Genomic DNA, 57,671 nt, shown 5'->3' on the forward strand with positions numbered 1-57,671 from the left:
ATGCCTTGGATATGGTCTATGAGTATGCTGGTGGCATTGCCCGGAAAATCAATAACCTGTGCATTGCTTGTCTAATGGCAGCTGCAGCCGAACAGAAACGGCTTATTGATGACCGTATGGTCAAGGTAGTAATTGAAAATGAATTTTCTGTATAAAATTATGCCAATGGCCAGGCAGTATAAAAAACTGCCTGGCCAAATAAAGTGAGCAATATTTGCGGCCACTTAATTTGAGCTAAATGTGGTCAATTAGTGTGAGCGGTAACAATAATATTTTGTCTTTATTTTTTACCTTAAAAACTGTATGACCAACTTCTCCGGAAAAATTAAAGCTTCCCACAATAACCTTGCCATATTGACAAAATGAATTTTTTATTTCATCGCTAATATGATATATTTCGATGTCAATGTCTTCTTTTTTTTCTAAGTACATTTGATATAAATTTTCCTCAAAAAAAGCTGGCATCATTACGTTACCATTATTAATTGCTAAATTTCCAAAACAATCAACGGTCTTTACAATGCATGATCCTTTTCCAAAATATTGCACATCAAAATATGCTTCTTGATTAAAATTTATTTTTAAACGTACCACTTTTTGGTTTTCAATTTTTCCGCTTATAACTAATTCAAATTCATCAGTAGTAATAGACATTATTGTTTTAAATCCAGTAGGAGGTGAAACCATCTTCAAATCTCCTCAACATTTCAATTATTTTTTTCGCACTTTTTTTATAAGTTGCTTCTCCCAAAAATTTCTCGGCATCTTCAATATATGATGGTAAATCGGCAATTTGATGATTAGGGTTACAGAAGTTATATAGTTCAATCAATATTTCCTTTATTTTTTGTTCACTTCCAACAATTGTCGGTAAAATCTTTTGCATTATTTGGTAATCAAAAGCTATTTCTTCATCTAAAAGTTGCAACTTTTTATTGTATAACATGTAAAATACAATTTCGTCTCTTACCCGGTATCCAAAATGTTTATTGGCTTTTTTCAATATTTCATTTAAATGAGTGATTTTATTATTGATAGTTTTTACATATTCAATATCTTCTTTTAAAGCATCTTTTATAGTTAGATAATCACTCCTAAAAAAGCTATTGTCTAGTTCTTCATAACCAATTTCTATTTGTTCATCAGCATTAACTATAAAATGCTCCAAGTCAAAATCTACCTCGGAAAATTCAATGGTGTTTGTCCTGTCCAATACTTTCCTACTAAAAGAATAAGTAGTATCATCCATATTAACGGTTCCTATTAAATATAAGTTCTGCGGTATCGTTATTCCATTTACAAATTCTAATTTATCAGTAATTATCTCATTCCCACTAAATTTCCTGGATTCTATTAAACTTAAATAATCACTCAAGTAGTACTCAACTCTTGCCAGGTTCATTTCATCTAAACAAACAAAATAAGGTTTATCGGTTTCTATTTTTGCTTTTTCAATAATCTTTGTTAAGTATCCAGGTACAAATTCATCTTTTATATTCTTATACCCAAACAATTCGCTATTATCGTTCCAATCAGGTCTAACTGGTATTATTGAAAAACGGCCATTTTCAGTGGTTGCTCCAACTGCTTCAGCAAATAACCTCACAAGTTTTGATTTTCCTGTTCCGCTTATCCCAGCTAAAATTACAAAAGGTTTTGTTTTAAGTGACAAATAAAAATTGCATAATTCTTCATATGAGTAATTGAAACCTTTAGATTGTATATAGTTTTTAATTTTTTGGATAATTTTATTGGGTTCTTGCCCTTTCATTTGAACACTTCCTTTAATATAGTCGTTCTTGCCTAAAAAGATATTATGATAATATACTTCATATTTATCAATTAATTCTTTCAAATCATTTAAAAGAATATTTTCTTCAGGCATATTGTCCCGAGAATACTCTTTATAAAAAATACTTCCTTCCTCATAAAACACATAACCAATTTTCAACTTATTATCAATTTTAAAACTACCATTTGGGATGTTCCTTCTAATTTCCTCCCGCGTTTTAACTAGCTGATCAATAACAAGTTTCTTCTTTCTAAATTCTTCAATTAATTTTGTACAACCTTGATTTAAGGTTAAATAAACCCTTTGCATATCTTCAGAAAATAAGTAAACAATATAAACCCCTTCCTGAATGCTATTTGTTATTTTTTTATTATAAATAGCTACCCAAGGATATTTTGTCCAAACTCCCTGACCAGCTGAGCCTTTAACTTCATAAATATCATTGTTTACGTATTTTCCTAAATAATCTTTAAAATCATAAGTTAACACTTTATAAATCCTTACATTTTTACTAAATTTATTTTCATTTGTTTCATTCTTGTAATTATTTAGGACATCAAGTAACAATTCTCTTAACATAATTCATCACCACTATTTTTTTGAATTATTTTATATATGCATATATCCTAATTTATTCATTTCAACAACAGTTATGAAACAAATCACTCATAATAAAAGAACCAGGCGCCATCCTCATATTTATCTTTATAAAACTGGGATACTTTTTTACCCATTTTAATATAGCGTTCTCGTAAAAGATTGGCAATTTCTTCGGTACTTCTTATTTTCATGTATTCTTTGCCTTCCTTGGTTTTGCCTTTTTCCATAGTAGGTTTTATTTTTACACTTCCTTTAGCTACCGCTTTTTCTTCTGGTTTTTTTGTTTTTCTTCCGCTTTTTCTCTATCTTTTCCAGGATAGGCATTTTGGCAAAAGACTTAGCGTTTATAATACGATTTGCTAAATCTTCTATTTCGGAAAGTGAAATATTGTTTTCTTTTTGCCTCGAAGATATATTGATAAAGCAAGGCCGTTATCAAGTACCGGCATGATGCAATCTACGGTTTTTAACCAATCCGTATTCTATTTGAATAAACTCATCTTCCAGCCGCTCTAAAACAACATCGTTTATTATTCGCCACTCCGAAGGTAATAATAGAAAAAATTTTTAAATTTATCGTACTACTTTTTTTGTTCAAGGTTATAAATTATATCCGCCGCAAGCTTTAAGATTTTACCAAGAAACCCTGGAACAGCATCGTCAATCTTTTCTTTGATTTTCTCTTTTTCCCCGGCATTTTTCGGCAATATTTTTTTTTATAAAATTCTTCTTTGATTCCCGATTTTGTTTTAAAAGCTTAGCTGGCACCTTAACGTTCCAATTACTTGATATTTTTTGTTTTAATTTTCCTACCTCTTCATGGTATTAATTCACCCTAACTTTCTGCTTTTTATATTTAAGAAAATTCCAAGTTATATAATTCTTTCTCTTCCTTGTTTTTCCTGCATTTTTCTAAAATAAAACCCCCTTTTCAGGGGGTATAGTCAGTCTTAGATACGACCTCTATCTTTATCATGTTACAGCGTTTACCGAATAAAATTGGTATATACCTTACTTTCTTTCTCCGGAGCTTCGATCTCACCTTTGCTTTTTGCTATGAGCTTTAAAAGATAAGCCATGTTTTTTCCGAGGACCCTCATAATTTGCACTCCCTCTTCATCCTGCAAAGCTTCTCCGGGTTTGGTGCCGTGGATGACATTCCAGTAGTTGCTGGTTGGAATAAACATCTCGGCATAGTTTAGATAGTGATTTAACTGGTCAAAGGCTGATATCCCGCCCGAACGCCGGACTGCTACCACCGCAGTACCAACTTTATGCCGGAAAAGTCCGCCGTTGGCGGAAGCTACGTAAAACGCCCGGTCTAAAAACGCTTTCATAGTCGCAGTTATACCAGAATAGTGGACGGGGGAGCCTAAGATTATGCCATCCGCCTCTTTCATTTTTTGAATCCAGTCGTTTACTTCATCGTCAATGGCACATCTTTCGTTTTTATTCCTTACACACTTGCCGCAAGCAAGACAGCCTCTTATCACCTTATCCCCCACCTGGATTATTTCTCCCTCAATGCCCTCTTTTTCTAACTCCGCCAAAACCAGCTTTAAGGCTTGATAAGTGTTTCCGTTTGCTCTGGGACTGCCGTTAAATGCTACTACCTTCATCTTCCTCTCCCTCCTGAAGCTTTTTTCAAATTATAACATTTTATCCTTAAGTCGCTCAATAAAAGAAAACATCTGCCAGAGCAAGGTAATTTCCTTTTGCTAACAATAGGAGTTTAAAACCCCCTGAAATTTCCCTCAAGGGGTTTAAGTTTTAGCTTTTAAAGAAGCTTTTTAAGATATCCAATACTTCCGGTACTTCTTCAAAAAATCCGTGGCCGGCAGGGCTAAACTTTATTAAACGGGAGTTCGGAATGTGTTTTCGCAGGATGTCGGAGTTTTCGTGGTGCAATATCTGATCTTCCATCCCGGTCATGATTAAGGTTGGGGCAGTGATTTTATTTAAATCATTGAAACTATCAAAGTTCAAAATAGCATTTAGCTGGCGGAAAAAACCTTCCCTGGAAGTGGGAAGTTTCATGTAACGCTCCACAAATAAATCAATTACCTGTGGGTACTTTTTAATTGTTTCTTCACAGAAGATTAAGTTAGCGGTTTTGCGGGCCCGCTCCTCCAGGGAAGTATCTTCCCAGAGAAGAGCCTGGGAAGGTATCCCGTGTTTTACTCCGCAAAAAGTACAGCCCAGTACCAGTTTTTCTACCCGTTCCGGATATTTAATGGCAAAAATCTGGGCAATCATCCCGCCCATCGAAATGCCAAAAATGTGAGCTTTTTCTATTTTCAAGACATCCAGAAGTTCCTTTAAATCATCGGCATTGGTTTCTATAGTCCAGGGCTCTTCAGGGCAGTCGCTTCTACCTGCTCCCCGGTTGTCCGGTAAAATGAGCCGGAAGTCCTCACTCATCTCAAAGACAAACCGGTCGCTCCACCAGTCCGCATTGCCTCCTAAACCCATGATGCAGAGAAGCGGTGGACCGCTTCCGTGTTCTTTATAAAACATCCGAATACCGTTAACCTCAGCATAGGGCATCTAAATCCCTCCATTTCTTATTCTTTTATCCCCGCTAAATATTTAGCCAGCTTTTTCTTTTCTTCAATATTATACTGGCCGTAAATTGTAATCTTTTCCATTATGGGAGATCCTCCACCATGGACTCCCGCCACCTGTTTTACGCCAGCCTGGGCTGAAACCAGAAGGTCACTTATAAATCTAAAGCAGCGGTGCTGATTTTCAGCAGATATTCCCGCTTTCCGCATGATGTACTTCTCCAGATAGCCCTTAGTTGCTTCGTTGTAAAAGTCGCCTTCCGGCGGCAGGGTTGCGGGTAGTCCACCGGCCAGCTCCGCCAGCAATTCAAATTCACGGTAGACATTAACCCCGGCATGATAGCGGGCAACGTTGGCGTAAACTACTTCCGGAATATATGTTCCGGATGCTGCTCTCTTAGCTTTAACTCCTGCCGCAATCCCGGCACCATAGACAAGCTCGGCAACAGCGATAAGTTCAGCTAAGGCATCCCGGACGTGCGAAGCTTTTTCCACGCCGTTGTATTCGGCCACCAGAGCTGCAGTACCCATGATGATATCCGTTACTGCCGGTTTACAGCCGGTATAACTGTGGCGGTGGTAGGTGGCAAACAGCAGGGCTAACTGACCGGCATACTGCCATTCCCCGCACATAAAGACCCGCTCCCAGGGAACAAAGACACGGTCAAAAACTGTCAGGGAGTCAGCAGAACCATAATTGGCATAGGGTGCATCTAATTTCTGGCGGGGACGGGGATTGGAAATCCTGATAATCTGGGTTATCCCCTCGGCATCCGCCGGAACTGCAAAGGCTACTGCCCAGTCTTTGTCTTTTTCGGTCATCATCCGGGTTGGTAGCACAATTATTTCATCGGCATAGGGAGCTATGGTATTGTGAGCTTTAGCCCCCGAGACAACAATCCCGTCCTTTCGTTTCTCAACCACCCGCAAATAGAGGTCAGGGTCAGCCTGCTGGTGAGGACGAAGAGAACGGTCGCCTTTAACGTCGGTTTGCGCACAGTTGCCCACCAGATCGTTTTCCTGGTAGTATTTAAGGTAATTTAAAAAACGTTCGTGGTAATTGGTACCGAGAGCATCATCCATATCTTTTGTTACTACCGATAAAGCGTTTAAAGCATCGATACCCATGCAACGCTGGACACAGCCGCCCACTCGCTGGCACATAAACCGGGTCATTTCCTGCTTTTTCAGTAAATCTTCCGGACTTTGATGGATATGGGTAAAGCGGTTTATTTTTTTCCCGGTAAGGTGCGAGGTTGCTGTTAATAACTCTTCATACTGCGGGTCGGCGGCATAATTAAAGGTCTCACAGATAACATTTATCCCGGGTCTTAATCGCGGGTCGTCCCGGCCTATTAATTCCCCGTTATAGTAAACGTTTTTCCGCATTTTAAACAGTTTTTCCATATATTCCTCTGCTGTTCGCATTACCTAACTCCCCCCTCCTTATGTTCCTCGCCATCTGCCAAATTAGCCAGCACAGCTTTTTCTACCGGGGCTAATTTCTTTGTTGTTTTTTTAACTCTTCTTCCCGTAACTGCCGGCGTAAGACTTTACCCACGGCAGTTTTGGGAAGTTCGGATCTGAATTCCACCAGGCGCGGCACTTTGTAGCGGGCCAGGTGAGCGTTGCAGAATTCAATTACTTCCTGCTCCGTTAAGGTTTCTCCCTCCTTTACGACAATAAACGCTTTGACCGTTTCACCGCGGTAAGGATCCGGCACACCTACTACAATCGCTTCTTTAACTTTGGGGTGCTGATAAAGTACCTCTTCAACTTCCCGGGGATAAATGTTGTAGCCTCCCGCAATAATCATGTCTTTCTTCCGGTCAACAATGTAGAAAAAGCCGTCTTCATCCATTTTGGCCAGGTCGCCGGTATAAAGCCAGCCATCCTTTAAGGCTCTGGCGGTCTCTTCGGGACGGTTCCAGTAGCCTTTCATCACCTGCGGACCTTTTACAACCAATTCACCAATCTGTCCGGGCGGTAATTCCTCTCCGGTTTCGATATCTACTATTTTGGCTATGGTATCGGAATAAGGAACACCAATTGAGCCAATTTTTCTGGTCCCTCTTATGGGGTTACAGTGGGTCACCGGAGACGCTTCGGACAAGCCGTAGCCTTCCACAACCACGGCACCGGTAACTTCTTCAAATTTGGTTTGTACTTCCACAGGAAGCGGTGCGGAACCACTTACACAGACATTTATCGACCTTAAGTCGTATTTCGTCAGGTCCGGGTGGTTCAGTAAAGCTACATACATTGTGGGAGCGCCGGGGAAGGAAGTTGGACGGTAGCGCTGGATGTGTTGCAGCAGGAGAGTTGCATCAAATTTGGGAATTAAAATCATCGTTCCGCCAAAGCAGGTGGCCAAATTCATGCAGCAGGTCATTCCGTAGACATGGAAGAGAGGCAGGGCTGTTAAGATTCTCTCCTGGCCGTCAAAGAAGATACCGTTAGAAAATTCTCTCACCTGATAGACATTGGCCACCAAATTTTTATGGGTCAGCATTGCCCCCTTGGAAATACCTGTTGTTCCGCCGGTATACTGTAATACCGCCACATCGTCGGGAGTTACGGTAACTTCAGGAGAATTGGGTTCCGAGTCGGAGATTAAATCATTAAATTTATAAACTCCAGGTCCAAATTCACCGGGATAGGTGCCGATTAGTGGGATATTGACCACTATGAGATTTTTAAGAGCGGTATTTCCTTTTACCGCGTTAGCTCTCGGGTACAAAACATCCAATAAAATAATGGTCTCGGCACCGGAATCGTTTAACTGGTACTCCAGTTCCCTTTCCACATACATGGGATTTGTCTGGACCACAATGCCCCCAAGGGTTAAGATGGCAAAGTAGCTTATCACAAACTCCGGACAGTTGGGAAGCATCACCGCCACCCGGTCACCTTTTTTAATGCCAAGTTTACTTAAAGCGTTTGTAAACCGTTTTATTTTTTCTCCCAGCTCCTTATAGGTCATTTCCTGCCCCAAAAATACAGTAGCCGTTAACCCAGGATATTTTTCCGTGGTTTCCCAGAAAAGCTCATGGAGAGTTTTTTCCGGATAGTTAAGACTCGCCCTGACCCCTTCGGAATAATGTTTTAACCAGGGTTTAGCCTGATATACCGAACCCATAAAACCCCTCCTTGAAATGGATTTAATTTTTAAAATTTTCTAAACATTCACCTTAAAAAATTTTTTCTCAATCTTTCAAAAGTTCCCGGCCAATTACCAGTCTTTGAATCTGGTTGGTGCCTTCGTAGATTTGCGTAATTTTCGCATCCCGCATCAATTTCTCCACCGGATAGTCCCGCATGTAGCCGTAACCGCCAAGGATCTGCACCGCATCCACCGTAACCCTCATCGCTACATCACTGGTAAAACATTTCGCCATCGCGCCCTCTTTAGTTGCTTTCATGCCCTGGTCCAGCATCCAGCAGGCTTTCCAGACCAGCGCCCGGGCTGCTTCAATCTGCATCGCCATATCGGCCAGCATAAATTGAATTGCCTGAAATTCGACTGTGGGACGGCCAAACTGTTTTCGCTCTTTAGCATATTTAAGCGCTTCATCTAAAGCCCGCCGGGCAACCCCTACCGCCGTTGCCCCAATCATCGGGCGCGTCTGGTCTAAAGTTTGCATGGCAATCTTAAAACCGCTGCCCACCTCCCCCAAAACATTTTCCCTGGGAATCCTGACATTCTCCAGTATCACCTCCGCTACGTGAGACGCCCGGTCGCCCATTTTCTTTTCTTTTTTTCCGCCATAAATCCCCGGCGTATCCCCCGGAACTAAAAAAGCCGTAATCCCCTTTATCCCTTTACTCCGATCAACGGTTGCAAAAACCGTGTAAAGGCTCGCCACCCCGCCGTTGGTGATAAAACATTTTGTCCCGTTTAAAACCCATTCATCCCCTTCCAGCCGGGCGGTGGTTTTAATGGCGGAAACGTCAGAACCGGCTTCCGGTTCGGTTAAGCAAAAAGCTGCTAAGTTGGGTTTGGCGCAAAACGGTTTTAGAAACTTTTCCTTCTGCTCTTCGGTCCCGGCAATTAAAAGCGGAGTCAGTGCCAGGGCGTTATTCCCAAAGGTTCCGTTTATCCCAAGACAGCCGTAAGCCATTTCTTCAGCAACAATAGCTTCGGTAATAAAATCCACTCCCTGCCCGCCGTACTCCACCGGAACATGGAGATTCATAAGTCCGGCTTTAAATACTTTTTCAATCACCTGCCAGGGTATTTCTTCCTTTTCATCGTATTCCGCGGCAATAGGAATAATTTCTTTTCTGACAAAATCTCTGGCCATCTTTTGAATAGCTTTTTGCTCCTCCGTTAATTCAAAACTAATCACTGCCTTCCCCTCCCTTTTTATTTTTCAATAACCCTTCCCGGATTTGGTCTACCGCAAAAATCAAACCGGTGGTTTTTTCCCCGAAATCCAGTGTTTTGCACTGAAGGTCATTCATTTACTTCAGGAATTTAGCTTATCGAATAAAGTTCTAAATCAAAGCCTTCTTCTTTTTTGTAACGGTTAAAAATGTAGTGCCGGTAATTTACGTATTCGTCATAATTGCAAAAGATACCGGCTTCCTTGAGGCCTTCTTCAAGGTCTTTTATGGAAGGCGGACAGCCTTTTAAAGCAATGGCATGTTTTATATTGGGATTATCTTTGTTTAATTCACAGACACATTTGCCAAATAAAACGGTATAGTCAAAGCCCGGTGACGCGAGCTGCCTTTTACCGCTTACCACTTCTACATTGGGGAAGGGCTTACCTTTAAAAGCCGACATAAACATTATAAGCATGGGGTTATACATTCCCGAACAGCCGGTACAGAGGGAACTATCGTATTTTCTGATGGCAATTCCGGTTATACCCCTTTTGGCAAAACCAATGGGCCCTAAATCCCCCTCCTGCCATTCCCAGTCGTAATCAATAAATTGCCGGTGGGCGTTAAGATCTTCACCTCGAATTTCCAGATTTTGCAGGTCAAGGCTTCTCCCAGTTAGACCGGCAAAATAGCGTAAATGCTCTATTTCCTCTGCCCGGTAGCCTATGATTTCTGCCCCCGCGATATCGGCCGCTAAAATGTCCGTCGAGGCAATAATTAAGTTTTTGCGGTAGGCTTTGCCGGTAGGACCCGGACCTTTTTCTAAGACAAATACACCGTCAATAATTGTTAGAGCAACAGGTAACCGGGTAGCTAAATGAGGAAAGGTATGTTCTAAATCCCAGTCTTTACCGTGGCAGTGAGTTTTGGAACGGCGGCTAATCGTACCTTTTAGATTTTTAATCCCCAGGGAAATTTTGCACTGGTTGTGGGTTTTTAAGACCGGAAGGTTAATGATTTTATCGGCTTTTAAAGCTCTATTGGCTACCGAAAGCTTAATGGGGCCAAAATCTATTTCCGTAAACTTTTCTTCATTAAAATCTACCAGCTCCACACCGTACTTTTCCGCCAGCTTTTCATAACCCAAAACCTTAAAAATTTGCCTTCCCATGGGGCGAGGGTTCATAAGAGAACCCTCGCCGATTGTCAGCCGGCTAAATCCTTCTTCTTTGAGAATTCGAACCAGCGCCGCCATAACCGCCGATGTTGTCACGACCCCAAAGGGCGGAAAGGGCAGGTTAAAATCCCAGGAAACCAAGTTGGGCTTTATTAAAATTTTGTCATCTTTTTTTAAACCCGAAAGGCCATCACAGAGTTCAAGGGCTTTTCTCAGAGAATGATACGCATCCTCAAACTTTACAATTGAAACCACCGGTTTAGTCAAGATTTTTCACCACCATGCTTTTTTAGTTCTTCCTCCCGCAGTAGACGGCGTAAAACTTTACCCACGGCAGTTTTCGGAAGTTCGGATCTGAATTCCACCAGGCGCGGTACTTTATAGCGGGCCAGGCGAGCGTTACAGAAGTCAATTACTTCCTGCTCCGTTAAGGTTTCACCATCTTTAACCACAATATAGGCTTTGACCGTTTCTCCCCGGTAAGCATCGGGAACACCCACCACAACCGCTTCTTTAACTTTGGGGTGCTGGTAAAGTACCTCTTCTACTTCCCGGGGATAAATGTTGTAACCGCTGGCAATAATCATGTCTTTTTTCCGGTCAACAATGTAGAAAAAGCCATCTTCATCCATTCTGGCAATGTCGCCGGTGTATAACCAGCCGTCTTTCAGGACCTGGGCTGTTTCTTCGGGACGATTCCAGTAACCTTTCATCACCTGCGGTCCTTTTACTACCAGCTCGCCAATTTCTCCCGGCGGTAAATCTTCCCCTGTTTCTAAATCAACGATTTTAGCAAGGGTATCAGGATAAGGTACGCCAATCGAACCAATTTTTCTTAAGCCGCCAATTGGATTTAAGTGGGTTACCGGTGAAGCTTCGGACAAACCGTAGCCTTCCACCACTATGGCCCCGGTAATTTCTTCAAATTTTGTCTGGACTTCTACCGGCAGAGGCGCGGAACCGCTGACGCAAACGTAGATGGACTTTAAGTCATACCTGGTAAGATCCGGATGGTTCAGTAAAGCAATATACATGGTAGGAGCACCGGGAAAAGCGGTAGGACGGTAAAGATCGATATGCTCTAAAATAAGGCCTGCCTCAAACCTGGGAACTAAAATCATGGTACCACCAAAGCAAGTAGCTAAATTCATGCCTGTGGTCATTCCGTAAACATGGAAAAGAGGTAAGGCAATTAAAATTCGCTCCTGTCCGGGAACAAAAAGGCGATGGGAAAATTCCCGCACCTGGTAAGCATTAGCTACTAAATTTTTATGGGTTAACATTGCTCCCTTCGAAACGCCGGTCGTTCCGCCCGTATATTGCAAAACTGCCACATCATCGGGGCTTACCGCTACTTCCGGAACATCCGGCTCACTGTTTAGCACCAAATCATTAAAGTGATAAACTTCCGGGCCAAACTCACCGGGATATGTTCCGAGTTGTGGAATATTAACTACAATAATATTCTTAAGCGAAGTGTTTCCTTTTACCGCCCGGGCTCGCGGGTATAAAACATCTAACAAAATAATCGTTTCGGCACCGGAGTCGTTTAAGTAATACTCAATTTCCCGCTCGACGTACATGGGATTAAGCTGAACGACAATCCCGCCCAGAGATAAGATGGCAAAATAGCTCATTACAAACTGGGGAGAGTTGGGAAGCATAATTGCTACCCGGTCGCCTTTTTTAATCCCAATTTGACTTAAGGCCCGGGTTAACCTTTTTACTTTTTCACCAAACTCTTTGTACGTCATTTTTTCACCCAAAAAAATGGTTGCGATAATTCCCGGATATTTTTCAATCGTTTCCCACAAAAGTTCCGGTAATGTTTTTTCCGGATAGTCGATGTGCGGTCTTACCCCTTTCACATAATGCTTTAGCCAGGGCATTGCGGTATTTTCGGCAGCCATAAAACCCCTCCTGATGAAATAATTTTTTTAATTTTCGTAATATCCGAAAAATTTTAATCTGATTGGTGCACTCATAAATCTGGGTGATTCTACATCCGGCATTAATTCCTCTATCTTCATCTACTTATCTTCTGTCATAAAAACCGGAGGCCGACGTTCCTTTATAGCTTTTAATCCTTCCCGGTGGTCATCGGTAAACTGGGCGATAGCAAAGTGCGAAGAAATCAGATCTAAAGCAGCTCTTAAATCCATCCTTAACCCCTGATAAACCGCTCTTTTTATCATTCTAATCGCCACTTCCGGCCCTTTTACCAGCCGTTCGGCAAATTTATACGTCTCTTCCAGTAATTTATCATCAGGATAAACCCGGTTTACCAGTCCAAGTTGATGTGCCTCCCTGGCATCGATAAAATCTCCGGTCCAGAGAAGTTCCAAAGCTTTTGCAATACCAATAAGACGGGGTAAGAAGTAAGCTCCTCCATCCCCCGGAACCAGGCCCAACCTGATATATCCCTCGGAAAAGCGGGCAGATTCCGCAGCAAAACGCAGATCACACATCAGTGCCATATCAAGCCCGGCTCCCACCGCCGTACCATTGATAGCCGCAATTACCGGTTTATCGATTACCTCCCATAACAAAAGCGGTATTTTCTGAATATGCTTCCAGATAAAATTTTTACTGGCAAGAGGAGTGCTTTTAGCTGTTTTTTCCAGTAATTCTAAATCTCCACCGGTGCAAAAAGCTTTGCCGCTCCCGGTTAAAACAATAACTTTTACAGCGTCATCCTGCTGGCATTCCTGTAAAAAATTAACCCACCGGTCAATCATTTCTAACGTAAAAGCATTCATTTTTTCAGGACGGTTTAAGGTAATAGTGGCAATACCCTCTTTTTTTTCTAATAAAATTTCCTGAGCGCTCATCTTTCCCCCCCTCGAACAATCTTAATTACGGTTAGCCTTACGGTAGCCCAGGGCATCCTGGGCTAAGATAAGCTTATGAATATTGCTGGTTCCTTCCACTATCTGGTAGTACTTGGCATCGCGAAAATAGCGCGCTACCGGGTACTCTTCCGAATACCCGTAGGCACTAAAAATTCTTAAAGCATAATCGGCACATTTGCTGGCGGTTTCACCGGCAAAAAGCTTTGCCATTGATGTTTCCCGGGTATTTGGTACTCCTTTATCTTTTAGAAAAGCCGCCCGGTAAGTTAAAAGTCTAGCCGCTTCAATCTCCACCACCATCTGGGCAATCCAGTCCTGAATCATCTGAAACTGGCCAACTTTTTGCCCGAACTGTTCCCGGGTGTTGGCATATTCAACAGCAGCATCCAGGCAGGCCTGAGCTACCCCAACCGCCCCAGCGGCTGAAGCGAGCCTGGTATCATCTAATTGCTGCATGCAAATTTTAAAACCCTGCCCTTCCTGCCCTAATAAGTTTTCCCCGGGAATCCGGACATTTTCAAAAGTAATCGCCCCCACCGGTGACGCCCAGTTTCCCAGTTTTTCCTCAATGGGTTCAATAGTGACACCTTCGCTGTTTAAGTCCACAATAAAAGCCGACATCCCTTTGGCCCTCCGGGATGGGTCGGTATAAGCATAAACCAAAGCAATATCCGCTACCGGCGCCAGGGAAATCCACATTTTGCTCCCGTTTAAAATATAATAATCCCCATCACGGATAGCTTTTGTGGTCATTGAAGCTACGTCAGAACCAGCATTGGGTTCAGTAATAGCAAAACATCCTATTAAAGCACCACTGACAAGACCGGGTAAATACTTCTTTTTCGCTTCTTCAGTTCCGTAACGGTAAATAGTAACTCCAGGACCTAAAGTATTGGCAGCAAAGATAATTCTAAGAGAACTGTGCACCCGGGCTATTTCTTCACAGAGGATTGCTATCGCCAGATACCCCTGACCATTACCCCCGTATTCTTCAGGAATAATGCACCCTAAAAACCCAAGCTCGCCCATTTTCTGCACCAGGTCCCGGCGAAAACGATGAGCTTTATCATCGGCATCAGCTGTGGGTTTTACTTCTTTTTCGGCAAATTCCCGGGCTAAACGCTTAATTGCCAGTAAATCCTCCGGTAAATCAAAGTTCATGCCCCTCACTTCCTTAACCTTTTTAAAAAAGCGGCCAATTCCTTTGGCCGCTTTATTTGGTGTGTTTAATCGTCGATATTTTCAATGATGGTAGCTACTCCCTGACCTCCACCGCAGCAAGCGGTTATCAGAGCATATCTACCCTGACGGCGTTTTAGTTCATAAACCGCTTTAACCACCAGGATGGCCAGTGACGCCGCAATCGGGTGGCCTAAAGCTATTGCTCCGCCATTGGGATTAAATTTTTCTTCATCCCGCCAGTCAATGCCCAGTTCCCGGCATACGGCAATTGACTGAGAAGCAAAGGCTTCATTTAGCTCAATAACATCAATGTCATTTAAAGTTAAGCCGGTTTTGGCCAAAACCTTTTTCACTGCGGGAACCGGACCAATCCCCATAATATTGGGATCAACCCCGGCAGCTGCATGACCTACTATTCTGGCCATAGGCTTTAACCCCAATTTTTCGGCTTTCTGCCGGCTGGCAATTAATAAAGCAGCGGCGCCGTCATTTATCCCCGAAGAGTTGCCAGCAGTTACGGTGCCGCCGGGCTTAAAGGCTGGCGGAAGTTTGGCCAGGACTTCGAGGGTAGTATTCGGCCGGGGATGCTCGTCCTGATCAAAAATTACCGGGTCTCCTTTTTTCTGAGGAACCACAATGGGAACAATCTGCTCTTTAAAGCGCCCCTCCTGGATGGCCCGGGCGGCTTTTTTCTGGCTTAAATAGGCAAACTCATCCTGCTCTTCCCGGCTGATCTGCCAGCGTTCCGCAACGTTTTCCGCCGTAATTCCCATGGGAGGGTCGCCTATTTCTGCTGGAGCTAATGTTCTTCTTGGTATCCAGGCAGGAGCGGTCCGCTGAAAGGCTTCAGTAGGCCTTTCCATCAGGTACGGCTGGCGGGTCATGCTTTCCACTCCACCGGCCAGATAAAGCTCGCCAACCCCGCCCCAGATAAGAGAAGCCGCTAAATTTACAGTAGTAGAACCGGACCCGCACTGCCGGTCTACCGTTATCGCCGGTACTTCAAGCGGCAACCCAGCTTTAAGCCAGGCTACCCGGCCCATACAGCCCACAGCCCCCAGGCAGTGGCCAAAAATTACCTCATCCACCTCTAAAGGGTCTTTTAAGCCGCTTCGTTTAATTACTTCTTTAATTACCTCCGCCGCATAAACCTCCGGCGGCAGGTCTTTTAATGCTCCTTTTTCTTTGGCAATGGGCGTTCTTACTGCCCCCACAATTACCGCATCACGCATTTTTCCCCTCCCCTTTTACCGGCCTTTAAAATTCGGCGGCCGTTTTTCAAAGAAAGCAGTTCTTCCCTCCACCGCATCTTCACTGCTAAACGCCACTTTTGAACCTTCTTTCTCAATTTTTAACCCTTCTTCTATTGAAGTATCCAGCCCTAAAGTTACCGCCTTTAAAATTTCCCGCATAGCAATGGGCGCCCCTTTGGCAAGCTTAGCTGCCAGCGCCCGGGCTTCTGTCAGTACCTGGTCCTTGGGTACGACTTTGTTTACCAGACCGTACCTTAAGGCTTCTTCTGCCGTTATTGGCTCTCCGGTAAGCATTGCTTCCAACGCTCTGGTTTTACCAATTAACCGGGGTAACCTCTGGGTACCTCCCCAGCCGGGGATAATTCCCAGTTTTACCTCGGGCAGAGCCATGGAAGCATCGTCTGCTAAAATGCGCAGGTGACAGCTTATTGCTAATTCGGTTCCTCCGCCGTAGGAGCTACCGTTTAGCGCAGCAATCACCGGCTTGGGGAAAAGCTCAATTTGCCGGAAAAGAACACTTCCTTCCACTTCCGGTAAAATCCCTTTAGCCCGGTCAGCAAATTCCGTGATATCTGCCCCGGCACAGAAAACCTTGCTACCTTCCCCGCTAATTATTACCGCCCGAATCTCGGGATTTTTCTCAATTTCCTGCAAAGCTTTTTGTAAATCTTTTAAAACTTTCTGGCCAAGAGCATTTACCGGCGGGTTGTTTAGGTAAATAACGGCATAACCGTCCGTAACCTCAAATTTAATTTTTTCAAATTCCACAGCAAATCTCCCCGCTTTCTATTTTTTCTCCTGGGTGTAATCATAAAAGCCTTTACCAACTTTCCGGCCCCATTCTCCTTTAACAAATTTCTCCACTACGGTAGGAGATGGCTTCATGGCAGGATCCCGGCTTTCCCGGTATCTTTCCATTTCAACGTAATAAGTAAGGTCGATACCGGTTAAATCCATTAACCTAAAGGGTCCCATGGGGTGACCAAGGCCAAGTTCCACCGCAGTATCAATATCCTTATAATCGGCTATTCCTATTTCATATAAATAGAACGCTTCAGCCTTAATAGCCGCTAAAATGCGGTTTACCAGAAAGCCGTAAATTTCTTTTTGCAGTAAAACCGGAACTTTGCCCATTTTCCGGGCTACTTCCATCGTCACTTCTGCAGTTTCATCGGCAACATGAGGTCCTTTAACCACTTCAACCAGTTTCATGACCAGAGCAGGGTTAAAGAAATGCATATTTAAAACTTTTTCCGGGCGTTTGGTAACATCGGCAATTTTGGAGCTGACAATGTAGGAGCTGTTGGTAGCTAAAATGGCATGGGGAGGGGTAAGTTCATCAAGCTTTTTAAATAATTCCCGCTTGACATCCAGCTTTTCAATTACCGCTTCAATGACAAAGTCCACATCTTTGCAGGCCTCTTCCAGACTCAAAGTGAATGTCAAATTTTCTTTAGCTTTGGCAGCTGCTTCCTCGGTAAGTTTTCCTTTGGCCACCCTTTCTGGTAAGTAGGTTTCCACAAATTTTTTGGCCTTGTTTAAGATTTCTTCGTTAATGTCGGTGCAGGTGACCTGATAGCCGGCCAAAGCTGCAGCCAGGGAAATCTGGTGACCCATGTTGCCGGCCCCAACAACACAAATTTTTTTAACTTCCATAAAAATACCTCCCTCTTATTCTTTTTTACTGCCGGCAATTACTTTTGCCAGCTTTATTTCTCTCCTTCAAGAACTTTAAACTTGTAACCGTAGCGGATTACGTCTTCTTCCGTGTAAATTTGCCGCAAAACCATCTCCACCGGCATCCCAATTTTAATTTCTGCCGGTACCGGTTCGGTCAATTGAGCTATAATCCGGGGACCTTCCTCCAATTCCACCAGCACCACCGGATAAGCTCCCCGGTATGCCGCTTCTTCGGAAAATTCCGGAGGCGCTCCAGCTCCAGCAATAACGGTATAGGAATAAATTTTGCCGCGCCCGCTTAATTGCACTTCGGTAAAATTATCCAGCGCCCCGCAGAATTTACAGCCAGCCTTGGGCGGAAAAATTATTTGACCGCAGTTGGAGCATTTTAAACCTACCAGGCGGTATCTCTGTTTTACCGCCCGCTGGTACATGGGGATGGAAATATGCGCACCCATGGCTTCACCCCTTATAAATACCTCTTAACTCTGAGGTACTGAATAAAATTTAAATATTTTTTCCCTGAGGCAAGCTTTTCTCGAACCGGCACTCTATTTGCTGTTTTTTTCACTGTCAGGCTAAAAGCTATCACCCCGGCACCGGAACCATAAGCAGCTACAATAACTTTTTCTCCCGGTTTAGCCCGGTCCAGAACTGCCGCCAGACTTAAAAAGGGAGAAGCAGCACCGGTATCACCCGTATTTTCGTAAAGCAGGCCTGGTAGCATTTGTTCGTCGGTAAAACCAAGTTTTTTGCCAGCTTTCAGGGGAAGGCGGCTTTCAATTTCGTGCAATACAGCATAATTGTAATCAGCCGGCTTTAAATTTTCTTTTTCCAAAAGCTCGGTTATCGCCTTTGTTATCAACTTTTGATAGGCCTCACCGGTAAAGGTTTTAACACCGATATCTTTTATTTCACCGCTGCCAGCTTTGCGAAAACGTTCGCCTAAATTTTCCTGGACCAGAGCTACAAAGTTATCTACCACAGCCAGGAGATTTTCTGTTCCCAGGATAAAGGCAGCACTGCCTGCAGCCAGTCCGTGCTCAATGGGGTCTTTAACATTAGCCCTGGGAGCATCAGCCACGATAACCAGAGCTTTTTGGCCAAAGCCTCCTTTTACTAAGCTTACTGCCGTTAAAAAAGCCTCACCGCCGGCCCGGGTAGATTGGCCGTATTCAGCTGAAAATAGATTTTTTTTAAGTCCGAGCATTTCCGCAATACTGCCGGAAAGCAATTTTTCACTGTAAGGTGGACTGGTGGAAGCCCAGGTCAAAAGGGAAATTTCTTCAGGATTTATACCTTCAAAAAGAGCATCCCTGGCAGCAGCTATACCCATCGTTAGCGAATCTTCATCAAAATCGGCAACTGTTTTCTCACTGAAGTTTGCTCCGCAGCTGCCCAGGGCTTTCTGGTATTCGCTCCTGGTTATTCTAAGGCCGGGGAAATAGGTACCGTAACTTACTATCCCCACTTCCATCGCTACCCCTCCCTCCGGTAAATAAACACCGCTGCCGTTCCCCCGGAACCGCCTACATTGTGGGATAAGCCTACTTCGGCATTTTTTATCTGGCGCTCCGGATTTTTGGCCCTTCCCCGGAGCTGGTTAAACACTTCGTATGCCTGACCGCAGCCGGTAGCTCCAATAGGATGGCCCTTACTTTTAAGTCCGCCGCTGACATTTACCGGAAGGCGTCCGCCAAGGTAGGTCTCCCCTTCTTCCAATAGCCTAATCACCTCTCCCTTTTCGCCAAAGCCAAGGTCACCGTAAGCTAAAATTTCGGCAATAGTAAAACAGTCATGCACTTCCGCAAAATCAATTTCTTTTGGAGTTATCCCGGCCATCCGGTAAGCTCTGGCGCTTGCCTGCCGGGTGGCTTTAAAACTTGTAATACTGTCTCGATCCTGCAAAGCCAGGTAATCGGACCCAATTCCATAGCCGATGATAAAGACTGGATGGTCGGTAAACTCTTTTACCCGGTCTTCACTGCAAAGTAAGACAACCGCTGCTCCGTCACTGGTAGGTGAGCAGTCCCACACCGTAAAGGGATCAGCTACCGGTGCTCCCTTTAACACCGTTTCCACCGTTATTTCCTGTCTGAACTGAGCCTTGGGATTCATTTTGCCGTGATAGTGGTTTTTCACCGCTACTTTGGCCAGCTGCTCCCGGGTAAGGCCATATTCCTCCATATAGCGCCGGGCAATTATAGCGTAAATCCCGGCAAAAGTTAAGCCTGCCAGTCTTTCAAACTCGGTATCGCCGGAAATCCCAAGCCAGTATTTGGCTTTGGTCGAAGAAACATCCCGCATTTTTTCAACCCCGGCAACAAGAGCAATATCGCACTGTCCGGAAGCAACCGCATTAATCGCATTATATAACGCAAATCCACCCGAAGCACAGGCATTTTCCACCCTTACCGCCGGAACATTGGGTAAACCCACATGTCCCATTAATAAGGGAGCAAGCTGTCCTAATTGAAAACCGCTGCCGGCACTTAAAGAGCCAATAAAGGCCTGCTGGATTTCCCGGGGGTCAATCCCTTTATCGACACTCTCTATTGCTTCCTTAAAAGCCATAGCAAAAAGCTCTTTAACCCCCAGCTCTGGAAAATCGCCGTAGGGCGTTTGCCCGGCTCCGATGATGGCTACCCGCCGCATGCAAGCCACCTCTTTATTAACCCAGTTCCTTTAAAATCTGGGAGGCTATGATATTCTTCTGAATTTCCGAAGTTCCTTCATAAATTCTGGTAATCCGGGCATCCCGGTAGTATCTTTCAATGGGAAACTCTTTCATATAACCCATGCCGCCAAAAATCTGTACCGCTTTATCGACCACCCGGCCATAAGCTTCCGAAGCAAACAGTTTGACGGCAGCAGCCTCTTTAATGACCTTTGCTCCCTGGTCCACAAGCCAGGCTACCCGGTAGGCAAACCATCTGGTTGCTTCAATATCTACGGCCATTTCCGCCAGCATATGCTGAATAGCCTGGAAAGACGAAATAGGCTTACCAAACTGGACCCGCTGCTGGGCATAACGGGTAGACAGCTCCAGAAGTTTTTGCATGGAACCAACACAGCGAGCAGCCAGTCCTACCCGCCCTTTGGCCAGGATTTTCAGGGCATTGATATAACCTTCGCCGACATTGCCCAGGACGTTTTCTTCCGGAACTTCGCAGTCTTCCAAGATAATTTCCGAGGTATGGGAACCTCGCAGTCCCATTTTTTTCTCAATAGTTCCCACTTTAAAGCCCGGAAAGTTCTTTTCGACAATAAACGCCGTTATCCCACCTTTAGCCCCTTTGCTTTTATCGGTTACCGCAATAATGGTAAAGACATCGGCATCGGGACCGTTGGTGATAAAATGCTTTACCCCGTTTAAAATATAGCGGTCTCCCTTTTTAACGGCTGTTGTCCTGATACTTGCGGCATCAGAACCAGCCTCGGGTTCAGTTAAAGCAAAGGCAGCTAATTTTTTCCCCGAGGCAAGGTCAGGTAAATATCTTCTTTTTTGTTCTTCGGTGCCTAACTCCACGATACCAGTGGTACCAATACCGGTATGCGCACCAATTAAAGTGGTAAAACCATTGGCGGTACGTCCAAGTTGCTCATAAATTATACATTTGCCCAGCATGCCAATGCTGCCCACACCGCCATACTCTTCCGGGATGCTCAAACCAAAGAGTCCAAGCTCTCTTGCTTTCTGGATAATTTCCTCCGGCACCCGGTCTTCTTCATCAATTTGTTGGCTGATAGGGTCGACTTCGTTATCCACAAAATCTTTGACCGTCTGCACCATCATTTGCAGTTCTTCACTGATCGTAAAATCCATAGCGCCCCTCCCTCTTGCTTTTTTGTTTTATATATGAAATAATTGTCTTATATATAGTATAACGGGATTTAAATTTTTATGTCAATAATTTTGCAATAAATTTTAAAATTTTCTTACAATTTTTCTTAAACCACTTGCAGTGTTATGATAAATTAGGAGAGGTGACGTTATGGTTTCAGAAGAAAAAGAAAATAAATCGGGAGCCCCGGCCGTGGAAATGGCTATCAAAATCTTAACTTATTTAAGTAGATACCGGAATAAAAACCGCACCCTTGCCGAAATCTCCCGGGATTTAAATATCAATAAAAGTTCCTGCCACCGGATATTGAAAGTTCTTCTGGATTACCGGCTGGTATCCTACGACAAAAACACCAGGCAGTTCAGCCTGGGATCTTTTTTAATTGTTTTAGGTAGCCGGGCTTCCGAATTCAACGACTACTTAAAAATTGCCAAACAGCATTTAAAAGAATTAGCAGAAACCACCAAACAAACCTGTGTCCTTGTTGAGCCAATCGCCAACAACCGCCTGGTTTACATTGCCAAAGAAGAGCCGGAGGCAGCAGTACGGATTACCGTCAGTATCGGTCAATCGTTTCCGGTAACCAGTGCTTCCTTTGGAAAATGTTATCTGGCCTTCCTTCCAGAAAAAGAAGCCCGGGAAATTGTAAAAGAGGTAGGAATCAAGCAATTTACCGACAAAAGTATTACCAATGTAGAGGAATTTTTTCAAAGTTTGGAGGTAATTCGGCAGCAGGGCTATGCGGTGAGCTTTGAAGAACACACTCCGGGGGTTTTTGGCATTAGCGCTCCTGTTTTTGATAACAGCGGAAGTGTTCGCATGGTTGTATCGTGTATTGGGCTTGCTTCTTCAGTGAATGAAGAAACAATTAATTTTTACGCTGACAAAGTTAAAACTACCGCGCAAAAAATCACCGCTATTTTTTCCGATATGTAACAACACCCCGAAGTTAAACCTCCGGGGTGTTTTCCTTTTAACCACCGCTTAAGTAGGGAAAGACAAATACTTCATCCCCATCTTTTAGCAGCTGGTTGTCAGTTGCTATCTGTCCGTTAACCGCAATACTAAAGGGATTTTTAAGTCTTGAAGCCAAAAGCTCCTTTAACTCTTCAATACTTCCTGCCGCAAGTTCAATTTCTTCTTTGGGAAGGTCATAAATTAAAGCATAATTTACCTTAACTTTAATCATCCGCCAGTAACCTCGCTAAAAATTCCCGGGATATGGTGCCATCGGAATTCCAGCCCCGAAGTTGATAAAATTCAGGTAGATACTTTTCAATCTCCGGAACGTTACCAAAGGCTCCCCCTTCGGTAAGAGGCTTTTTCACATGCCCGGGTAGCCTATCATCGGCCGGACTGCTTCCCAAATTAAAGGAAATGGCTCTCTTAATTGTAATCGAATTGTTTGCTGCTTCGACCACTTTTTCCGGTGTCCAGGCAACTCCGGTAGTATAAGACAGAGCACCCACTACAGCCTTTAACGGTGTAAAGGCAAAGCTGCATTTTACAAGACAGTTATCAAGTTCCCGTAAGCTCTGGAACTTCACTACTGCTTCAACCCGGCCATCAAGGTTAAACCTCGGTCCCGGCACTACTCCAAAGTCCGGATCCTTAGCAATCCCCAGGTCAACTTCAAAGAAACTTCCTCTTAAATGACAGGCTCCCCTGGGACCGGTTGCATAGGATAACGCCTGACCGGTAAAGGCTCTCGGTTCATGCATGGGTATCTCCAATCTTCTTACAGCCGCAGCATAGTCCTGAGACAAACCAAGCTCTTCGGCGACTCTGGCAACTCCCTTGCCTATCAGCTGACCAATGCCGCTGTTTTCTCCGGTTAGCCTTAACGCTTCAAGAATTCCCTTGCTATCTCCAAAATCAGGCACTTCGGCCTTCAAGTTTTCGGGAAGCAAATTCTCTTCTTTTAAGTACATTAAAAAGGCCAGACTAACACCGGTGGAAATAGTGTCAAAGCCATAACGGTTGGCAATATCATTGGCTTCAACAATGGTATCCATATCAAAGTTTTCCACAAGGGGTCCGTAAGTTACCGCTGTTTCGTATTCGGGACCATCAACAATTCTACCTTTAAAATTAAGTTCGCGTCCACAGGCAATTGGACAACCCCAGCAGGCTTTGGGATGGATTGAATATTCTTCTCTGAACTTTCTGGCATTGACCTTATCTATCGGAAATAATCCTTTGGTAAAATATTTCACCGGAGTATCGCCAAAATAATAGCCAATATCCAGATATCCTAAAGTCCCGTACTGGGTAAAGAGCTCCATTTCCTTCTTATAAGCAGCCGTTAATTGCTTTGCCAATTCTTTCAGCTCTTCTTTAGCAGCAACCGGTACTTCTCCCTGTCCATCGACTACGATGGCTTTTAAGTTTTTACTGCCAAAAACCGCTCCAAAACCCAATCTCCCGGCAGCCCGACCGTGGTCGTTCATCACCGTAGCCATCGGCATTAACCTTTCGCCGGCTACTCCAATACCTGCAATGCTGACATAACTGCCGTAAACTTTTTTGAGCTCTTCCTGCATTTCATAGGAATCAAGACCTTTTAAGTTACTGCCGGGTTTAATCTCCACCCTGCCATTTTTGACTTCAAGATATACCATCTCCGGAGCTTTACCGGTAATAATTAAACCATCAAAACCGGCTCTTTTAAGATATGCCCCAAACTTTCCGCCAGAGGTGGCCTCACCCCAGTACCCGGTTAATGGTGAACGTCCACAAACTGCATAGCGGGAAGAAGCCGGTAGAGCGGTTCCCGTAACCGGCCCGGCCATCACTGCCACATAAGCTTCCGGAGCCAGGGGATCGATTTCCGGCTTAATGAAATCATAAAGAAGCCTTGCTGCAAGGCCACTGCCACCGATAAATTTTTCGGCAAGTTTGAATGGCGTAGGCTTTATCTCAACTTTCCGGTTTGATAAATCAATATACGCTATTTTTCCCGTGTAACCCAGCATTAGCGTACGCCTCCCTTCAGCGTCCCGTAAAAGGATGCCACAAAAATCTCCTCATAATCTTTTGGTGTTACCGGAATGGGGCTTAAAATACTGACCGGGTCAATAAGCGCCCAGGAAACCAGCTCCGGTAACGCTTGCTTAAATGCCTCCTCACTAACCTGCGGATAATCGGAAAACTTAAAGCTAAAGCCGAGCTTTTTATAAAACTCAACCAGTGAATTTAAAAACTCCTCGCCCTTTCCAAAGCCAAGGGCTTTTGCAAGTTCATCGGTTTTGGTTAAGTGTCTGGCGTAAAACTCAAAGACGTAGGGTAAAAATGCTCCAACACATAAACCATGGTGCAGACCAAACTTTTTCCCCAGGGTATGCCCCAATGCATGGTCGATACCGGGAGCAGCATTGCTGAAAGCCAGCCCCGCTAAATTAGCAGCAATTAACATTTTTTGCCGGGCTTCTAAATCCCGACCATCCGCCACCGCCCGGGGTAAAAACTTAAAGATTAGTTTTATCGCCTGAAGAGCATAAGCATCGGTATATTCGTTAGCCCAGCCGCTCAAGTACGCTCCTACCGCATGCGCCAGGGCATCAACACCGGTCCAGAGGGTTAGATTTGGGGGAAGAGAAACGGTGAAATTGGGGTCCAGGATGGCAAAGTCGGGAACAAATTCCGGATGGCTGAGACTCATCTTATGGCCGCCTTCGGTTATTACTGCTGCCGAAGTAGCTTCAGAACCGGTTCCAGCTGTAGTTGGAATTGCGGCAAACAGCGCCTTCTTTCTTAATCCAAGGGAATCAACGGGAGATAATTTTCTAAAATCTACATCGGGTCTTTCATATAAAAGCCAAATTACCTTGGTGGCATCGATTACCGAACCACCGCCAATGGCGATGATCAGAGAAGCATCGCTATTTTTTACTGCCTCCACCCCGGCAAAAATATTTTCCACCGGAGGTTCGGGCTGCACTTCATCCCACATTTCAACATGATAACCAGCATTCGAGAAGATTTCTTTAACCTTCTCTGCATTTGGTTTTACGATTTTATCGGTAATAATCAGTACCCGGTTATTTCGACAAATTGTTTTTCCCATCCCCACCAGAGTGTTTAAGGCCCGGGGTCCCATAAAAATCCTGGGTCCAATGACCGCTGACTGTAATCCCCGAACTCCCGAGGTGCCGGCTAAAGTAAATAGTAGCCGCCGCACGGGATCTTCAAAACCATACTTTTCTCTTTCCATATTATCCCCCCAAGTTTTATAAAAATTTAAAGACTATTTATTATTTTCTACAATTTTCTCTTTTTTCCTTTGTTCTTTATAAAATAAATTGTTTACCTTTAAAATAATTCTTTTGCCCAGATTTAACAATATTTTTTTCTTTAATTGTTATATTTTAACAATGAATGGCATTCATTTTTTAAAAAATGCAACATTGAACATCACCCGGTAAATACTATTCTTAAGGAGGTATTAAGCGATGGAGCTTAAAAAAAACGAGCGGTCAATTTTAGCGTACTTTCCCTCCAGTGCTAAAGCCATAGATGCCGCCGAAGCCCTTAAAGCCAAAGGAATTAATGACGTACAGGTTGACCGGGTGAGCAGATACGGTGTTGCCAGCAATCCGGAAGTTAATAACCCGATTTCCGGCCGGGGAGTGAGCGGAACCGGTTTAAGTCTTTACTCCGCTGGTGCCAACCAGTTTGGCGATAATGATGCCCGGGTGCTTTTATCAGCTGACCCATCAGTATCGGGGATGACCGCTAAAGGATATGGCACAGCCGGGGGTGAGGCGTTTTTGGTAACTGCAGTAACGACAAAAGATAAAGTAGAACAGGCAGTAAAAATCCTTAAAGAAAAAGGCGCCAAGATATAAAAAAGGCAAAAAAATAACCCGGAAGCGAATTCCGGGTTTATTTTATAGTATTTTAAACCGCTATTTCCAAGGTCTACTGCAGTAGCTTCAAGCTTCGTTTTTACCTCATCGGAAAAATGAAACTCGAGCGGCATTTTCGTTCATTTACATCCCACTCTTAAAAACCTTAAGCCAATACCTTTCTCCCTCTTTTTCAACTATAACCGGCAGGTCGTAAAAATCTGTTAAAAGCTCTGAAGTCAGTACCTCATCTTTTTTGCCCGCGGCAAAAACTTCTCCATTTTTTAACAACAGGACATGGGTTATCCCAGCCACAATTTCCTCGGTATGATGTGATACCAAAATAATTGCAGGTCCACATTCTTCCCGGCAAAGGGAGTCAATATCGGAAAGTAGTTTCTCCCGGGCTAAAAGGTCCAATCCTGCCACCGGTTCATCTAAGATTAAAAGGCGGGGATTGTTAATTAAAGCCCGGGCTATTAAAACTTTCTGCTTTTCCCCCTGCGACAGGGTTTGATACTGGCTGTTAGCCAGGTTAGATAAGTTAAATTTTTCTAAAAGCCTAAGGGCTTTTTCGACATCCTCTTCTTGCGGCCGGTCAAAAAGCCCTATGGTGGCAAAAAGACCGCTTAACACCACTTCCAAGGCTGTTTCCCGAACATAAAGCTTTTCCTGCAAAGAAGAGCTTACAAAACCAATTTCCCGGCGAAGCTCCCTTAAATCATAGCGACCAAATTTCTTTCCAAGTACCTCGACGTCACCTTTCGATGGGTAGTAATACCCGCAGATAACATTTAAAAGGGTAGTTTTGCCAGCTCCGTTTAAGCCCAGGACTGCCCAATGCTCACCCTGGTTTATTTCCCAGGTAATATTCTTGAGGATTTGCTTCTTTTCCCGAATTAAGTTCACGTTTTTTAGTTTTAAAACCAATACTCCTCTCCCCTTATCTAAAACGTCCATAAATTTTTCCAAGATAAGCTTTTAAAGCCGGTGAATTTTGCTTTTTCCGTTTTTCCATTAAAAGATTAAAGCGCAGGATTTTTTCGTTAATTTTTTTCTTTATTTCCTTCTTTTCTTCTTCATCATAGCAGCAATCGATAAGATTTTGTAAAGTCACCAATTCTTTTTTGAGCTGCATTTCTTCGGGCAGCACACCGGCATTTTTTAAAATGATATATCCTGCGCGTAAATCTTCCGGGATCATGGACAAATCCTCGGGAATAATTTTTTGCCCCTTTCCCGGAAGATTATCAAAAACCCCATTTTCCATAGCTTCCCGAATTCTTTCCTCCGCAAGATGCATCAAGATATCCATTAAAGCAACTCTCCTTTAGCAACCGAACTACTTTGCCTTCCACATAGTATTAGACATTCCAGGAAAAATTCCTTCTAAAAAAATAAACCCCGTAAAATTACGGGGTTATTGTTCCACATACAGTTCTAATAAAGCTTTGTCCATTTCACAATCCGGGCAAATTTCCTCCCCATCGTCAATAATGCAGTAGCAAATAGGGCAACGTTTTTCCACTTAAAACCACCTGCTACGAAATATTGAGTATATTATTAACAACAGATATTATAGTAAGATTTTTTTGATTTGTAAACTACTTTTTCACAATTAAACTTACGCCTAATACAACCAGCAAGATGCCAATTACCTGGGTAAAAACAATTTTTTCCTTTAAAAATACTCTGGCCATTACCAACACAAAAATATAACTTAAGGAAAGTGCGGGATAGATCTTACTGACCTGTTCCCGGGCTAAAAGCCAAAACCATAAGAAAGTTTCGGTAACGTACATGAAAATTCCTGAAATAATGTAACCATTCATAAAAAATTTTATTAAACCAGTCAAAGTAAAAGTAAAAGGCATTCTTTCCATCCCAAGCTTCCAGAAAATCTGCCCCAGGGCTATCATAAAAGCACAAATAACGGCTAAAAGTAAATACATTTCTACCACCTGGATTTACTATACCACAGGAAGTGAAAACTAGCAAAAAAGACGGTTCTAACAGCAGAAAAATGGATGCTGTCAGAACCGTCCCTAACGGTACTATTTGGTGAAGACGTGGTTACCGATGCGGGCGGTAACTACCCGGTTAGCAAACCAGGGATGGTTTGACTTTTGGGGGTTATAGAAGTACAAAGCGCCGTTGGAAGGGTCAATCCCGCGTAACGCATCAGCCACCGCCTTCTTCGATTCAGCAGATACCGTTACCTGCCAGAACCAACCGTTCAGGATTGGTTCAAAAGCTCCTTTTTGCAAAATTACTCCCCGAACATCGTTAGGAAAAAGCGGTGATTTTACCCGGTTTAAAATTACCGCGGCCACCGCCACCTTGCCCAGATACGGCTCACCTCCGGCTTCCGCTTCCACCATGCGGGCAAGTAGCTCCTGGTCTTCCGGGCTGATACGAAAAGCGCTCCGGGATACAGAAGTGGAAGTCCGGGCTATTAACCGCTTCATCGTTACCGGACCAACAATACCGTCTACTTTTAAACCCTCTTTTTTCTGAAACGCCATAACCGCTTTTTTGGTAGAAACGTCAAAATACTTATCCACTTTGTAGACCTTATAACCCAAACTTACAAGTTTTCTCTCAATCTCCAAAACTTTTGAGCCGTAACTTCCAACCTTGTAATAAACCACCTGCGACGCCAAAGCTTCAGATACAACTGCTACAGGGAGTAATAGCATAAAAATTAAAGAGAACACTGCAAAAAATTTTTTCATGTTTATCCCTCCTTAAAAGTTGGTTTACGGAAAAGCAAAAATCTGCCCTTCCTTGGACGCTTTTAAGAAGGTATAAAAGCAGACACTACAATTGTAACTATTTCTAATCTTTTTGCCAAATTAGCTACGGCCCCATAAAATAAGAAAACCCGGCTTTACGCTTTTTCCCCAAAAAGCATAAGCCAGGCTTTCACGTATCCTAACCTATGAGACGATTAACGGTCCGCTGGAATTTTCAGGACTTCCTCTCTTAGCTTTTTTAGCTTCGCCAAATCTTCCTCAATCCCCGGTTCCGGTGTTTCTAAAATCCACGGCACCCGGTTAAAAAAGGGTGAATTCAGTAAATTAATAAACCCTTCTCTCCCTATATATCCCTGCTCTAAATTTTCATGCCGGTCTTTTCGCGAACCAACGGGGTGTTTGGAATCATTTACGTGAAGAAGACAAAAGCGCTCTTCCCCGATTTTCTCCCTAAACTCCCGGGAAAAGGCGGAAATCCCTTCCGGCGAAACGTCATCATAGCCGGCCGCCAGCAAATGACAGGTATCAAGGCAAATCCCCAGTTCCTCATGACCGGTCTCGGAAATGATATAAGCCAGGTGGTCAAGGGAATATCCCATTTCATTGCCGCTACCGGCGGTATTTTCAATTAGGATTCTTGTCTTGAAATTCTCGGAAAGCAGTATTTTAAGCCCTTCTACCATCCGGGCTAACCCCCGCTCTTCGCCTGCCCCGCGGTGGCTTCCAACGTGGACTACCAAAAAGTCAGCATGAAGCTGGTCGGAGCGGTAAAGGTCTTCCCGGATCATAGCTACGCTTTTCTGAAACATCTCTTCTTCGGGAGAAGCTAAATTCATTACGTACGGGACATGAACCACTAAAGGATAAAGCTTATACTCCTCTTTAAACTCTAAAAAACCCTTTAACTCTTTTTCGTTAAAGGGTTTAGCTTCTCCACCCCGGGGGCTTCGGGAAAAGATCTGAACCCCTTCGGTTTTATTTTTTATAATTCTTTCTTTAAGTTTTAAGAGCCCGCCGGCAATGGAAAGGTGTAAACCAACGTTCATTTATTTTCCTTCCCTTCGGGGTTTATGAATTGGGGGATTTTTCTTTTCCCTTACTTCCTCCGCTGGGATCGCATCTTTCCGGGAAAGTTTCAGCCTACCCTGGTTGTCGTAACCAATCGCCTTAACCAAAATCTGGTCACCTTCTTTTACCACATCTTCCACTCTCTTCACCCGGGAATGGGCAAGCTGACTGATATGTACCAAGCCTTCTTTGCCGGGAAGGCCCAGCACACCTGGAACTACTTCCACAAAAGCTCCAAAGTCAGCTATCCTGGTAACTTTCCCAAGATATACTTTGCCCACTTCAATTTCTTTGGTAAGGTTTTCAATAATGTTGAGAGCTTTTTCGCCCGCTTCCTTATCCACCGCTGCAATGAAAATCCGACCGTCGTCCTCAATATCGATTTTGACTCCTGTTTCATCAATAATTTTCTTAATTATTTTACCGCCGGGGCCAATTATATCCCGAATCTTTTCCGGATCCACGGTGGTAAAGATTATTCGCGGAGCATAGGGCGAAAGTTCTTTCCTTGGTTCGGAAATTACTTCCAACATCTTGCCCAAAATATGCATCCGGCCTTCCCGGGCCTGGGCTAAAGCTTTTGTTAATATATCCCGGGTAACGCCAGCGATTTTAATATCCATCTGCAGAGCGGTAATGCCATCTTTGGTACCGGCAACTTTAAAGTCCATATCCCCCAGAGCGTCTTCAATTCCCTGGATGTCGGTTAAGATGGCTACTTCATCTCCCTCTTTAATTAAACCCATAGCCACACCAGCTACCGGCGCTTTGATGGGAACACCGGCATCCATTAACGCTAAAGTGCTACCGCAAACTGAACCCATGGAAGTTGAACCGTTAGACTCTAAAACTTCCGATACTATCCGGATGGTGTAGGGAAAAACTTCCTCCGGCGGAATCACCGGCTCAAGCGCTCTTTCGGCCAACGCTCCGTGGCCGATTTCCCGCCGCCCCGGCCCGCGCATTGGGCGAACCTCACCAACGCTGTAGGGTGGGAAGTTATAATGGTGCATAAAACGCTTGGATTCCTCTATCCCAAGGTCATCAAGAATTTGCACATCGCCAACAGCACCTAAAGTAACAATACTTAAGACCTGAGTTTGTCCCCGGGTAAAGAGACCAGAACCGTGAGTCCGGGGTAGTAGCCCCACTTCACACCAGATTGGCCGCACTTCGTCAGTCTTCCGGCCGTCAATTCTAATGCCTTCTTTTAAGATCTTCTGCCGAACGATTTCTTTTTGAATGCTGTCCAAGATGCCTTTAATGGTAAGCTCTTCTTCGGGATAAGTTTCCAAAAACTTGGTTGTAAGTTCCTTTTTTAAATTTTCAAGATATTCATCCCGCTCCTGTTTGTTAAATTTTTCAGCTATAATTTTTTCAATTGCTTCTTTAAGAAGGGGATAAGCTTCCGCGGTAACCGCTTCCTTGAGCTCCGCCTTCTCTTCCACCACTACTTCCATCTTCTCCTTGGCCAGCCCGAGCTTTAATGCTTCCTCCCTAAACTCTTCGATAAAGGCAACAATTTTCTTAACTTCTTCATGGCCTCTCGTTATAGCTTCAATCATAATTTCTTCGGGCACTTCCTGGGCGCCTGCTTCCACCATCATCACCGCATCCCTGGTCCCAGCAACCACTAAGTGCAGCCGGCTTTTTTCCGCCTGCTCAATGGTGGGATTTATCACCAGTTCATCCTCCACCAACCCCACCACCACTGCACCAATGGGACCTAAAAACGGCAGGTGGGAAAGGGTAAGAGCAGCCGAAGCTCCGTTCATCGCGGCAATTTCCGGGGGATTATCCTGATTTACCGATAAAACCGTTGCTACAATATGGACATCGTTTTTAAAGCCTTTTGGGAAAAGAGGACGAATAGGACGGTCAATTAAGCGCGCCGATAAAATTGCCTTTTCACTGGGACGTCCTTCCCGCTTAATAAAACCTCCGGGAATTTTACCAACAGCGTAAAACCTCTCTTCGTAATCTACTGTCAGCGGAAAGAAATCAATGCCTTCCCGGGGCTCTTTACTTCCGGTAGCCGTTACCAGAACTACGGTATCGCCATAGCTTACCAAAACCGAACCGCTGGCCTGGGTCGCAACTTTACCTGCGGTAAGCTTTAACGGCCTTCCTGCAATCATTATTTCTTTTTCTAAAATCTGCCTTCCCGTGGTCATATATATCGCAAGTAACCTCCTTAAAATCCCGTAATATATTGTAAAAAAATTCGACATTATTTATAGTATTTCCTGCCAAAAAATCAATAATACTTAAGAAAATTCCTGATATAGGAAAAGCGGGGGTAATCCCCGCTTTACTTCCTTAAACCTAATTTTTCGACAATGGCGCGGTAGCGCTCAAAGTCTTTCCGCTTTAAGTAATTAAGAAGAGACCTCCGCTGGCCGACCATCTTTAAGAGGCCACGCCGGGAATGGAAATCCTTTTTGTGCACCTTTAAGTGCTCGGTCAGCTGGTTGATTCTTTCGGTTAAAATGGCAATTTGTACTTCCGGCGAACCGGTGTCCTTTTCGTGCAGCTGATACTTGGAAATAATTTCCATTTTCTGTTCTTGCGTTAAAGCCACTTCCTTCACCTCCTCCTACCATAATCGCCAGAGATCAAGTAATAAACCTAACCTCTGGTTAAGCCTAAATGTCCTCAAGTTTCTTGGACAAAAAGGCAATTAAAGCATCTTCCAAGGCAGCGGATTCCGCATCTTTTATTTTAGCTTTTTTATATTGTTTGGTCAAATCTTTTTTTAATTTAATGAAATCTTTTTTTAAAATAATCCGGGAAATTTCCGAAATCAGTTCCCGGTAAAACTGTTCTTCCCTGTCCTTCAGGTTATACACGGCTCAAAACCCACCCTTCGGTAAAGGTTATGAGCCAATAATTTAATTTATTCCTTGTAAAGCTTCTTTAACATCTAACTCGATTTGTTTTTTTAATTCTTCCAGGGAATTAAATTTTTTCTCGGGACGAATTTTCTTTAAAAAACTAACCTTGAGTTCCCGGTGATAAAGATTAGCTTTATAGTTTAAAAGATGAACCTCTAAAAGCGGACGACTTTCAACTTTTACCGTCGGGCGCACTCCGAGATTAGCAATTCCCGGAATCTTTACCTCTTCTCCGGTTATTTCTACTTCTACCAAATAAACGCCGTACTGCGGTAAAACCAGGTTTTCCTGCGGCAAAATGTTGGCAGTAGGAAAGCCAATTTTCCGGGCAAGCTTATCGCCCCCGATTACCTTGCCTTTTAAAAAATAAGTGTAGCCAAGCATACCGTTGACCTTAGCAATATCCCCGGCCGCTAGTTTTTCCCGAATTGCCGTTGAACTCACCACTTCCTGGCCAAAGGTAACCGGCTCAACCACCTCCACTTTAAACCCAAAACGTTCTCCCGCTTTAATCAGGTCCGTTACCCTGCCGGCTCCCAGGTGGCCAAAAGTATAATTAAAACCTGCCACCACTCCCGCCAAATTAAAATTTTCCAAAAGCATATTTATAAACTCCCCGGGGGAAAGCCGGGCGTATTCGGGGGTAAAAGATTCTAACACAGTAAATTCCAGCTCTTCCGCAGCAAATCTCTTAAGACGCTCGTCTAAAGGAAGGATATATTTTACCTGTTTTCCCTGAAGCACCTCTAAAGGATGGGGCCAGAAAGTATACACCCCGGGACAGGCCCCGATTTTACCGGCTAAATCCCGGGTAACCCGCAAAAGCTTCTGGTGACCAAGATGCACTCCGTCAAAATTGCCTAACGCTAACACCACAGGGCAATTTAAAGTAAACTCCCTGGAACCGTGAAAAACCTGCAACTATTACTCACTCCCCAAACCGGAAAACCTTTTCCGGTCGAAAAATTTGCCCGCAAATCATGCCTGTGGCTATAATCTTTTCTCCATAATAAGCAAACACCGGTCCAAAATTTTCCCCTTTAGTTTCAACCTTTACTCCTCCGCCATTTTTTACCCTGAGGTACTGCTCCCTGGTTAAGTTTATTTTTGGAAAATCTTGAAATAGCTGTTCCGGAGGAATAAGGGTAAAATCTTCGTGAAGAAGGTTACTGTCGTTTAACAAAAAGGGTCCGGAGCGGGTGCGAAGCAAAAATTTCAGGGTTGCCCCCGTTTTAAGTAAATTACCGATCTCATTTGCTATGCTTCTAATATATGTTCCCCGGGAACAACGGATATACAACCGCACCGCCGGCTGGGGCTTGTCTGCTAAGAATTCCAACAATTCAATACTATCGATAAAAACCTTCCTTTTCGGGGGTTCTACCTTTTCCCCCTGGCGTTGATAACGGTATAAAGGTTTACCCGAAACCTTAACCGCCGAAGCAAGAGGCGGGGTTTGCTCGATTTCCCCATGAAAATGCCCAAGTACTTTTTCTATATCGCCAGCGGTTAAAAAGGAAGCGTCCTTTTGCTCCAAAATTTCCCCTTCCATATCCCAGGTAGCAGTGGTAATGCCAAAAACAATTTCCGCCAGGTATTCTTTCATAGCTATATTTTCCAAATATTCTATTAAGCGGGTAGCCTGCCCCACTGCCACCGGTAATACTCCTGCCGCTGCAGGATCAAGAGTACCTAAATGCCCAACTTTCCCGGTTTTTAATTTTTTCCGTACATAAGCTACCACATCGTGGGAAGTCATCCCCGGCGGTTTTAACAGGTTGATAAAACCATCCATTTTTAAAACCTCTTTTTGACCTCGGCTAAAACTTGTTCCACCGCATCCGCCAGCGACATTTTCAGGGTGCAACCGGATGCCTTTTTATGGCCACCACCGCCAAACTTAGCAGCAATTTCGTTGACATCAATAGTTTTGGACCTAAATCCTACTTTAATGCTGCCATCCCTGGTTTCCCGGAAAAGAATGCTAATTTCCACACCGGCAATTCCCCGAAGATAGCTGGCAATCGAACTAATGACTTCTTCCCCTTCAATAAAACGCTCGATTTGTTCCCTGGTAAATTTTACCCAAGCAATTTTCCCATCGGCTTCAAAGGTCAGGGAGTTTAAGGCTTCCCGAAAAAGAAGGACGCTATCCCTGGGTTTTTCCATATAAAGCTTTTCGTTGATCATTGCCAGATCAAAGCCTTTTTGGGCCAAAAAGGAAGCCACAGCAAAACTTTTGGCGGTAGTATTGGTATACTGGAAAGAACCGGTATCAAGGGTAATACCGGCATAATAGGCCGCAGCTACCCACTCATCCCAGGGTAAACCCAGGTCTTCATGGATTTGCGGCAAAATCTCGCAGGTAGCCGAAGCTTCGGGCACGACTATGTTTTCCACTCCAAAATAAGTGTTGCTGATGTGATGGTCAATATTTATAACCCTTTGCGGGTTTGAAGTGACCACCGCCAATGCTTCTTCTCCTAAACGTTCCGGGTCGGCAGTATCCAGAGCAATTATTAAACTGTCTCCGGTAAATACTGCCGGATCGGAAGTTATACGGGGAAAGTCAGGAAAAAAGGAAAACAGGCGAACCGGTTTATCTTTTAGGTACATTACCACTTCAAAGCCATTTAAACGTAAGGCCCGGCCAAAACCCAGAATTGAACCCATAGCATCCCCATCGGGCAAGATATGGGACGTCACAATGATTTTGCTATATTTCTTCAATAGGTCTTTAAGACTCACTTTCGTTCTCTCCTGCTTCTTTTTTAAGACCTTCCAAGATTTCCATAATTCTTGCTCCATATTCAATAGAAGGATCTTCTACAAAATACAGTTCGGGCATTATTCTAAGTCTAACCCGCGATGCTAATTCTCCTTTGATAAATCCTTTGGCACTATTTAAAGCAATGAAGCTATTTTTTTTATCTTCCTCACTGCCATAAACGCTGATATAAATTTTCGCCTGGCTCAAATCCCTGGCTAAATCAACTTTGGTAACCGACACAAATCCAAGCCTGGGGTCCTTTACTTCCCTGGAAATGATAGCCGCCACCGCTTCTTTGATTGCCTGGGCGGTTCGTTCGTGTTTATGGGAAGCCAAAACCCTCACCTCGCTTTATTCCAGTGTTCTTTTAACCTCTTCTATGGTAAAAGCCTCGATAATGTCTCCTTCACGAATATCATTAAACTTCTCAATAGTCAAACCGCATTCATATCCCTGGGCTACTTCCCGCACATCATCTTTAAACCGCTTTAAAGATTCCACGTTTCCTTCATGAATAACGATTCCATCCCGTATTACCCGCACTTTTGCCGAACGGGTAATTTTACCTTCCAGTACATATAATCCGGCAATTGTCCCAACTTTCGATGCTTTAAACGTTTTCCGCACCTCAGCCCGTCCCAGCACCACTTCTTTTTGTTCGGGTTCCAATAGACCAGCCATAGCAGCTTTAATGTCATCTAAAAGCTCGTAGATAATCCGGTAAACCCGCACATCGATCTTTTCCGTTTCGGCTAATTTCCGGGCATTGCTATCGGGACGAACGTTAAAGCCAATAACAATGGCGTTGGAAGCCGAGGCTAACATGATATCCGTTTCGGTTATAGCGCCTACACCCGAGTGAATGACGTTAACTTTAACTTCCTCGGTGGAAAGACGGGAAAGGGACTGTTTAATGGCTTCCACCGAACCGTGCACATCCGCTTTTAAGACGATATTTAATTCTTTAATTTTTCCTTCCTGAATATGTTTAAATAAATCTTCCAAAGAAACTTTGCTGCTGGCTTTTAATTCTTCTTCCCGCTTTTGCTCCTGCCGCTTCTCGGCTAAGGTCCTTGCGGTCTTTTCATCGTCAACTACCACCAAAATATCTCCGGCACTGGGCACATCGTTTAAACCCAGAACCTCTACCGGCATTGAAGGAGTTGCTTTTTTGACCCTCCGGCCTTTATCGTCCATTAACGCCCGTACCCGACCGTAGGTTAAACCAACAACCACCACATCTCCCACATTTAAAGTTCCGGATTGAACCAAAACCGTAGCAACCGGTCCCCGCCCTTTATCTAACTTGGCTTCAATTACCGTACCCCGGGCGGGTTTATTGGGATTAGCCTTGAGTTCTTTAAGATCCGCCACCAATAAGATCATTTCCAAAAGTTCTTCAATCCCGATTTTCTTTAAGGCCGAAACTTCCACAAAAACCGTATCGCCACCCCAGGCTTCGGGAATCAGGCCATATTCGGTTAACTGTTGTTTAACCCGGTCCGGCTGGGCATTGGGTTTATCAATTTTATTTACTGCAACGATAATTGGTACCCCTGCCGCTTTAGCATGGTTTATAGCTTCCACCGTTTGCGGCATGACCCCGTCATCGGCAGCCACCACCAAAATCGCTATATCGGTCACCTGGGCACCCCGGGCGCGCATTGCGGTAAAAGCCTCATGACCAGGGGTATCGATAAAGGTAATCTTCCGGCCGTTATGCTCTACCTGATACGCCCCGATATGCTGGGTTATTCCCCCCGCTTCGGTGGCAGTAACATTGGTTTGACGGATTGCGTCTAAAAGCGATGTTTTACCGTGGTCAACATGGCCCATTACCGTTACAATGGGCGGTCTTGGTTCCAGGCTTTCCGGATCATCGGGAGTTTCTTCAAGAAGCCAGATGTCTTCTTTTTCTTCCTTTTCCACCGTTACTTCATAGCCAAAGTCGGTGGCAATAATCGTGGCGGTATCGGCATCAATTTCCTGGTTAATTGTTGCTAAAATGCCATAACTCATCAACTTCTTAATTACTTCCGCCGCCGATTTACCCATAATTTTAGCAAATTCCTGAACCGTCATCCGTTCGGGAATAACAATTGCTTTGGGTTCAGCAGCAACCGGTTCTTGTTTTTCTTGTTTTTTCTCTTTTTTCAGATTCAATTTCTTTTCTTCCAGAGCAAAAACTTTTTCTTCCTTCTTTAAAGCCTTTTCCCACTCCCGTTTTTTATCCGGAGCACCTTTTCTCCTTTCCGGTTCTTTATTTTCACCTTTAGGAGCTTCAGGTTTGGGGATTGCCGGAAGTACTCCCTTCTTCTTCTCCTTAGGGAAAGGCGGACGATCCTTTTTCTCTCCAAAGGGTTTTGGCCCCTGAACTCCCCGCTCTTTATCAAAACGCCGCCGGTCCTCCCTCGGGCGATTTTGGTTAAATGAGCGCTGTTCACCCGGTCGGCGACCTTTATCCTTATCCCTGGGTTCCAGTCGTTGATTACCGGCATACCTTTGGCCCTGGGGCCGGTCAGACCGCTGTTCCCGCGGGCGGCTTTGACCCCCTTGCTTTGATTGTTGCTGCTCTTTTTGCCTCTGGGGGTGAGACTGCAGCTTCTGGGCTTCAGCTTTTTGCTCCACTTGTTTCTTTTCCTGCTCCTTTTTTTCTTTTTCTTCTTTTTCCCGGTTTAAAGCTTTTAACAGAAGATTTAAATGGTGATTTTCTACCGTACTCATGTGGGATTTTACTTCAACCCCAATTGCCTTTAAACGATTGATAACTTCCTTACTTTCCATGTTTAACTCTTTGGCAATTTCAAAAACACGCTTTTTGCGCATTAATTCACCCCCTGGTCATTACCAATTTCTTTTAAAAATTTCTGCCAAAATCCCCTGTCTTGAAAGCCTAATATTCCCGTGGGACGGCGGTTTAAAATCCTGCCTATTTCCTCTTTAGTGCCCCAGTTAACCACCAAAGTTCCCTGCTCCTTTGCCAGAAGTTCTATTTTCTTCTTTTGTTTTTCCGAAGTATTTACCGCTAAAATAACTCCCTCAATTTTACCCCTTTTAAACCCTAATAAAACCTCCGTTTCTCCCACAAGAAGTTTTTTTGCTTTAAAAGCTAAACCTAAAATACCTTCAACTTTGTTCACTTTCCGTTAACTCCTGTTGTAATTTTTCGATTATTTCGGGAGAAACCGGATGATTTAGAGCTTTTTCAAACTTTTTACCCTTTTTAGCTTTTTCAAAGCAACTAAGGGATGGGCAGATGTAAGCGCCACGGCCCGCCTTTTTTCCGGTTTTATCAATTAATACTTCCCCTTCGGGAGTTCTAACTACCCGAATGAGTTCTTTCTTGGGTTTCATCTCCTGACATCCAAGGCACATCCTCATCGGGATTTTTTTCTGTTTGGCCATTAAATCCCCCCAACCTGCGATTCGCTCTTGATATCTATTTTCCAACCGGTGAGCTTAGCCGCAAGTCTGGCATTTTGTCCTTCCTTGCCAATTGCTAAGGAAAGCTGGTAATCGGGTACAACTACCCGGGCAACTTTTTCATCCTCGAAAACCTCCACACTGGTAACCTTTGCTGGACTTAAAGCATTGGCAATAAATTTTGCCGGATCAGGGCTCCACTTCACTACATCAATTTTTTCGCCATTTAATTCTTCGACAATATTTTTTATTCTTAGCCCTTTGTTCCCGACACATGCTCCAATCGGGTCTACATTTTCATCTTTACTGTATACAGCGATTTTCGAACGGGAACCCGCTTCCCGGGCAATACTCTTAAGTTCTACCGTTCCGTCATAAAGTTCGGGTATTTCCAGTTCTAAGAGCCTCTTTAAAAGGCCGGGATGCGTTCTCGATAAAATTATGTTTGGTCCCTTGCTGGTTTTCTTCACTTCAACCAGGTAAGCTTTTATCCTATCACCAAATTTATAGTTTTCACCGGGAATTTGTTCCTGCGGTGGAAGAATTGCCTCGGTTTTGCCAAGGTCGACATAAACATTTTTCTGGTCAACTCTGCGGATAATTCCGGTTATGATATCCCCCTCACGGCTGGAAAACTCTTCGTAAATTTGATTTCTTTCTGCTTCCCTGATTCTCTGGATAACCACCTGCTTGGCATTTTGCGCTGCAATCCGGCCAAAATTCCGCGGAGTTACCTCAATTTCCAGGACATCGCCGAGATTTAGTCTTGGGTCTTTTTCCCGGGCCTCTTCTAAACTTATTTCCAACCGGGGGTCTTTAACTTCTTCCACCACGGTCTTTAAAGCGTAAACTTTTACTTCACCGGTAACCCGGTCAATATGCACCCGGGCATTCTGGTTAATCCCATAATTTTTCTTATAAGCGGACAATAACGCCTGTTCCGTTGCTTCTAACAGTACTTCCGCCGGAATCCCCTTTTGCTTCTCAATTTCCTGCACTGCCTGTAAAAATTCTGTATTCATCACAGATCCTCCCGAAACTAAAAATCAAAGGTAAGGTTAGCTTTGGCAATTTGTTCTAAAGGAATTTGTACCTCTCCTTTACCGGCATCGATAACCACCTGGCCATCTCGAACCCCGAGAAGTTTTCCTTTAAACTGCTTCTGTCCCTCAATTGCGGCAAAAGTTTTAATTTGAGCTTCCCTACCAGCAAACTTTTCAAAATCCGCTAATTTTTTCAGGGGGCGTTCAATCCCCGGTGAAGACACTTCCAGGTAGTACGACTGGGGAATTGGGTCCTCTTCATCTAAAATAACACCTATTCTTTCGGAAAAATTTTGACAGTCATCCAAGTCTACACCTTCATCTTTATCTATGTAAATTCTTAAAAAATACCTGCCCGCTTCTTTTACAAACTCGACATCAACCACTTCTAAATTAAGCTCTCCCCCAACCCTTTCGGCAAGGGGCCAAACTTTTTGTTCAATTCCTTTATTCCGGCCCATGCTTTCGCCCCCCTTTCCGTTTTTGCTTTAATATTTTTCCCGTAAACTGCTATTACTAACAAGAAAGAGTGGGAAAACCCACTCTTTCTGCGAAAAGGCTTTTATTTCTTTAACATTATAACACACAAAATTTTCCGCTGCAAGGGACTAAGCAAAAATTAATCCCGATAGAGTTCAATTATAACTTGTTTAGGTAGAGCTAAACCTGCTTCAACTTCAATAGTTTTTAACATCCCAGAAATTCCTGGACATGTCGGATGTGGACTATGTTTGGCAAATATTTGATAGACCTCTCCGCTATGGAGTTTATTAAAAATTTCCTTAAAAGCATCAACCTCTTTTAATTCTTCATTTATTTTTTGGTAATGCGGGCAATCACTTTTAATTTCCATTTTAATTTTACCATTTTCCCTTTTTTTGGCTTTCACTTCAATCGTAAATCCACAAACACCACTAAAAATTTTCCCAGTTGCCATTAATTTGACCCCCATCTCATTTTTTATTAAACATTTTGGTAGATTAATGCCAAGCCTCTTAAATCCAAACCAGGGTACAATCCCGTAGTTGTACCCAAAATAAAGCGTCCCTCACTCGCAATTTTTTTAATAGATGCAATTATTTCTTCCAAATCATTTTTTGTGTAAGCTCTAATTAAATCTTCATAGGTAAGATGTCCCCAGAAACAAATATCCTTTTGCAATTCCTTTTTTAACTCATAAATGTCCATGCCTGAATTTTTATCCAGACAATGGATTCCTTCAAAACCGATATTTATTAATTCTTCAAGAATTTTTCGGTAATTACCGTCAGAATGAAAAAAAGCAACTAAGCCCTCCTTTTTTATTTCATTAACTATTCGATAATATGACGGAAAAAAGTACTCCTGTAATTGTTGTGGACTAATATACAAAGATTGCTTGTAAGCAATATCATCCGCAAGAATTATCCCATTAACTCCCAGGTTACTTACCTTTCTGATGATTTTTTGATTAATTTTTTCAATGTTTTCAACCCACTCCAGCAGCTCTTTACTGTTTTTGCGTAATAAAGAAAAGAATTCATCAAAGCCCAAATATTTTAAGCCAAGCTCAAAAGGACCATCAATTAAGACAAAAACAAAAAGATCAGTTTTAGCCCAATGTTCGATCTCCGGAATTTCCGGATCATCCACTAAATTATGATAATCCGGTACAATAGTAATGATATCCAAGCCAAGCCACGTGACAAACTCCTGCTTTGCGGCAAAATCAACTTTTTCTTTCTGTTTCCAAGCACAAATCACTTTATCTTCAATTAAAAGTTCACCTTTGATAATTTCAGTGGTTGACCCTTCTTTTATTGCTTTATAAACCCTTTCCTTTGCCCTACTCATTTACCCCACCAAAATCAAAACCCATTTTATTGGTAAAGATCTCGGTAAATTCACTAATTGCACTAAGCTCAATATACTCAATTTTCCTAGCAATTTCTAAGGCTCTCTGGTATTCATCTTGCGCAATTAAAGCATACTTTGCCCCCAACCCCGCAGCATTGCCAATAACTTTAATCCTGTTTTTCAGTTCCCAAGGTAAAAGACCAATTTTACAAGCACTTTCGGGCAATAGATAATTGCCAAAGGCACCGGCAAGTAAAATTTCTTTAATATCACTTAATTTTGCCCCATAGTGATTTAATAGAATTTCTATACCAGCAGCCACCGCTCCTTTAGCTAATTGGAGTTCTCGGATATCTTTTTGCGAAATATATATTGGAGAACCGGTGGCAGTATTTTCTTCTAAAACAAATACGCGTGTCCCATCTATATTCTTAATCCGGTTACTTAATTTTTTTCCTCTTTCATTTTTAATCTTTTCTGGTGACAAGAGCCTTCCAGAACTATCAATAATACCGACTTCTAACAAGCCCGCAATTACATCAATAAGCCCCGAACCACAGATTCCCTGTGGCATCGTGTTTCCAATTACAGTATATTGAAATTCATCAGCAAAATAAACATGATCAATAGCTCCTTCAGCCCCTCGCATCCCACAGGCTATGTGGGCCCCTTCAAATGCCGGTCCCGCAGCAGTTGAACAGGCTAAAAGCCTATTTTTGGTACCTAAAACCATTTCACCATTAGTCCCTATATCTATTAAGAGCGTTAAATCATTTGCTTTATCCAGCTCAGCAGCCAAGGTTGCAGCCACAGTATCTGCACCAACAAAACCGGCAATATTGGGAAGCACAAAAATCGGAGCATCAGGATTTACTTTTATCTTTAACTCCTTGGCCCGAACAACAATCGCCTCCGTTAAAACCGGAACATAGGGTGAAAGAGCTAAAAAAGCAGGAGTAATTTTTAATAATAAGTGACTCATTGTAGTATTTCCTGCAAAGGTCACAGCATAAATATTTTCAGGAGTATAATCGGTACCAATTAAAGCTTTTTCAACCAATAAGTTTATCTGACCGATAACCGCTTCATGAAGAATATCCAAGCCATTTTTTTCCGCAGAAGCAAAAGTTATTCGGGAAATTACATCGGCACCATACTTGGTCTGGGGATTAAGAGCAGAAACCCGATTTATTTCTTTACCATTGCTTAAATTTATTAAATAACCAACAATTGTAGTTGTACCAATATCAAATGCCATCCCCAGCAATGTATCGGTTGTATCTCCAGGCTCAATCCCGATAACTTGATTGTCGGCAATAATTAAGGTACAATGAAAGTTATTTTCCCGCAAAATTGTTGGTATTTTACGCAGTAATAAAAGGTCAATTTTCAAATCTTTATAATAAGATATACATTCTTTAATTCTTCCCCAATCGGAACGATTATCAGCGATGGAGGGTTTCGGTATTTTTACATATAACTTTTTCACAAGAGGGTTTACCTTAACTTCCCTTTCCTGACCCTCTTGCAAAATATTATGTCCTTCTTTTTTTGGTTTAACATAAACAACCGTATTTTCTTTAATTTCATACTGACAAGCTAAAACTTCAGCTTCTTCCTTATTTCCCCGAACAATTTTCACCTTACATTTTTTACATTTACCAATCCCGCCACAGGGATAATCCACCAAAATACCATTTTCCGCCAGTACTTCTTTAAGAACTTTTGTTTTTCCCAAATTAATTTCAATATTTACGGGAAATATTTTTAGCTTATACATAACATTTCTCCTCAGCAGTTTTCTTAGATAATTTCCATTAAGTCACCATTTTTCAGGGCAGCAGCATTTGCTTCGTCCACATCCAAGTGCATCTCCAAAATGTAATTGGGGCTTACCCTTACCAAAACATCCAAAAAAACAACCCCTCTATTGCCAATCCCCCGGACATTAACCCTTTCACCATCAATTACCCCAAAATAATTTGCATCTTCAGGACTCATATGAATATGCCTGGCTGCAATGATACAACCTTCGGGCAACGTAATTGAGCCTACGGTTCCCACTAAAGTTATACTTGCAGAACCTGCTAAGTCTCCCGAATCCCTAATAGGTGCTTGAATTCCCAGTTTAAAACAATCGGAAACAGAAATTTCTACCTGAGTACGTTTGCGAAAAGGCCCTAAAATTCTTACCTTTTCAATTACTCCTTTGGGTCCAACCAACGTTACCATCTGTTCACTTACAAATTGTCCAGGCTGGGATAAATCTCGAAGTTTTGTCATTTTAGCTTCCTTGCCAAAAAGTACTTTAAAATCCGTTTCAGAAATATGAACATGATGATTTGAAATTCCTAAGGGTATTTTTCTTTTCGTATAACTTGTTAGTTTATTTTCAAGAACATTACTTAATTGTTTAACCACTTTTTCGGTTATTAAATTAATTAACTGCTCTTTCTCCAAAGGGTATTCCCCCTTTTACACTATAATTGAAGTTGCTCTAACACCGCTTTTACCACTTTAGCAATATCCTCATTGGATAATCTGGAAACTTGAATCTCATTTCGTGGAGTAACACTTACGTCATAAATACCGTAAGCCTGGCGTTTGATATTAATCAAGTGCATGGGGGTAACGTTATCGGATGTACTACTTCCTCCCAGGGTACCGCATCCTAAAGTCAGGGAAGGAGGAAGCCCGGTAGAAAATCCAATCGCTCCCTGAGAAGCAGGAGTATTAACTAAGATTCGAGAAACAGGTTTTTGGATAAATTCACGGGCAATATTTTCATCTTGCGTGTGTATTACAAAACTGTGGCCCTTACCACCTAAATTTAATAGTTCGATGCTTAATAAACATGCTTCATGCCAGTCTTTTGCGGTATAAAAAGCAATAACCGTAGTTAGTTTTTCATAGGAAAGAGGATAAGAAGGTCCATAACCATCTAAAGGAGCTACTAAAAGTTTCGTATCTGGTGGAACCTTGATATTTGCTTTTTCCGCTACGTACACAGCATTCTTTCCTACCATGGCAGGGTTCATTCCACCCTTGGGATTCATCACCACACTGCTTACTTTTCTTACCTCTTCTTCTGATAAAATATATGCTCCCTGAGCCCTCAACTCTTCTAATACTTTGTCTTTTATCGGTTCATCAGCAATAATTGCTTGTTCCGAAGCACAAATAACCCCATTGTCAAAAGTTTTACTTAGGATAATATCCGAAACCGCCTGTGAAATATTGGCAGTCCTTTCAATAAACACCGGAACATTTCCAGGACCAACTCCATAAGCAGGCTTACCGGAACTATAAGCAGCTTTCACCATAGCCGATCCACCGGTAGCTAAAATTAAATCAATATCTTCATGATGCATTAACTCGTTTGTAGCAGCCATGGTAATTTTTGTTAAACAGCCAATAATCCCTTCCGGTGCACCCGCTTTAACTGCTGCCTCGTGCATAACTTCGGCAGCAGCGTAAGTACATCGTGCAGCATTGGGATGGGGTGAAAATACTATCCCATTGCCTGCTTTTAAAGCAATCAAAGCTTTATAAATCGTTGTGGACGTCGGATTGGTGGAAGGAATTAATCCCAAAATAACCCCTACCGGCACGGCAACTTCTAAAATTTTTAATTTTTTGTCTTCTTTTAAAACCCCAACGGTTTTCATATCTTTAATGTAGTTATAGACATTTACCGCAGCAAACATATTTTTAGTAACTTTATGTTCAAATACCCCAAACTTTGTTTCATCCACTGCCATCCTTGCCAGCCATTCGGCATTAGCTTTACCTGCTTCGGCCATTGCCTGGACAATTTTATCAATTTTTTCCTGAGAAAAAGTAGCGAAAACTTGTTGAGCTGCCTTAGCTTTTCTTGCTAAATCCCTTGCTTCTTGAATTGAACTTAAGTCATAATCCAACGCCATTATTTATTTTCACTCCTTTCATTAAAAGCTAAAATCTCCCGGATTAATAATTCTTTATTAGCTTTTGAAATTTCCCTCCCCTTGATCGAAAGACCCGGTAATTTCCGAGCGAAGCGCCGTAGCTCATGAACCGTCATTTTTTGCAACTCTTCTAAAGAAATACCCATAGCAGAAGTTAAATCATTCCCCTGTTCTTGATGAAAAACTTCGTCGTCTTTTGCTTCTACCTTTTTAATATCAGGCAGGCCGGAATTATCTATTTCCGGCCCTTCTTCTTTTTTCCTTTCCAACGTAATATCAATATCTGCTATGGGTCTTGGAATTACATGAACGCTTAAAACTTTCCCAACTCTTTCTGCTGCCATACTTCCTGCCATAACTGCTGCTTTTACAGCTGCCACATCACCTTCTACAGCAACAGTAACAATTCCACTTTTCACCTTTATATAACCAATTAAACTTACCATTGCTGCTTTTAAAGCCGCATCAGCAGCTTCAATTGCTGCAGTTAAACCATAGGTTTCAATAAGACCCAAAGCATTACTTCCCATTTCTTTTACTCCTTTTATTTTGCTTTAGGTAAAATACTTTCCACTTCAGCATGGGGCCTTGGAATAACATGGACAGAAATAAGTTCACCCACTCTTTGCGCAGCAGCCGCACCAGCATCAGTAGCAGCTTTCACTGCACCAACATCTCCCCGAACCATCACGGTTACCAATCCACCACCAACGTGTTCCTTACCAATTAATGTAACGTTTGCAGCTTTTACCATAGCATCCGCCGCTTCAATAGCAGCAACCAAACCTTTGGTTTCAATTAAACCTAAAGCATTGTTCATAAAAACAACCTCCTTTAATTTTTCAAATTTTTAAAATTTATTTTTGATAATTTGATAACTCGGCCCAATTCGCCGGATAGGTTACATAAAAGAATTTGGCATAATCCGGCGAACTAAACGTTATTTTAGTATTTTTGGGTAAGTAGAATACATCACCCGCTTTACCCTGATACGTCTTACCATTAACAATAATTTCCAAAGTACCTTCAAGAACGTAGTCAACTTCTTCATAACTAAGTTCCCAGTCAAACCTGGAATTTTTAATTTCCATAAAACCTGCAGAAATATTCGGACTTTCTTTTAAAGTAAATAACTCCCGTATGGTAACATTATCTTTGGGATTTCCGGTGTTAAATTGTTCAAAGGTAACTGATCTCCCCTTAACCAAAATTAAGCCACTTTGATCCGCTTCCTTTTCCAACCCCCTTTCATTTAAAAATTGGGGAAATAAATTTTTAAGTACATCTTTAACTATTCTTTTGATCACCTCTTGCTCAAGACTTAATGGATTTTGCACCGGTTTTTCCCAAGGTTTTTCCAGGTTCATTGGGGAATCGCTATTTTCAACTTTTAAATTAAACTCCTTTATTAAATCTTTTGCCGCCGGGGTAAGGATGACATCTTTTTCTAAGTAAAGCGTATCACATCCTTTCTGGAGCAAAGATTTTATATCTGTTGCCGTAATGGCTTTTCTACCCACCTCTTCACCTCCTTTTTGAAAAAGTTTTCAGGTACTCTATAATAAAAACGGTAAAAGTGACTTGTGGGGCGAAGGTATAACAACTTTATTTACCAGTAAGCCTTTTTCTTTTACTTCTTTACTTCCAGCTTCAATGGCAGCTTTTACTGCTCCAATGTCACCGGTCAAAGTTACAAAAGCTTTTCCGCCAATACCAATTCCCAAACGGACTTCAATTAAATCTATCTCTGCCGCTTTAACACAGGTGTCCGCCGCTATAATTGCTGCAGCAATAGAAAAAGTTTCGATTACCCCAATGGCCTGAAAATCAATATCCTGGGAAGTAGAGGTAAAAGACTTAATAACCGCCGGATGAACATTGGGAATTACAAAGTAATCCACCAGGGAATCTGCGCTTTTTTCAATGGCAGTTTTAACTGAGTTTTCTACAGCAGCCACATCACCGCTAATTAAAACAATATATTTTCCAGGACATACAGAACGGCAATATAATAGGTCTACTTGAGCAGCTTTTACCATGGCATCCGCTGTTTCAATTCCTTGAGCAATACTGTTAAATTCAGCAAACCCAATTGCTGTTATCACCCTGTTTCACCTCATCCTATTCGGATTCAATTAAGATATAATCTTTAATTTCTACCACCGTTCCCGTAATGCTTGCATGAACGTTTGCTCCAAGCGCTCCCTCAGGAATCCTGGCAATTATTTCACCCTTACTCACTTTTTGCCCAACCTTGACTTGTGGAATAGCAGAAGCACCAATATGCTGTTTTAAGGAAAGTTTAACTTTCTGCGGTTTAAATTCTAATTTCGTTAAAGGTGCTTTCTTGTAATAATTTCGCAACTCTAAAACCTCAATGAGCCTTTTTACTGGTACCTTGCGAAAATCTCTAAATTTAAATGGAGGTCGTATTTGCTTTTCTTTTTTGTAGTTAACGCCATTTTCTTGTAATTTTTGTTTTAGTATTTTATTAACGGTTCGTGGCTTTAATTTCATCGGACAGGCATAAAGCTCACAAACCCCGCATTCACAGCAAATTAAAACCATATCGATATCTTCTAAACTTTCCAAATAATTGAGATTTCTCATAACTTTATGGGGTTGTAAATTATGGCCTAATAAAAACCTTGGACACAATTCAGTACAATAAGAACACTGGATACAAGCCGCCTTGGCCTGGCTTACCAGCTCTGTTGGCTTCTGGGTTTTTTTAAAAACCAAACTGTGCTCTTTTGGCAAAATAATTAAACCTTTCGTTAATTTATTAATAGGGAGACTAAAATCTTCAATAACATTTCCCATCATTGGTCCGCCATCAATCACCACTTTATCTTTTAGGTTATTTACCCCTAATGCAGTTAATAAGTCCTCAATAATTACACCCACCGGCAATTTTAAAGTAACCGGGTTTGATAATTCACCTACCACCGTTACAAATTTTTCAGTTACTGGCTCATCCTTTTCTACGGCTTTTACCACATTAAAAACCGTTTCCACATTTACAACTACTACCCCAACGTTGAGAGGAATACCGCCGGGAGGAACTACTCTACCTGTAACTTCATAAACTAAGACTTGCTCATCTCCTGCAGGGAAAAAATCTTCTAAAATATAAATTGAGATATTTTTTTCATTTAATTTTTTTAATTCAGAATTTAAGGCATCTATTGCATTTCGATACTTTTCTTTTAGTGCAATAATCCCTTTTTCCGCCCCAGTGCTTTCCATCATATACTGTAATCCCTTAATAATAAGGGAAGGATATAACGCCATTAATTGCTGATCTACCTGAAGTAACGGTTCACACTCAGCCCCATTGATTATAACCATTTCTGCCTGTGACGCCGCCTTTACATGAGTAGGAAATCCGGCTCCTCCTGCTCCTACCACACCTGCTTCTTGTATTTTCTTTACAATAAGATCATTCATCTTTTTTCACCTCTTTAAGACTCTTCCATTCTTTCATCGACAATTCCCACTATTACCGCATCCACCGGTGTATTTTCCAAACCTGCAAATTTTCTTGCAGCAGATCCACCCATAGAAATGATTACCGTTTCTCCAATCCCTGCTCCGATAAGGTCAGCTGCTACGATTATTCTCCCCTCAGCTTCATCTAAAGCTTTTACTACCATAAGCTTTATTCCCGTCAACGACTCATCTTTTTTTGTAGACCAAACATTATCTATAACTTTTCCCAGAATCATATTTTGCCCCCCAACTCTTTCTCTTAAATTTCTCCTTTTATAGCTCTTATTGCATGCTCCACCGCTGCGACGTCTCCTGAAATGGCAATTAATACAACATGCTGCGGGCAAAGTCCCCGTATTTCTTCAACCTTAACCTGAGCAGATTTTTCAGCTATATCTGCCGCTTTGAGAATTTCTGCTAAATTGCCTTCGACCAAGCCAATTGCTCCAGGATTTTCGGCTACGTAATCTCTTAACCCTGAACCCCGGCGATTTAATATCTCCCTAACTCCAATCGAAGGAGATTTAATAATCTCAATTTTCATAACTTAATCTCCCTTTAAATCCCACATTTAACAATGACAATCTACTTTATAATATCCTGCCGCCAACTGTAACATAATGACATATATTAAACTGCTCATCCGGTTTAAGGATTGCAATATATCTTCCCGGAAATCATTTTGATTTAAAAAGGCATCCACCGCGGCTAACTCTAATTCACGGCAATTAGTTCTCAAAAGATTTAGTAAAGCCATCATACGTCCTTGCCCTGGAGAAGGAATCAAATGGTCTATATGGTAGTACTTTCTTGGATTATGAGAGCGAGCGCGAATCTCAGCTTCCGTCATTCCGTTAAAATCAAGTTCCTCTAAAGGCAACTCCTGCACTTCAGCTTTCATTATTTTTTTTGCATAATCCAATAATTGCCAGAGGTCATTCACCAGCGCTTTATAACCGCAATTTTTTGCTTCTTCTATCACATAAATTAATAGAGATTCAAAAGAATCGAGCTTTCCGCGAAATTTAATCCTTGGATGATTTTTAGGTACCAAATACCTGCCCCGTAAATGCGTCATCGACTCCGGTTTATAATCAAGCTTTTCTCCGGTCTCCAAAACTACATATTCATTTTTACTAATTTGGCTAACTACGTCCCCTGCTTTTTCCGGAATTTTATTGTTAGCTATCCCTTTTTCCTTTTCTTCCGGCCAAATAATTTTAATTTTTCTTTCATTTAAAAACTGTAAAGCAGCTGGCGTAAGTTTCGTGTTTTCCGGTACTTCAAAAACCTCCATTGGTCTTTTTTTAAACTCATCCCTTAGTTCTATTTCGGTAATAATTCTCATTTAATCACCCCTGACTTTTATCCCACAGGGCCAGTTAAAAAGTCTTTGGATTCCGGGCTACAGCCAAAACCGCATCTCTAAAGGCTTCAGTTGCAGCTTTACAGGCGCTCTGGGAACCGGTGAGCAAACCACCACCAAAGTTTGTTTCACTTGGAGGTCCAAACCAAACAGCCATCCGGACATCAGCCGCTTTCAGCGCCGCATCAACACCAAAGACCGATTCCAAAGGAGGTGCAATTAAATATGCCAAAGCATCCCCTTCCTTAATCCCAGCAACTTTTGATAAATAAGAGCCGGTCCGGGAAATAGTTTGAGCATAGAAGACAATAGTTCCCTCTTCATTGGCGGTATAAAAAAACGCTTCCTCCTGAATCATCAGCTGAGCAGCTTGAATTCCTGCTTTCACTTCCGCAGGATTAGGTCCGGCTATTATCCCAATAAATTCCCCCGACAACGGTCCAGAAGCATGGGCAGCACCGGCGTAAAAGGATTTCGCATAAACAACCTCTACCTGAGCTTTTTTGGTCGCTTCATCAATCGCTGTATAGCCGACATCATCTATTGTACAGGTAAACATCCCAATACTTTTTTGGTCCGGTCTTAAGTTCAAACTTGCCGCAAGGTCCGGAGATACATTAGGAATTATCCGAATAGCCAAAATTTCCGCTTTAATTGGCTCTAAAATACCCATTCATGACTCCCCCTAACGTAAAGTTTTGAAATTTACTCAAAAACCAAAGTTTTTACTGCTACTGGAACTACCCTTCCACCCAGCAAAGGCTTTCCTATATCAATAAGGTCACCCTCGTATACCTGAATTTGGTCAATACAGATTATTCCTCTTTTATTGCCAAGTTTCAGCTCCAACTCTAAACCTAAAACTTTAGCACAATCTTTTTCTACAATCACAATTAACGGACTCGAAGCATCAAGAAATTTCTCCGTTCCCATTATTATTCCGGAGGCAAGATTTTTTATAAATTGGTAATTTACATCTTTTATTCCATCAAGATAGAGAGCAAACAGCTGTCCTTTTTCTAAATGAAACTTTTCCAAAGCTTTTTGAATAGTCGATGCAATCTCAACGCTGGAAAGTGGAGCATGACCTTGAAATGGAGCAACTACATAAATATTTCTAAGCGGTAAAAGAGCTTCATCAACCCTAATTGTACTGCCACTAACGTCTACCGAATGGGTTCCTGCTCCAATAACGGTTGCCCTAATGGTCTCACTGGGTTTTACCGGAGTTATCTGAAATTCCCGGCATTTTTGCTTTATCGACCAGCCCAACAATGGACCTATATCACCAAAAATCGAAACTTGAGCAAAAGAAACGGGGGTAAAATCGCTGTAAATAAAATCGGCAACGCCTCCGGAAAAAATATAATCATCAATTTTATAATCAAGCCGTAGCGGCGGAGTCATTAATAATTCTCTGGTTAAAGGATTTAAACTCTTTGCTGTTACGGTCTCCAAAACTATCTCAGCCATTACATCAGTAACTTTTTTTAGATCTTCCAGTTCAACGGTTTGACCAATATCCCAGGAAATACCCAAATTCAGCAAAATGTAACGCATAGGCTTTGCTATGTATTTTATCTTGGACTTTTTCTCCTCAAATTCTATTAACCTTCCGCCAATATTCACACAGGCCGTATCTAAAACCTTTCCTTTATCAAAAACACATATATTGGAAGTACCCCCACCAATATCAATATTTACTACAGTTTTTAAAAACTTTTTTGCATAAGCCGCCGCTCCAGAACCTTTACCAGCAAAAATCGCTTCCAAACTGGGACCGGCAGTAGCAATCACAAACTCTCCTGCAAACCCGGCTAAAGACTCAACAATACTCTTGGCATTTTCTTTTTTGGCCGTTTCACCGGTAATAATAACTGCTCCTGTTTCAACCTGCTCTGGTTTAATACCGTATGCTTCGTATTCTTTTTTTACAATTTCCGCTACTTTTTGCGCATCAATAGTTTCATAATCTATTAGAGGTGTAAAATAAATTTTACTGCGGTGGATTATCTCTTTTTCAACAATTTCCATTTTTGGAATCATGAAACCGGAAGCAGTATTTTTTATTTTTAACCGGCTGATTACCAATTGAGTGGTAGTTGTACCAATATCTATACCAACGCTGATAACATCCCTCTCACTGGCCTCCGAGATACCAAACACCCGCCTTTCTTCCCCGTCCCGTTGCACTATAATTGTTTACTTAAGTTCATTCCACTTGCTTTTGCTTTCAGGACTTGTTTAATAACTTCCACCAAATGGGCAGCCGCTTCCGCTGGTGGAGTCCCACCTTTATGGATATTGGAAATTACCGTGCGGTCAGCTTCTACTGTTTTTTCATTTGGTTTATAGATAATATAAGCGCTCATACTATCTGCTGTAGCAAGACCGGGTCTTTCACCAATTAACGATACCACCACTTCCGCATTTAAAAGCATACCAACATGGTCCTGCACACCAACTCGCCCGTATTTGACAAACACCGGTTTTCCCAAAATAATGTTTTCTTTTTCCAGCCCTTTGATTAATACCGGCAAAACTTCCGGTACATTTGCTTCAATAGCCGAAGAACTTAAGCCATCTACCACCAAAATTTGTACCTGGATATTTTTCGGGCAATTTTCTAAAAGTTTTTTTACACTTTCTTCATTTAATTTTTTTCCAAGATCTGGCCTTTTTAAAAACTCTTCTTTATCCTTGGCTAATGTTTGCACTTCAATTAATCCCATTTTTTTTACAAAATCTTCCGAAACATCTAAAAAAACAGCATCCATTGCTTTGGCATGATCGGCAAAAAAGCGTAAATACGCATTAGTTTTGGGTCTGGCACCAGCACGGTATAAACCAATTCTGGCAGGAGTGCACTCTTTCATTCTCTTTAAAGCCGCTAAATTTTTTGGATTAGGAACCCAAACATCGTTTATTTCCGGAACCTCCAGATAATCTTCCACATCAATTATAGAACAAGTAGCATTACTTTCTTTGCTAAATATTGCTTCGTCCTTTTTATTCTCCTTTTCCTCCCCGCTGTTAAAGTTAAGTTGCACCCCCTTTTTGGCTAATTCCTTAACAACTGCCTCAATTATCATTTTTTCAACATTATTTTCCACCACCGCTGTTCGCCTCCCCTTTAATCAAAAATCGATGGGTCACCAGCTAATTTTGTAAGACGCCCATCTTTCATAATTCCCAGATCTTCCAGCCATTTCTCAAATTCAGGCAATGGCCTTAAACCCAGTATTTCTCTAACAGTAGCATCATCATGGTAGCTGGTGTCTTGATAATTGAGCATCACATCGTCTCCACCCGGAACTCCCATGAAATAATTAGCCCCAGCAATAGCCCCAAGCAACGTGCCCAATTCCTGATCATTTTGGTCGGCTTTCATATGGTTGGTATAGCAGGGAGCAAGCCCCATTGGCAGTCCATGCATCTTACCCATAAACAAATCTTCCAAGTCAGCTCGGATTACTTCTCTGCCGCTATAAATTGTTTCCGGACCAATAAAACCAGAAACGTTATTTACCATAAAAGGCTGGAATACCCGGGCAAAGCCATAGGTTCTTGCCTCTAACGTCATCTCATCAACCCCGTGGTGGCAACCTAAAGAAATTTCGGACCCCTGCCCCGTTTCAAAATACAGTAAATTGGGACCAGTAGCTGTTCCTTTCTTCTTAATAAGTTCATAAGCTTCCCAAATCATCTGTGCATTAATTCCAAAAGCTTCATTGGCAGCTTGAGTTCCAGCAATACTTTGGAATAATAAATCGGCAGGTGCTCCAGCTTCCACAGCTTTCATCTGGGTAGTAATGTGGGCTAAAACACAAATCTGGGTAGGAATTTTCCAGCGGTCCACAAACTCTTTTAAAGCAGTTAAGATTCTGCTAACATTGTCCACGTTATCGTCCACAGGATTTATACCGATTACCGCATCGCCAGATCCAAAAGACAATCCTTCTTTAACCGATGCTAAAATTCCTTCGATACTGTCCGATGGGTGGTTTGCCTGGTTTCTAAAAGCTAACGTTCCCGGAATACCAATGGTGGTATTACAGTGAGCCTGGTTTCTAATTTTTTTTGCCGCATAAACCAAATCGAGATTCGACATGATTTTGGCTACAGCAGCAATCATTTCGCTAGTTAAGCCCCGGCCAATATGTTTTAAATCTTCTCCGGTAGTATCTGAGTCTAAAATATATTCTCTGAGTTGGCCAACCGTCCAGCTCTTTATTTTGTTATAAATTGTCATATTTAAAGAGTCATAAATTATACGCGTTACTTCATCTTCTTCATAAGGAATTACCGGATTATTATAAATATCTTCCAAAGTTAAATTAGCTAGCACAATTTTGGCTGCAACCCTCTCCGTTGCCGATGTTGCCCCAATTCCTGCCAGTAAATCACCGGATTTTTCCTCGTTAGCCTTTCCTAAAACTTCCTTTACACTCTTAAATGTAAAAATTTTGTTGGAAACTTTTGCTTTTAACTTCACTGTTTTTCCCTCCCGCTTTCATTTATAAAGTTTATTAACTCATTAATTCCATCACCACGTAAGGCCGAGACAAAAAAGATTGGTTCGTTTACCCCCGCTAAACGCAGAAAATTCACAGCTCTTTCTAAATTAGCCTCGGGATGGTCAATTTTTGTAACAATGCCAAAAGTTTTTTTAGGAAAACCTTTTGCAAAGCCCGGTGGAAATACAGAATTTTTTCTGGTAGCATCCTGAAGCAAGAAAATCATCTCAGCCTCGAAGGCAGTTGCCATTAACGCTTTATAGTAAAAGGGATTTTCTAAAAACTCCCCAGGGGTATCAATTACTGAATCTATAAATTCAACCGCTTGGGTTTTAGTTGCAGATTTTTTCAATCCTTTTATGGCTAAAATTAAGGTAGTTTTTCCACATCCAATTGCACCAATCACCATTAACCTTTTTTTCATGATTTGGTAATCCTCGCTGGAGTGTAATTCAACTCGTTTTCCAACACATAATTCACTTCTTTTAAGGCTGTTTCCACACTTGCCACATCACCAATTATTAACAATGCTCCCGTAAAACGATCCAAAAAGCCAATATCAACGGAAGCGGCTTTTGTGGCAATATCCGCTGCTATTATTGCTGTTTCACCAGGGGTTAAAGTTAAAATGCCAAGTGCTCCTACCTCCGGCAACCCTAACTTTTCATACAAACTTCTAACTGGATGTGCAATAATATGGGCTAAAGTAACCTGTTTACCCGGAACATACTCCTGAATTAATCTTTTTTTCTCCATCTTTTCCGCCATCTATTTCCATCTCCCGGAACTTTTAACCTATAAGTTTTAGCAATTTTCGTTCCAGCGTTTTTTCAAAGCCTATTTTGACTTAACCAGTTTTTAGATAATTCAATTCTGACTTATTTTTTTAAAGGCAGTGTAGAATTTAGCAGGAAGCTCTTCTATACCACAGTACAGTTTAAAGTTTAAGGTTAACCCCACTCAGCTTGGCATCATACATCTTTTTTATTACCGTTACCAGATAAGCTCCCGCTTCACTGGGTGGAGTGCCTCCCTTATGAATGTTCGAAATAACGTTATGGTCGGCTACTACCGTTTCGGGATTGGGGTTATAAACTAAGTAAGCACTCATACTTTCGGCAGTTCCAAGACCTGGTCTTTCGCCAATTAAGAGTACAACCACTTTGGCTTTTACCAGCATCCCAATCTGGTCCATGATTTCCATTCTTCCATATTTCACCAAAATACCTTTACCCAACTTAAAACCATATTTTTTCAGGCCATTCAAAAGCGGGGGTAGGATATCATCTATATTGGCCGCAATAGCTTTGGAGCTTAAACCATCAGCAATAACAATTTGCACATCAACATCTTTAGGACATTTTCGTTTTATTAAATCTTCCGATTCCGGTGCTAACTTTTTCCCCAAATCCGGGCGAGTTAGATACTGATCTTTGTTTTTAACCAGCGACTGGACCAGCAACAAGTTATATTTTTCAGCAATTGACACATCGAGCTCGCTAAAGACCGCATCCTGGGCAGTAGCATGGTCAGCTCTAAATCTTAAAACCGTGCGAGTTAACGGCCTTGGACCACAGCGCCAAACTCCAATTCTGGCAGGTGTCTTACTCTTAAAATATTCAAGTGCACTGCGGTCAACTGGATTAGGAACAAGGATTTCCTTTTGAATATCTACAGCCGTTAAATCTTCGATAAGCTCTTTTTCTTCTTCCTCTTCATACTCACAGCAGGTTTTACACGTACATCCATCATAATCACCCTCTTGGGGCAAATTCACTGGTACGGTAACTACCGGAGATTCTTTCTTACTTTCTACTTTCTGCTGTTTTTCACTAATTAACTTAGAAACTATTAAATCAACAATCTCTTTTAGTTGTTTTTCATTAATCACGCTACCTCACTCCCTTCCGCGCAAAAATGGAAGCATCCCCTGCTTTGGCAGTTAAGCGTCCGTTTTCCCAAAGGCCCATTTTTTCAAGCCATTTTGCAAATTCAGGAATGGGACTCTTCTTTAAAAGCTGGCGCAAGGTAGCAATATCATGATAGCTTGTACACTGATAATTGAGCATTACATCATCGCCCATTGGTATACCCATAAAGTAGTTAACCCCCGCAGCAGAGAGCAAAACTGCAAGGTTTTCGATATCATTTTGGTCTGCTTTCATGTGATTGGTGTAACACGCATCCACACCCATTGGTACTCCTGTTAACTTACCCATAAAGTGGTCTTCCAAACCTGCTCTGATAACTTGTTTACTATCATACAAATATTCCGGCCCAATAAACCCAACTACGGTGTTTACTAAAAAGGGACTAAACTGTTTTGCCAAGCCATAGCACCGGGCTTCTAAAGTAACCTGGTCTGCTCCATGATGCCCATAGGAGGATAATTCCGAACCTTGACCGGTTTCAAAATACATAACATTGGGTCCTGTTGC

Annotated in this window: 62 protein-coding genes (1 of these 62 running past the window's edge); 2 read left to right on the plus strand and 60 right to left on the minus strand. The window is 42.4% G+C overall.

The window, feature by feature from the left end; all coding sequences use genetic code 11:
* Positions 1–234 precede the first annotated feature (234 nt).
* The 19 genes from CARFE_RS0106620 to CARFE_RS0106720 form a co-directional block, all read right to left on the minus strand.
* On the minus strand, positions 235–687 hold the full coding sequence (locus CARFE_RS0106620; RefSeq protein WP_028052176.1) for a hypothetical protein: 453 nt from the start codon (positions 685–687) through the stop codon (positions 235–237).
* Positions 662–2,371, minus strand: coding sequence for an MrcB family domain-containing protein (locus CARFE_RS0106625; protein ID WP_218852495.1), 1,710 nt, complete (start codon positions 2,369–2,371; stop codon positions 662–664). The genes CARFE_RS0106620 and CARFE_RS0106625 overlap by 26 nt, the downstream gene beginning before the upstream one ends.
* A gap of 83 nt (positions 2,372–2,454) precedes the next feature.
* Positions 2,455–2,583 (minus strand): hypothetical protein, encoded by a 129-nt coding sequence (locus CARFE_RS16700; RefSeq protein ID WP_281170181.1) that lies wholly within the window; start codon positions 2,581–2,583, stop codon positions 2,455–2,457.
* A gap of 795 nt (positions 2,584–3,378) precedes the next feature.
* Entirely contained in the window at positions 3,379–4,011 is a 633-nt protein-coding gene (locus CARFE_RS0106640; protein WP_028052178.1) for a flavodoxin family protein, read from the minus strand.
* A gap of 151 nt (positions 4,012–4,162) precedes the next feature.
* A complete protein-coding gene (locus tag CARFE_RS0106645) occupies positions 4,163–4,939 on the minus strand; it encodes an alpha/beta fold hydrolase (RefSeq protein WP_028052179.1) in 777 nt (258 codons plus the stop codon).
* A 17-nt stretch (positions 4,940–4,956) separates the two neighbouring features.
* A complete protein-coding gene (locus tag CARFE_RS0106650; protein WP_028052180.1) occupies positions 4,957–6,384 on the minus strand; it encodes a 4-hydroxyphenylacetate 3-hydroxylase family protein in 1,428 nt (475 codons plus the stop codon).
* Positions 6,385–6,454: 70 nt separating this feature from the next.
* On the minus strand, positions 6,455–8,095 hold the full coding sequence (locus CARFE_RS0106655; protein WP_028052181.1) for a long-chain-fatty-acid--CoA ligase: 1,641 nt from the start codon (positions 8,093–8,095) through the stop codon (positions 6,455–6,457).
* Between the two features lie 67 nt (positions 8,096–8,162).
* On the minus strand, positions 8,163–9,305 hold the full coding sequence (locus tag CARFE_RS0106660) for an acyl-CoA dehydrogenase family protein (protein WP_028052182.1): 1,143 nt from the start codon (positions 9,303–9,305) through the stop codon (positions 8,163–8,165).
* 128 nt (positions 9,306–9,433) lie between these two features.
* Complete coding sequence (locus CARFE_RS0106670) at positions 9,434–10,729, minus strand: DUF362 domain-containing protein (protein ID WP_028052183.1); 1,296 nt, start codon at positions 10,727–10,729, stop codon at positions 9,434–9,436.
* Positions 10,726–12,372, minus strand: coding sequence for a long-chain-fatty-acid--CoA ligase (locus CARFE_RS0106675; protein ID WP_028052184.1), 1,647 nt, complete (start codon positions 12,370–12,372; stop codon positions 10,726–10,728). Before CARFE_RS0106675 ends, CARFE_RS0106670 begins: the two co-directional genes overlap by 4 nt.
* A 120-nt stretch (positions 12,373–12,492) precedes the next feature.
* Entirely contained in the window at positions 12,493–13,293 is an 801-nt protein-coding gene (locus CARFE_RS0106680; RefSeq protein WP_011344631.1) for an enoyl-CoA hydratase/isomerase family protein, read from the minus strand.
* Positions 13,294–13,314: 21 nt separating this feature from the next.
* Positions 13,315–14,475 carry a glutaryl-CoA dehydrogenase Acd gene (gene acd, locus CARFE_RS0106685; protein ID WP_028052185.1) on the minus strand — a complete coding sequence of 387 codons (1,161 nt, stop codon included), beginning with the start codon at positions 14,473–14,475 and terminating at the stop codon, positions 13,315–13,317.
* A 65-nt stretch (positions 14,476–14,540) separates the two neighbouring features.
* Positions 14,541–15,728 carry a thiolase family protein gene (locus CARFE_RS0106690; RefSeq protein ID WP_028052186.1) on the minus strand — a complete coding sequence of 396 codons (1,188 nt, stop codon included), beginning with the start codon at positions 15,726–15,728 and terminating at the stop codon, positions 14,541–14,543.
* A 15-nt stretch (positions 15,729–15,743) separates the two neighbouring features.
* Positions 15,744–16,517: an enoyl-CoA hydratase-related protein gene (locus tag CARFE_RS0106695; protein WP_028052187.1), complete on the minus strand. Its 774-nt coding sequence runs from the start codon at positions 16,515–16,517 to the stop codon at positions 15,744–15,746.
* 18 nt (positions 16,518–16,535) lie between these two features.
* The gene (locus CARFE_RS0106700; protein ID WP_028052188.1) at positions 16,536–17,405 is read right to left on the minus strand and encodes a 3-hydroxyacyl-CoA dehydrogenase family protein; all 870 of its coding nucleotides are present in this window, start codon (positions 17,403–17,405) and stop codon (positions 16,536–16,538) included.
* A 53-nt stretch (positions 17,406–17,458) separates the two neighbouring features.
* Positions 17,459–17,887: a Zn-ribbon domain-containing OB-fold protein gene (locus tag CARFE_RS0106705; protein WP_028052189.1), complete on the minus strand. Its 429-nt coding sequence runs from the start codon at positions 17,885–17,887 to the stop codon at positions 17,459–17,461.
* Positions 17,888–17,898: 11 nt separating this feature from the next.
* The gene (locus tag CARFE_RS0106710) at positions 17,899–18,906 is read right to left on the minus strand and encodes a hydroxymethylglutaryl-CoA synthase (RefSeq protein ID WP_028052190.1); all 1,008 of its coding nucleotides are present in this window, start codon (positions 18,904–18,906) and stop codon (positions 17,899–17,901) included.
* A gap of 2 nt (positions 18,907–18,908) precedes the next feature.
* Positions 18,909–20,084: a thiolase domain-containing protein gene (locus CARFE_RS0106715; protein ID WP_028052191.1), complete on the minus strand. Its 1,176-nt coding sequence runs from the start codon at positions 20,082–20,084 to the stop codon at positions 18,909–18,911.
* A 16-nt stretch (positions 20,085–20,100) separates the two neighbouring features.
* Complete coding sequence (locus CARFE_RS0106720; RefSeq protein WP_011344639.1) at positions 20,101–21,255, minus strand: acyl-CoA dehydrogenase family protein; 1,155 nt, start codon at positions 21,253–21,255, stop codon at positions 20,101–20,103.
* Positions 21,256–21,424: 169 nt separating this feature from the next.
* On the opposite strand from CARFE_RS0106720, the gene CARFE_RS0106725 reads away from it, so the two are divergent.
* Positions 21,425–22,210 (plus strand): IclR family transcriptional regulator, encoded by a 786-nt coding sequence (locus CARFE_RS0106725; protein ID WP_028052192.1) that lies wholly within the window; start codon positions 21,425–21,427, stop codon positions 22,208–22,210.
* A gap of 37 nt (positions 22,211–22,247) precedes the next feature.
* Here CARFE_RS0106725 and CARFE_RS0106730 read toward each other — a convergent pair whose 3' ends face one another.
* The 3 genes from CARFE_RS0106730 to CARFE_RS14585 are packed head-to-tail and all read right to left on the minus strand — an operon-like array spanning position 22,248 to position 25,487.
* Positions 22,248–22,463 (minus strand): MoaD/ThiS family protein, encoded by a 216-nt coding sequence (locus CARFE_RS0106730; protein WP_028052193.1) that lies wholly within the window; start codon positions 22,461–22,463, stop codon positions 22,248–22,250.
* The gene (locus CARFE_RS0106735; RefSeq protein ID WP_028052194.1) at positions 22,456–24,249 is read right to left on the minus strand and encodes an aldehyde ferredoxin oxidoreductase family protein; all 1,794 of its coding nucleotides are present in this window, start codon (positions 24,247–24,249) and stop codon (positions 22,456–22,458) included. Before CARFE_RS0106735 ends, CARFE_RS0106730 begins: the two co-directional genes overlap by 8 nt.
* Entirely contained in the window at positions 24,249–25,487 is a 1,239-nt protein-coding gene (locus CARFE_RS14585) for an iron-containing alcohol dehydrogenase (protein ID WP_051250210.1), read from the minus strand. The genes CARFE_RS0106735 and CARFE_RS14585 overlap by 1 nt, the downstream gene beginning before the upstream one ends.
* Positions 25,488–25,725: 238 nt before the next feature.
* Here CARFE_RS14585 and CARFE_RS0106750 point away from each other — a divergent pair, with 238 nt between their 5' ends.
* Positions 25,726–26,121, plus strand: a complete 396-nt coding sequence (locus tag CARFE_RS0106750; RefSeq protein WP_028052195.1) for a hypothetical protein — start codon at positions 25,726–25,728, stop codon at positions 26,119–26,121.
* 144 nt (positions 26,122–26,265) lie between these two features.
* Here the strand turns inward: CARFE_RS0106750 and CARFE_RS0106755 are convergent, their stop codons facing one another.
* From CARFE_RS0106755 to CARFE_RS0106945, 38 genes are all read right to left on the minus strand, one after another.
* The gene (locus tag CARFE_RS0106755; protein WP_028052196.1) at positions 26,266–27,051 is read right to left on the minus strand and encodes an ABC transporter ATP-binding protein; all 786 of its coding nucleotides are present in this window, start codon (positions 27,049–27,051) and stop codon (positions 26,266–26,268) included.
* Positions 27,052–27,064: 13 nt separating this feature from the next.
* Positions 27,065–27,436 (minus strand): DnaJ family domain-containing protein, encoded by a 372-nt coding sequence (locus CARFE_RS0106760; RefSeq protein ID WP_011344647.1) that lies wholly within the window; start codon positions 27,434–27,436, stop codon positions 27,065–27,067.
* 289 nt (positions 27,437–27,725) lie between these two features.
* Positions 27,726–28,073, minus strand: a complete 348-nt coding sequence (locus tag CARFE_RS0106770) for an EamA family transporter (RefSeq protein WP_028052197.1) — start codon at positions 28,071–28,073, stop codon at positions 27,726–27,728.
* Between the two features lie 102 nt (positions 28,074–28,175).
* The gene (gene sleB / locus CARFE_RS0106775) at positions 28,176–28,856 is read right to left on the minus strand and encodes a spore cortex-lytic enzyme (protein ID WP_028052198.1); all 681 of its coding nucleotides are present in this window, start codon (positions 28,854–28,856) and stop codon (positions 28,176–28,178) included.
* 215 nt (positions 28,857–29,071) lie between these two features.
* Positions 29,072–29,923: a deoxyribonuclease IV gene (locus tag CARFE_RS0106780; protein ID WP_028052199.1), complete on the minus strand. Its 852-nt coding sequence runs from the start codon at positions 29,921–29,923 to the stop codon at positions 29,072–29,074.
* Positions 29,924–32,119: a polyribonucleotide nucleotidyltransferase gene (locus tag CARFE_RS0106785; protein ID WP_011344652.1), complete on the minus strand. Its 2,196-nt coding sequence runs from the start codon at positions 32,117–32,119 to the stop codon at positions 29,924–29,926.
* Positions 32,120–32,256: 137 nt separating this feature from the next.
* A complete protein-coding gene (rpsO, locus tag CARFE_RS0106790) occupies positions 32,257–32,526 on the minus strand; it encodes a 30S ribosomal protein S15 (protein WP_011344654.1) in 270 nt (89 codons plus the stop codon).
* A gap of 64 nt (positions 32,527–32,590) precedes the next feature.
* Positions 32,591–32,794 (minus strand): hypothetical protein, encoded by a 204-nt coding sequence (locus tag CARFE_RS0106795; RefSeq protein ID WP_028052200.1) that lies wholly within the window; start codon positions 32,792–32,794, stop codon positions 32,591–32,593.
* 42 nt (positions 32,795–32,836) lie between these two features.
* Complete coding sequence (locus tag CARFE_RS0106800) at positions 32,837–33,760, minus strand: bifunctional riboflavin kinase/FAD synthetase (RefSeq protein ID WP_028052201.1); 924 nt, start codon at positions 33,758–33,760, stop codon at positions 32,837–32,839.
* Between the two features lie 7 nt (positions 33,761–33,767).
* On the minus strand, positions 33,768–34,634 hold the full coding sequence (truB, locus tag CARFE_RS0106805; protein WP_028052202.1) for a tRNA pseudouridine(55) synthase TruB: 867 nt from the start codon (positions 34,632–34,634) through the stop codon (positions 33,768–33,770).
* A 2-nt stretch (positions 34,635–34,636) separates the two neighbouring features.
* The gene (locus CARFE_RS0106810) at positions 34,637–35,587 is read right to left on the minus strand and encodes a DHH family phosphoesterase (RefSeq protein ID WP_028052203.1); all 951 of its coding nucleotides are present in this window, start codon (positions 35,585–35,587) and stop codon (positions 34,637–34,639) included.
* Positions 35,577–35,954, minus strand: coding sequence for a 30S ribosome-binding factor RbfA (gene rbfA / locus CARFE_RS0106815; RefSeq protein WP_011344659.1), 378 nt, complete (start codon positions 35,952–35,954; stop codon positions 35,577–35,579). Before rbfA ends, CARFE_RS0106810 begins: the two co-directional genes overlap by 11 nt.
* A gap of 6 nt (positions 35,955–35,960) precedes the next feature.
* Positions 35,961–38,435 carry a translation initiation factor IF-2 gene (infB, locus tag CARFE_RS0106820; RefSeq protein ID WP_028052205.1) on the minus strand — a complete coding sequence of 825 codons (2,475 nt, stop codon included), beginning with the start codon at positions 38,433–38,435 and terminating at the stop codon, positions 35,961–35,963.
* Positions 38,435–38,749, minus strand: a complete 315-nt coding sequence (locus tag CARFE_RS0106825; RefSeq protein WP_028052206.1) for a L7Ae/L30e/S12e/Gadd45 family ribosomal protein — start codon at positions 38,747–38,749, stop codon at positions 38,435–38,437. Before CARFE_RS0106825 ends, infB begins: the two co-directional genes overlap by 1 nt.
* Positions 38,736–39,014, minus strand: a complete 279-nt coding sequence (rnpM, locus tag CARFE_RS0106830; RefSeq protein ID WP_011344662.1) for an RNase P modulator RnpM — start codon at positions 39,012–39,014, stop codon at positions 38,736–38,738. Before rnpM ends, CARFE_RS0106825 begins: the two co-directional genes overlap by 14 nt.
* Positions 39,014–40,054, minus strand: a complete 1,041-nt coding sequence (nusA, locus tag CARFE_RS0106835; protein WP_011344663.1) for a transcription termination factor NusA — start codon at positions 40,052–40,054, stop codon at positions 39,014–39,016. The genes rnpM and nusA overlap by 1 nt, the downstream gene beginning before the upstream one ends.
* 17 nt (positions 40,055–40,071) lie before the next feature.
* Positions 40,072–40,536: a ribosome maturation factor RimP gene (locus CARFE_RS0106840; protein ID WP_011344664.1), complete on the minus strand. Its 465-nt coding sequence runs from the start codon at positions 40,534–40,536 to the stop codon at positions 40,072–40,074.
* A 158-nt stretch (positions 40,537–40,694) separates the two neighbouring features.
* Positions 40,695–41,012: a DUF6951 family protein gene (locus tag CARFE_RS0106845; RefSeq protein ID WP_028052207.1), complete on the minus strand. Its 318-nt coding sequence runs from the start codon at positions 41,010–41,012 to the stop codon at positions 40,695–40,697.
* Positions 41,013–41,038: 26 nt separating this feature from the next.
* Positions 41,039–41,908 (minus strand): uroporphyrinogen decarboxylase family protein, encoded by an 870-nt coding sequence (locus tag CARFE_RS0106850; RefSeq protein WP_028052208.1) that lies wholly within the window; start codon positions 41,906–41,908, stop codon positions 41,039–41,041.
* Positions 41,901–43,691 carry an ASKHA domain-containing protein gene (locus CARFE_RS0106855; protein WP_028052209.1) on the minus strand — a complete coding sequence of 597 codons (1,791 nt, stop codon included), beginning with the start codon at positions 43,689–43,691 and terminating at the stop codon, positions 41,901–41,903. The genes CARFE_RS0106850 and CARFE_RS0106855 overlap by 8 nt, the downstream gene beginning before the upstream one ends.
* A gap of 23 nt (positions 43,692–43,714) precedes the next feature.
* Entirely contained in the window at positions 43,715–44,371 is a 657-nt protein-coding gene (gene pduL / locus CARFE_RS0106860) for a phosphate propanoyltransferase (protein ID WP_028052210.1), read from the minus strand.
* Positions 44,372–44,391: 20 nt separating this feature from the next.
* A complete protein-coding gene (locus CARFE_RS14590) occupies positions 44,392–45,837 on the minus strand; it encodes an acetaldehyde dehydrogenase (acetylating) (protein WP_051250211.1) in 1,446 nt (481 codons plus the stop codon).
* The gene (locus CARFE_RS16825) at positions 45,837–46,388 is read right to left on the minus strand and encodes a BMC domain-containing protein (protein WP_034541818.1); all 552 of its coding nucleotides are present in this window, start codon (positions 46,386–46,388) and stop codon (positions 45,837–45,839) included. Before CARFE_RS16825 ends, CARFE_RS14590 begins: the two co-directional genes overlap by 1 nt.
* Positions 46,389–46,402: 14 nt before the next feature.
* Positions 46,403–46,678, minus strand: coding sequence for an ethanolamine utilization microcompartment protein EutM (gene eutM, locus CARFE_RS0106875; RefSeq protein ID WP_028052212.1), 276 nt, complete (start codon positions 46,676–46,678; stop codon positions 46,403–46,405).
* A 37-nt stretch (positions 46,679–46,715) separates the two neighbouring features.
* A complete protein-coding gene (locus CARFE_RS0106880) occupies positions 46,716–47,378 on the minus strand; it encodes a cupin domain-containing protein (RefSeq protein ID WP_028052213.1) in 663 nt (220 codons plus the stop codon).
* 36 nt (positions 47,379–47,414) lie between these two features.
* The gene (locus CARFE_RS0106885; protein WP_210432935.1) at positions 47,415–47,963 is read right to left on the minus strand and encodes a BMC domain-containing protein; all 549 of its coding nucleotides are present in this window, start codon (positions 47,961–47,963) and stop codon (positions 47,415–47,417) included.
* Between the two features lie 16 nt (positions 47,964–47,979).
* On the minus strand, positions 47,980–49,308 hold the full coding sequence (locus tag CARFE_RS0106890; RefSeq protein WP_028052215.1) for a 4Fe-4S dicluster domain-containing protein: 1,329 nt from the start codon (positions 49,306–49,308) through the stop codon (positions 47,980–47,982).
* A gap of 14 nt (positions 49,309–49,322) precedes the next feature.
* Entirely contained in the window at positions 49,323–49,586 is a 264-nt protein-coding gene (locus CARFE_RS0106895; protein ID WP_028052216.1) for a EutN/CcmL family microcompartment protein, read from the minus strand.
* A gap of 23 nt (positions 49,587–49,609) precedes the next feature.
* The gene (locus tag CARFE_RS0106900) at positions 49,610–49,894 is read right to left on the minus strand and encodes a BMC domain-containing protein (protein ID WP_028052217.1); all 285 of its coding nucleotides are present in this window, start codon (positions 49,892–49,894) and stop codon (positions 49,610–49,612) included.
* A gap of 27 nt (positions 49,895–49,921) precedes the next feature.
* The gene (locus CARFE_RS0106905; RefSeq protein ID WP_028052218.1) at positions 49,922–50,698 is read right to left on the minus strand and encodes a hypothetical protein; all 777 of its coding nucleotides are present in this window, start codon (positions 50,696–50,698) and stop codon (positions 49,922–49,924) included.
* Positions 50,699–50,732: 34 nt separating this feature from the next.
* The gene (eutL, locus tag CARFE_RS0106910) at positions 50,733–51,389 is read right to left on the minus strand and encodes an ethanolamine utilization microcompartment protein EutL (RefSeq protein WP_084138853.1); all 657 of its coding nucleotides are present in this window, start codon (positions 51,387–51,389) and stop codon (positions 50,733–50,735) included.
* A 32-nt stretch (positions 51,390–51,421) separates the two neighbouring features.
* Positions 51,422–52,882, minus strand: a complete 1,461-nt coding sequence (locus tag CARFE_RS0106915) for an ethanolamine ammonia-lyase reactivating factor EutA (protein ID WP_210432936.1) — start codon at positions 52,880–52,882, stop codon at positions 51,422–51,424.
* A gap of 26 nt (positions 52,883–52,908) precedes the next feature.
* Positions 52,909–53,832: an ethanolamine ammonia-lyase subunit EutC gene (gene eutC / locus CARFE_RS0106920; RefSeq protein ID WP_028052221.1), complete on the minus strand. Its 924-nt coding sequence runs from the start codon at positions 53,830–53,832 to the stop codon at positions 52,909–52,911.
* A gap of 17 nt (positions 53,833–53,849) precedes the next feature.
* Positions 53,850–55,211 (minus strand): ethanolamine ammonia-lyase subunit EutB, encoded by a 1,362-nt coding sequence (locus tag CARFE_RS0106925; RefSeq protein WP_028052222.1) that lies wholly within the window; start codon positions 55,209–55,211, stop codon positions 53,850–53,852.
* Positions 55,208–55,657: a EutP/PduV family microcompartment system protein gene (locus CARFE_RS0106930; protein WP_028052223.1), complete on the minus strand. Its 450-nt coding sequence runs from the start codon at positions 55,655–55,657 to the stop codon at positions 55,208–55,210. The genes CARFE_RS0106925 and CARFE_RS0106930 overlap by 4 nt, the downstream gene beginning before the upstream one ends.
* Positions 55,654–56,001 (minus strand): ethanolamine utilization microcompartment protein EutS, encoded by a 348-nt coding sequence (gene eutS / locus CARFE_RS0106935; protein ID WP_028052224.1) that lies wholly within the window; start codon positions 55,999–56,001, stop codon positions 55,654–55,656. The genes CARFE_RS0106930 and eutS overlap by 4 nt, the downstream gene beginning before the upstream one ends.
* Positions 56,002–56,170: 169 nt before the next feature.
* Positions 56,171–57,124, minus strand: coding sequence for an ethanolamine ammonia-lyase subunit EutC (gene eutC / locus CARFE_RS0106940; RefSeq protein ID WP_051250212.1), 954 nt, complete (start codon positions 57,122–57,124; stop codon positions 56,171–56,173).
* Position 57,125: 1 nt separating this feature from the next.
* A protein-coding gene (locus CARFE_RS0106945; protein ID WP_028052226.1) for an ethanolamine ammonia-lyase subunit EutB crosses the window boundary here: on the minus strand, positions 57,126–57,671 show its 3' portion. Its footprint extends 831 nt past the window's final position; 546 of the gene's 1,377 nt are visible here — the last part of the coding sequence; the start codon falls outside the window, past its right edge; its stop codon occupies positions 57,126–57,128.

It is taken from the genome of Carboxydothermus ferrireducens DSM 11255 (assembly GCF_000427565.1).
Classification (GTDB): domain Bacteria; phylum Bacillota; class Z-2901; order Carboxydothermales; family Carboxydothermaceae; genus Carboxydothermus; species Carboxydothermus hydrogenoformans.

What these genes read in the sequence shown, in the direction of transcription:
- CARFE_RS0106620 (WP_028052176.1), bottom strand. Translation starts at nt 687, where the DNA reads ATGGTTTCACCTCCTACTGGATTTAAAACAATAATGTCTATTACTACT.
- CARFE_RS0106625 (WP_218852495.1), bottom strand. Translation starts at nt 2,371, where the DNA reads ATGTTAAGAGAATTGTTACTTGATGTCCTAAATAATTACAAGAATGAA.
- CARFE_RS16700 (WP_281170181.1), bottom strand. Translation starts at nt 2,583, where the DNA reads ATGAAAATAAGAAGTACCGAAGAAATTGCCAATCTTTTACGAGAACGC.
- CARFE_RS0106640 (WP_028052178.1), bottom strand. Translation starts at nt 4,011, where the DNA reads ATGAAGGTAGTAGCATTTAACGGCAGTCCCAGAGCAAACGGAAACACT.
- CARFE_RS0106645 (WP_028052179.1), bottom strand. Translation starts at nt 4,939, where the DNA reads ATGCCCTATGCTGAGGTTAACGGTATTCGGATGTTTTATAAAGAACAC.
- CARFE_RS0106650 (WP_028052180.1), bottom strand. Translation starts at nt 6,384, where the DNA reads ATGCGAACAGCAGAGGAATATATGGAAAAACTGTTTAAAATGCGGAAA.
- CARFE_RS0106655 (WP_028052181.1), bottom strand. Translation starts at nt 8,095, where the DNA reads ATGGGTTCGGTATATCAGGCTAAACCCTGGTTAAAACATTATTCCGAA.
- CARFE_RS0106675 (WP_028052184.1), bottom strand. Translation starts at nt 12,372, where the DNA reads ATGGCTGCCGAAAATACCGCAATGCCCTGGCTAAAGCATTATGTGAAA.
- CARFE_RS0106680 (WP_011344631.1), bottom strand. Translation starts at nt 13,293, where the DNA reads ATGAGCGCTCAGGAAATTTTATTAGAAAAAAAAGAGGGTATTGCCACT.
- acd (WP_028052185.1), bottom strand. Translation starts at nt 14,475, where the DNA reads ATGAACTTTGATTTACCGGAGGATTTACTGGCAATTAAGCGTTTAGCC.
- CARFE_RS0106690 (WP_028052186.1), bottom strand. Translation starts at nt 15,728, where the DNA reads ATGCGTGATGCGGTAATTGTGGGGGCAGTAAGAACGCCCATTGCCAAA.
- CARFE_RS0106700 (WP_028052188.1), bottom strand. Translation starts at nt 17,405, where the DNA reads ATGGAAGTTAAAAAAATTTGTGTTGTTGGGGCCGGCAACATGGGTCAC.
- CARFE_RS0106705 (WP_028052189.1), bottom strand. Translation starts at nt 17,887, where the DNA reads ATGGGTGCGCATATTTCCATCCCCATGTACCAGCGGGCGGTAAAACAG.
- CARFE_RS0106710 (WP_028052190.1), bottom strand. Translation starts at nt 18,906, where the DNA reads ATGGAAGTGGGGATAGTAAGTTACGGTACCTATTTCCCCGGCCTTAGA.
- CARFE_RS0106715 (WP_028052191.1), bottom strand. Translation starts at nt 20,084, where the DNA reads ATGCGGCGGGTAGCCATCATCGGAGCCGGGCAAACGCCCTACGGCGAT.
- CARFE_RS0106720 (WP_011344639.1), bottom strand. Translation starts at nt 21,255, where the DNA reads ATGGATTTTACGATCAGTGAAGAACTGCAAATGATGGTGCAGACGGTC.
- CARFE_RS0106725 (WP_028052192.1), top strand. Translation starts at nt 21,425, where the DNA reads ATGGTTTCAGAAGAAAAAGAAAATAAATCGGGAGCCCCGGCCGTGGAA.
- CARFE_RS0106730 (WP_028052193.1), bottom strand. Translation starts at nt 22,463, where the DNA reads ATGATTAAAGTTAAGGTAAATTATGCTTTAATTTATGACCTTCCCAAA.
- CARFE_RS0106735 (WP_028052194.1), bottom strand. Translation starts at nt 24,249, where the DNA reads ATGCTGGGTTACACGGGAAAAATAGCGTATATTGATTTATCAAACCGG.
- CARFE_RS14585 (WP_051250210.1), bottom strand. Translation starts at nt 25,487, where the DNA reads ATGGAAAGAGAAAAGTATGGTTTTGAAGATCCCGTGCGGCGGCTACTA.
- CARFE_RS0106750 (WP_028052195.1), top strand. Translation starts at nt 25,726, where the DNA reads ATGGAGCTTAAAAAAAACGAGCGGTCAATTTTAGCGTACTTTCCCTCC.
- CARFE_RS0106760 (WP_011344647.1), bottom strand. Translation starts at nt 27,436, where the DNA reads ATGGATATCTTGATGCATCTTGCGGAGGAAAGAATTCGGGAAGCTATG.
- CARFE_RS0106770 (WP_028052197.1), bottom strand. Translation starts at nt 28,073, where the DNA reads ATGTATTTACTTTTAGCCGTTATTTGTGCTTTTATGATAGCCCTGGGG.
- sleB (WP_028052198.1), bottom strand. Translation starts at nt 28,856, where the DNA reads ATGAAAAAATTTTTTGCAGTGTTCTCTTTAATTTTTATGCTATTACTC.
- CARFE_RS0106780 (WP_028052199.1), bottom strand. Translation starts at nt 29,923, where the DNA reads ATGAACGTTGGTTTACACCTTTCCATTGCCGGCGGGCTCTTAAAACTT.
- CARFE_RS0106785 (WP_011344652.1), bottom strand. Translation starts at nt 32,119, where the DNA reads ATGACCACGGGAAGGCAGATTTTAGAAAAAGAAATAATGATTGCAGGA.
- truB (WP_028052202.1), bottom strand. Translation starts at nt 34,634, where the DNA reads ATGGATGGTTTTATCAACCTGTTAAAACCGCCGGGGATGACTTCCCAC.
- infB (WP_028052205.1), bottom strand. Translation starts at nt 38,435, where the DNA reads ATGCGCAAAAAGCGTGTTTTTGAAATTGCCAAAGAGTTAAACATGGAA.
- rnpM (WP_011344662.1), bottom strand. Translation starts at nt 39,014, where the DNA reads ATGGCCAAACAGAAAAAAATCCCGATGAGGATGTGCCTTGGATGTCAG.
- nusA (WP_011344663.1), bottom strand. Translation starts at nt 40,054, where the DNA reads ATGAATACAGAATTTTTACAGGCAGTGCAGGAAATTGAGAAGCAAAAG.
- CARFE_RS0106840 (WP_011344664.1), bottom strand. Translation starts at nt 40,536, where the DNA reads ATGGGCCGGAATAAAGGAATTGAACAAAAAGTTTGGCCCCTTGCCGAA.
- CARFE_RS0106845 (WP_028052207.1), bottom strand. Translation starts at nt 41,012, where the DNA reads ATGGCAACTGGGAAAATTTTTAGTGGTGTTTGTGGATTTACGATTGAA.
- CARFE_RS0106850 (WP_028052208.1), bottom strand. Translation starts at nt 41,908, where the DNA reads ATGAGTAGGGCAAAGGAAAGGGTTTATAAAGCAATAAAAGAAGGGTCA.
- CARFE_RS0106855 (WP_028052209.1), bottom strand. Translation starts at nt 43,691, where the DNA reads ATGTATAAGCTAAAAATATTTCCCGTAAATATTGAAATTAATTTGGGA.
- CARFE_RS14590 (WP_051250211.1), bottom strand. Translation starts at nt 45,837, where the DNA reads ATGGCGTTGGATTATGACTTAAGTTCAATTCAAGAAGCAAGGGATTTA.
- CARFE_RS16825 (WP_034541818.1), bottom strand. Translation starts at nt 46,388, where the DNA reads ATGGGAAGTAATGCTTTGGGTCTTATTGAAACCTATGGTTTAACTGCA.
- eutM (WP_028052212.1), bottom strand. Translation starts at nt 46,678, where the DNA reads ATGAACAATGCTTTAGGTTTAATTGAAACCAAAGGTTTGGTTGCTGCT.
- CARFE_RS0106890 (WP_028052215.1), bottom strand. Translation starts at nt 49,308, where the DNA reads ATGAATGATCTTATTGTAAAGAAAATACAAGAAGCAGGTGTGGTAGGA.
- CARFE_RS0106895 (WP_028052216.1), bottom strand. Translation starts at nt 49,586, where the DNA reads ATGATTCTGGGAAAAGTTATAGATAATGTTTGGTCTACAAAAAAAGAT.
- CARFE_RS0106900 (WP_028052217.1), bottom strand. Translation starts at nt 49,894, where the DNA reads ATGAAAATTGAGATTATTAAATCTCCTTCGATTGGAGTTAGGGAGATA.
- CARFE_RS0106905 (WP_028052218.1), bottom strand. Translation starts at nt 50,698, where the DNA reads ATGAGAATTATTACCGAAATAGAACTAAGGGATGAGTTTAAAAAAAGA.
- eutL (WP_084138853.1), bottom strand. Translation starts at nt 51,389, where the DNA reads ATGGGTATTTTAGAGCCAATTAAAGCGGAAATTTTGGCTATTCGGATA.
- CARFE_RS0106930 (WP_028052223.1), bottom strand. Translation starts at nt 55,657, where the DNA reads ATGAAAAAAAGGTTAATGGTGATTGGTGCAATTGGATGTGGAAAAACT.
- eutS (WP_028052224.1), bottom strand. Translation starts at nt 56,001, where the DNA reads ATGGCGGAAAAGATGGAGAAAAAAAGATTAATTCAGGAGTATGTTCCG.